This window comes from Aquidulcibacter sp. (assembly GCF_049239865.1).
Classification (GTDB): Bacteria; Pseudomonadota; Alphaproteobacteria; order Caulobacterales; family Aquidulcibacteraceae; genus Aquidulcibacter.
The window spans coordinates 1-56,350 of record NZ_JBMLTR010000080.1 but is presented as its reverse complement, the minus strand read 5'-3'; the positions used below and the strand labels follow the sequence as shown (position 1 = coordinate 56,350).

At 56.7% G+C, this 56,350-nt stretch carries 52 protein-coding genes (1 of these 52 cut by a window edge); 22 read left to right on the top strand and 30 right to left on the bottom strand.

Going from position 1 to position 56,350, the window contains the following annotated elements; translation table 11 throughout:
• The 4 genes in view from ACOVRA_RS05905 to ACOVRA_RS05890 are tightly spaced (at most 49 nt apart) and all read right to left on the bottom strand, a layout consistent with a single transcriptional unit that may run on beyond the window.
• Positions 1–534 carry the 5' portion of an SDR family oxidoreductase gene (locus tag ACOVRA_RS05905; RefSeq protein ID WP_290804069.1) on the bottom strand. Its footprint begins 243 nt before the window's first position, so the window shows 534 of its 777 coding nt (coding positions 1–534); its start codon is at positions 532–534; the stop codon falls past the left edge of the window.
• A gap of 15 nt (positions 535–549) precedes the next feature.
• Positions 550–1,092 (bottom strand): TetR family transcriptional regulator, encoded by a 543-nt coding sequence (locus ACOVRA_RS05900; RefSeq protein ID WP_290804071.1) that lies wholly within the window; start codon positions 1,090–1,092, stop codon positions 550–552.
• Between the two features lie 49 nt (positions 1,093–1,141).
• Entirely contained in the window at positions 1,142–1,789 is a 648-nt protein-coding gene (locus ACOVRA_RS05895) for a LysE family translocator (RefSeq protein WP_290804073.1), read from the bottom strand.
• Positions 1,789–3,201 carry a Mur ligase domain-containing protein gene (locus tag ACOVRA_RS05890; RefSeq protein ID WP_421719483.1) on the bottom strand — a complete coding sequence of 471 codons (1,413 nt, stop codon included), beginning with the start codon at positions 3,199–3,201 and terminating at the stop codon, positions 1,789–1,791. The genes ACOVRA_RS05895 and ACOVRA_RS05890 overlap by 1 nt, the downstream gene beginning before the upstream one ends.
• A 110-nt stretch (positions 3,202–3,311) precedes the next feature.
• On the opposite strand from ACOVRA_RS05890, the gene trmD reads away from it, so the two are divergent.
• Both trmD and rplS read left to right on the top strand, forming a co-directional pair.
• A complete protein-coding gene (trmD, locus tag ACOVRA_RS05885; RefSeq protein ID WP_421719482.1) occupies positions 3,312–4,007 on the top strand; it encodes a tRNA (guanosine(37)-N1)-methyltransferase TrmD in 696 nt (231 codons plus the stop codon).
• A 127-nt stretch (positions 4,008–4,134) separates the two neighbouring features.
• Positions 4,135–4,512, top strand: a complete 378-nt coding sequence (gene rplS, locus ACOVRA_RS05880) for a 50S ribosomal protein L19 (protein WP_085340947.1) — start codon at positions 4,135–4,137, stop codon at positions 4,510–4,512.
• Between the two features lie 64 nt (positions 4,513–4,576).
• Here the strand turns inward: rplS and ACOVRA_RS05875 are convergent, their stop codons facing one another.
• From ACOVRA_RS05875 to ACOVRA_RS05865, 3 genes are all read right to left on the bottom strand, one after another.
• Entirely contained in the window at positions 4,577–6,448 is a 1,872-nt protein-coding gene (locus tag ACOVRA_RS05875) for an ABC-F family ATP-binding cassette domain-containing protein (protein ID WP_421719481.1), read from the bottom strand.
• Positions 6,449–6,553: 105 nt separating this feature from the next.
• Complete coding sequence (locus ACOVRA_RS05870; protein WP_421719480.1) at positions 6,554–7,021, bottom strand: MarR family winged helix-turn-helix transcriptional regulator; 468 nt, start codon at positions 7,019–7,021, stop codon at positions 6,554–6,556.
• The gene (locus ACOVRA_RS05865; RefSeq protein ID WP_421719479.1) at positions 7,018–8,160 is read right to left on the bottom strand and encodes an Acg family FMN-binding oxidoreductase; all 1,143 of its coding nucleotides are present in this window, start codon (positions 8,158–8,160) and stop codon (positions 7,018–7,020) included. Before ACOVRA_RS05865 ends, ACOVRA_RS05870 begins: the two co-directional genes overlap by 4 nt.
• Before the next feature lie 258 nt (positions 8,161–8,418).
• Between ACOVRA_RS05865 and rpsD the strand changes: the two genes are divergently transcribed.
• The gene (gene rpsD / locus ACOVRA_RS05860; RefSeq protein ID WP_290804108.1) at positions 8,419–9,039 is read left to right on the top strand and encodes a 30S ribosomal protein S4; all 621 of its coding nucleotides are present in this window, start codon (positions 8,419–8,421) and stop codon (positions 9,037–9,039) included.
• Positions 9,040–9,119: 80 nt separating this feature from the next.
• Here rpsD and grxD read toward each other — a convergent pair whose 3' ends face one another.
• Positions 9,120–9,449 carry a Grx4 family monothiol glutaredoxin gene (gene grxD / locus ACOVRA_RS05855; RefSeq protein WP_421719478.1) on the bottom strand — a complete coding sequence of 110 codons (330 nt, stop codon included), beginning with the start codon at positions 9,447–9,449 and terminating at the stop codon, positions 9,120–9,122.
• 313 nt (positions 9,450–9,762) lie between these two features.
• Between grxD and ACOVRA_RS05850 the strand changes: the two genes are divergently transcribed.
• Positions 9,763–11,628: a PPC domain-containing protein gene (locus tag ACOVRA_RS05850; RefSeq protein WP_421719477.1), complete on the top strand. Its 1,866-nt coding sequence runs from the start codon at positions 9,763–9,765 to the stop codon at positions 11,626–11,628.
• A 5-nt stretch (positions 11,629–11,633) separates the two neighbouring features.
• Here the strand turns inward: ACOVRA_RS05850 and ACOVRA_RS05845 are convergent, their stop codons facing one another.
• On the bottom strand, positions 11,634–11,867 hold the full coding sequence (locus tag ACOVRA_RS05845; RefSeq protein WP_290804168.1) for a BolA family protein: 234 nt from the start codon (positions 11,865–11,867) through the stop codon (positions 11,634–11,636).
• 29 nt (positions 11,868–11,896) lie between these two features.
• Entirely contained in the window at positions 11,897–14,110 is a 2,214-nt protein-coding gene (purL, locus tag ACOVRA_RS05840) for a phosphoribosylformylglycinamidine synthase subunit PurL (RefSeq protein ID WP_421719476.1), read from the bottom strand.
• A 135-nt stretch (positions 14,111–14,245) separates the two neighbouring features.
• Between purL and ACOVRA_RS05835 the strand changes: the two genes are divergently transcribed.
• Complete coding sequence (locus ACOVRA_RS05835) at positions 14,246–15,745, top strand: hypothetical protein (protein ID WP_421719475.1); 1,500 nt, start codon at positions 14,246–14,248, stop codon at positions 15,743–15,745.
• A 9-nt stretch (positions 15,746–15,754) separates the two neighbouring features.
• Here the strand turns inward: ACOVRA_RS05835 and ACOVRA_RS05830 are convergent, their stop codons facing one another.
• Complete coding sequence (locus tag ACOVRA_RS05830; protein WP_421719474.1) at positions 15,755–16,543, bottom strand: 3-hydroxybutyrate dehydrogenase; 789 nt, start codon at positions 16,541–16,543, stop codon at positions 15,755–15,757.
• Positions 16,544–16,673: 130 nt separating this feature from the next.
• Between ACOVRA_RS05830 and ACOVRA_RS05825 the strand changes: the two genes are divergently transcribed.
• Positions 16,674–17,087, top strand: a complete 414-nt coding sequence (locus tag ACOVRA_RS05825; protein ID WP_290804123.1) for a DUF350 domain-containing protein — start codon at positions 16,674–16,676, stop codon at positions 17,085–17,087.
• 6 nt (positions 17,088–17,093) lie between these two features.
• Entirely contained in the window at positions 17,094–17,972 is an 879-nt protein-coding gene (locus ACOVRA_RS05820) for a S1 family peptidase (RefSeq protein ID WP_421719473.1), read from the top strand.
• Between the two features lie 4 nt (positions 17,973–17,976).
• Here the strand turns inward: ACOVRA_RS05820 and trxA are convergent, their stop codons facing one another.
• Genes trxA through ACOVRA_RS05795 form a run of 5 tightly spaced genes read right to left on the bottom strand, consistent with a single transcriptional unit; the run spans position 17,977 to position 26,420 of the window.
• Entirely contained in the window at positions 17,977–18,297 is a 321-nt protein-coding gene (gene trxA / locus ACOVRA_RS05815) for a thioredoxin TrxA (RefSeq protein WP_290804127.1), read from the bottom strand.
• A gap of 27 nt (positions 18,298–18,324) precedes the next feature.
• Positions 18,325–21,852, bottom strand: coding sequence for a double-strand break repair helicase AddA (gene addA, locus ACOVRA_RS05810; RefSeq protein ID WP_421719472.1), 3,528 nt, complete (start codon positions 21,850–21,852; stop codon positions 18,325–18,327).
• Positions 21,849–24,902: a double-strand break repair protein AddB gene (gene addB, locus ACOVRA_RS05805; protein ID WP_421719471.1), complete on the bottom strand. Its 3,054-nt coding sequence runs from the start codon at positions 24,900–24,902 to the stop codon at positions 21,849–21,851. Before addB ends, addA begins: the two co-directional genes overlap by 4 nt.
• 43 nt (positions 24,903–24,945) lie before the next feature.
• Positions 24,946–25,848 (bottom strand): orotidine-5'-phosphate decarboxylase, encoded by a 903-nt coding sequence (gene pyrF, locus ACOVRA_RS05800; RefSeq protein ID WP_421719470.1) that lies wholly within the window; start codon positions 25,846–25,848, stop codon positions 24,946–24,948.
• A gap of 50 nt (positions 25,849–25,898) precedes the next feature.
• The gene (locus ACOVRA_RS05795; protein WP_421719469.1) at positions 25,899–26,420 is read right to left on the bottom strand and encodes a methylated-DNA--[protein]-cysteine S-methyltransferase; all 522 of its coding nucleotides are present in this window, start codon (positions 26,418–26,420) and stop codon (positions 25,899–25,901) included.
• 160 nt (positions 26,421–26,580) lie between these two features.
• On the opposite strand from ACOVRA_RS05795, the gene ACOVRA_RS05790 reads away from it, so the two are divergent.
• Positions 26,581–28,041, top strand: a complete 1,461-nt coding sequence (locus ACOVRA_RS05790; RefSeq protein WP_421719468.1) for a DNA-3-methyladenine glycosylase 2 family protein — start codon at positions 26,581–26,583, stop codon at positions 28,039–28,041.
• A 9-nt stretch (positions 28,042–28,050) separates the two neighbouring features.
• On the opposite strand, the gene cpdR is transcribed toward ACOVRA_RS05790, so the two are convergent.
• Positions 28,051–28,410 carry a cell cycle two-component system response regulator CpdR gene (cpdR, locus tag ACOVRA_RS05785; RefSeq protein WP_085341024.1) on the bottom strand — a complete coding sequence of 120 codons (360 nt, stop codon included), beginning with the start codon at positions 28,408–28,410 and terminating at the stop codon, positions 28,051–28,053.
• Positions 28,411–28,586: 176 nt separating this feature from the next.
• On the opposite strand from cpdR, the gene ACOVRA_RS05780 reads away from it, so the two are divergent.
• The 3 genes from ACOVRA_RS05780 to ACOVRA_RS05770 all read left to right on the top strand — a co-directional run bounded on the left by ACOVRA_RS05780 (position 28,587) and on the right by ACOVRA_RS05770 (position 31,246).
• Entirely contained in the window at positions 28,587–29,489 is a 903-nt protein-coding gene (locus ACOVRA_RS05780; RefSeq protein WP_421719467.1) for an N-formylglutamate amidohydrolase, read from the top strand.
• A 373-nt stretch (positions 29,490–29,862) separates the two neighbouring features.
• Entirely contained in the window at positions 29,863–30,582 is a 720-nt protein-coding gene (gene gpmA / locus ACOVRA_RS05775) for a 2,3-diphosphoglycerate-dependent phosphoglycerate mutase (RefSeq protein ID WP_290804147.1), read from the top strand.
• A gap of 4 nt (positions 30,583–30,586) precedes the next feature.
• Positions 30,587–31,246 (top strand): bifunctional diaminohydroxyphosphoribosylaminopyrimidine deaminase/5-amino-6-(5-phosphoribosylamino)uracil reductase RibD, encoded by a 660-nt coding sequence (locus ACOVRA_RS05770; RefSeq protein ID WP_421719466.1) that lies wholly within the window; start codon positions 30,587–30,589, stop codon positions 31,244–31,246.
• Here the strand turns inward: ACOVRA_RS05770 and ACOVRA_RS05765 are convergent.
• The 6 genes from ACOVRA_RS05765 to ACOVRA_RS05740 form a co-directional block, all read right to left on the bottom strand.
• Positions 31,243–32,172: a ParB/RepB/Spo0J family partition protein gene (locus ACOVRA_RS05765; RefSeq protein WP_421719465.1), complete on the bottom strand. Its 930-nt coding sequence runs from the start codon at positions 32,170–32,172 to the stop codon at positions 31,243–31,245. The two genes, ACOVRA_RS05770 and ACOVRA_RS05765, sit on opposite strands and share 4 nt — an antisense overlap.
• Positions 32,169–32,978 (bottom strand): ParA family protein, encoded by an 810-nt coding sequence (locus ACOVRA_RS05760; RefSeq protein WP_421719464.1) that lies wholly within the window; start codon positions 32,976–32,978, stop codon positions 32,169–32,171. The genes ACOVRA_RS05765 and ACOVRA_RS05760 overlap by 4 nt, the downstream gene beginning before the upstream one ends.
• Positions 32,975–33,649 (bottom strand): 16S rRNA (guanine(527)-N(7))-methyltransferase RsmG, encoded by a 675-nt coding sequence (gene rsmG, locus ACOVRA_RS05755; RefSeq protein ID WP_421719463.1) that lies wholly within the window; start codon positions 33,647–33,649, stop codon positions 32,975–32,977. The genes ACOVRA_RS05760 and rsmG overlap by 4 nt, the downstream gene beginning before the upstream one ends.
• Positions 33,636–35,507: a tRNA uridine-5-carboxymethylaminomethyl(34) synthesis enzyme MnmG gene (gene mnmG / locus ACOVRA_RS05750; protein ID WP_421719462.1), complete on the bottom strand. Its 1,872-nt coding sequence runs from the start codon at positions 35,505–35,507 to the stop codon at positions 33,636–33,638. Before mnmG ends, rsmG begins: the two co-directional genes overlap by 14 nt.
• 103 nt (positions 35,508–35,610) lie before the next feature.
• On the bottom strand, positions 35,611–36,924 hold the full coding sequence (mnmE, locus tag ACOVRA_RS05745; protein WP_421719461.1) for a tRNA uridine-5-carboxymethylaminomethyl(34) synthesis GTPase MnmE: 1,314 nt from the start codon (positions 36,922–36,924) through the stop codon (positions 35,611–35,613).
• Positions 36,921–37,214, bottom strand: a complete 294-nt coding sequence (locus ACOVRA_RS05740; protein ID WP_290800786.1) for a DUF6489 family protein — start codon at positions 37,212–37,214, stop codon at positions 36,921–36,923. Before ACOVRA_RS05740 ends, mnmE begins: the two co-directional genes overlap by 4 nt.
• 201 nt (positions 37,215–37,415) lie before the next feature.
• On the opposite strand from ACOVRA_RS05740, the gene ACOVRA_RS05735 reads away from it, so the two are divergent.
• Entirely contained in the window at positions 37,416–38,102 is a 687-nt protein-coding gene (locus ACOVRA_RS05735) for a dienelactone hydrolase family protein (protein WP_421719460.1), read from the top strand.
• Positions 38,099–39,079 (top strand): quinone oxidoreductase family protein, encoded by a 981-nt coding sequence (locus ACOVRA_RS05730; RefSeq protein ID WP_421719459.1) that lies wholly within the window; start codon positions 38,099–38,101, stop codon positions 39,077–39,079. The genes ACOVRA_RS05735 and ACOVRA_RS05730 overlap by 4 nt, the downstream gene beginning before the upstream one ends.
• A gap of 20 nt (positions 39,080–39,099) precedes the next feature.
• On the opposite strand, the gene ACOVRA_RS05725 is transcribed toward ACOVRA_RS05730, so the two are convergent.
• From ACOVRA_RS05725 to ACOVRA_RS05715, 3 genes are all read right to left on the bottom strand, one after another.
• Positions 39,100–39,645 carry an SH3 domain-containing protein gene (locus ACOVRA_RS05725; protein ID WP_421719458.1) on the bottom strand — a complete coding sequence of 182 codons (546 nt, stop codon included), beginning with the start codon at positions 39,643–39,645 and terminating at the stop codon, positions 39,100–39,102.
• A gap of 109 nt (positions 39,646–39,754) precedes the next feature.
• Positions 39,755–40,177, bottom strand: a complete 423-nt coding sequence (locus ACOVRA_RS05720; RefSeq protein WP_290800794.1) for a helix-turn-helix domain-containing protein — start codon at positions 40,175–40,177, stop codon at positions 39,755–39,757.
• 24 nt (positions 40,178–40,201) lie between these two features.
• Complete coding sequence (locus tag ACOVRA_RS05715) at positions 40,202–41,251, bottom strand: LysR family transcriptional regulator (RefSeq protein ID WP_421719457.1); 1,050 nt, start codon at positions 41,249–41,251, stop codon at positions 40,202–40,204.
• A 188-nt stretch (positions 41,252–41,439) separates the two neighbouring features.
• Here ACOVRA_RS05715 and ACOVRA_RS05710 point away from each other — a divergent pair, with 188 nt between their 5' ends.
• Genes ACOVRA_RS05710 through ACOVRA_RS05695 form a run of 4 tightly spaced genes read left to right on the top strand, consistent with a single transcriptional unit; the run spans position 41,440 to position 43,580 of the window.
• On the top strand, positions 41,440–42,096 hold the full coding sequence (locus ACOVRA_RS05710; protein ID WP_421719456.1) for a hypothetical protein: 657 nt from the start codon (positions 41,440–41,442) through the stop codon (positions 42,094–42,096).
• Positions 42,093–42,716, top strand: coding sequence for a GNAT family N-acetyltransferase (locus ACOVRA_RS05705; RefSeq protein ID WP_421719455.1), 624 nt, complete (start codon positions 42,093–42,095; stop codon positions 42,714–42,716). Before ACOVRA_RS05710 ends, ACOVRA_RS05705 begins: the two co-directional genes overlap by 4 nt.
• Positions 42,716–43,285: an isochorismatase family protein gene (locus tag ACOVRA_RS05700; RefSeq protein WP_421719454.1), complete on the top strand. Its 570-nt coding sequence runs from the start codon at positions 42,716–42,718 to the stop codon at positions 43,283–43,285. The genes ACOVRA_RS05705 and ACOVRA_RS05700 overlap by 1 nt, the downstream gene beginning before the upstream one ends.
• Position 43,286: 1 nt before the next feature.
• Positions 43,287–43,580, top strand: a complete 294-nt coding sequence (locus ACOVRA_RS05695) for a hypothetical protein (protein ID WP_421719453.1) — start codon at positions 43,287–43,289, stop codon at positions 43,578–43,580.
• A gap of 10 nt (positions 43,581–43,590) precedes the next feature.
• On the opposite strand, the gene ggt is transcribed toward ACOVRA_RS05695, so the two are convergent.
• On the bottom strand, positions 43,591–45,291 hold the full coding sequence (gene ggt / locus ACOVRA_RS05690) for a gamma-glutamyltransferase (RefSeq protein WP_421719452.1): 1,701 nt from the start codon (positions 45,289–45,291) through the stop codon (positions 43,591–43,593).
• Positions 45,292–45,431: 140 nt separating this feature from the next.
• Here ggt and phbB point away from each other — a divergent pair, with 140 nt between their 5' ends.
• The gene (gene phbB, locus ACOVRA_RS05685) at positions 45,432–46,154 is read left to right on the top strand and encodes an acetoacetyl-CoA reductase (RefSeq protein ID WP_421719451.1); all 723 of its coding nucleotides are present in this window, start codon (positions 45,432–45,434) and stop codon (positions 46,152–46,154) included.
• A 72-nt stretch (positions 46,155–46,226) separates the two neighbouring features.
• Here phbB and metK read toward each other — a convergent pair whose 3' ends face one another.
• Positions 46,227–47,423 (bottom strand): methionine adenosyltransferase, encoded by a 1,197-nt coding sequence (gene metK, locus ACOVRA_RS05680; RefSeq protein WP_421719450.1) that lies wholly within the window; start codon positions 47,421–47,423, stop codon positions 46,227–46,229.
• A gap of 112 nt (positions 47,424–47,535) precedes the next feature.
• Here metK and argE point away from each other — a divergent pair, with 112 nt between their 5' ends.
• Positions 47,536–48,705 carry an acetylornithine deacetylase gene (gene argE / locus ACOVRA_RS05675; RefSeq protein ID WP_421719449.1) on the top strand — a complete coding sequence of 390 codons (1,170 nt, stop codon included), beginning with the start codon at positions 47,536–47,538 and terminating at the stop codon, positions 48,703–48,705.
• Positions 48,706–48,713: 8 nt separating this feature from the next.
• On the opposite strand, the gene ACOVRA_RS05670 is transcribed toward argE, so the two are convergent.
• Positions 48,714–50,198, bottom strand: a complete 1,485-nt coding sequence (locus ACOVRA_RS05670; protein WP_421719448.1) for an efflux transporter outer membrane subunit — start codon at positions 50,196–50,198, stop codon at positions 48,714–48,716.
• A gap of 96 nt (positions 50,199–50,294) precedes the next feature.
• Between ACOVRA_RS05670 and ACOVRA_RS05665 the strand changes: the two genes are divergently transcribed.
• From ACOVRA_RS05665 to ACOVRA_RS05655, 3 genes are read left to right on the top strand one after another with little or no spacing between them, the layout of a single operon-like run.
• Complete coding sequence (locus ACOVRA_RS05665; RefSeq protein ID WP_290807436.1) at positions 50,295–50,966, top strand: TetR/AcrR family transcriptional regulator; 672 nt, start codon at positions 50,295–50,297, stop codon at positions 50,964–50,966.
• Positions 50,956–52,332, top strand: coding sequence for an efflux RND transporter periplasmic adaptor subunit (locus ACOVRA_RS05660; RefSeq protein ID WP_421719447.1), 1,377 nt, complete (start codon positions 50,956–50,958; stop codon positions 52,330–52,332). Before ACOVRA_RS05665 ends, ACOVRA_RS05660 begins: the two co-directional genes overlap by 11 nt.
• A gap of 11 nt (positions 52,333–52,343) precedes the next feature.
• Positions 52,344–55,595, top strand: coding sequence for an efflux RND transporter permease subunit (locus ACOVRA_RS05655; RefSeq protein ID WP_290807432.1), 3,252 nt, complete (start codon positions 52,344–52,346; stop codon positions 55,593–55,595).
• A gap of 67 nt (positions 55,596–55,662) precedes the next feature.
• Here the strand turns inward: ACOVRA_RS05655 and ACOVRA_RS05650 are convergent.
• Positions 55,663–56,350 (bottom strand): AMP nucleosidase (locus ACOVRA_RS05650; RefSeq protein ID WP_421719446.1); only part of this gene is annotated, 688 nt, incomplete at its 5' end.

Below are 56,350 nucleotides of genomic sequence, written 5' to 3'. Positions count from 1 at the left end.
TTTGCGGGCACAATGCAGCGCGACAGACTTGGTCAACAACCAAACGGCGGCTTTAGCGGCATTATAGGCGGCATAATTGGCCGAAGCGATCAGACCCGCGATAGACGAAATATTGACGATCGCGCCCGGCCCATATGGCTTCATGACGCCCAGCGCATACTTACAGCCGAGGAAGACGGAGTCGACATCGACCGCCATAACCTTTTTCCAGTTCTCAAAGGTTTCGCTTTCGACAGAACCAAGGCTGCCAATGCCGGCATTATTGACCAAGACATTGAGGCCACCCATGGCATCATGGGCGGCATTGACGATTTCGATCCAACGCGCTTCTGAGCAAACATCTTGTTGGAAGGCGGTGGCGTGGCCGGGATAAAGCGCGTTAATGGCCGCGGCAGTTGCATCCGCGCCTGCCCCGTTGATATCTGTGACAACAACCTTTGCGCCTTCTTTGGCGTACATGGTGGCGATTGCTGCGCCCAAACCCTGGGCAGCCCCTGTGATCAAGGCCATTTTGCCGGCCATACGTCCTGTCATGTTCGTCTCCCTGAATTATATGCGACGTAGACCATCCCAAGCCGCTTGTTCGAGTTGCTGGAGACTTTCCACCGAACAGGTATGGTTGCGCAAGAGGGCAGACAGTGGTCCCCAGACGATTGCCGCTAATTCTTCCCCGCTGAAGGCTTTGAGTTCGGCTGTGGCAGCCCCGTCGCGGGCAAAGATCGCACTGGCTTTGATAAAGGCGCTGTCGGCAGCCATCGGTTTGCGGGCGAGATAGGCCGCGAGGTCCGGTTCTGAGAGGGCAAATTCGGCCAGTCGAGACCACATCAAGCGAAACCGTTCTTCCAGTCCAAGGCGTGCCGGGAATGGTGCGAAGACATGGCGATCAAAATGAGCCTGCGCGCGCCCGTCTAAAAGCGCTGCAAGTGCGCTCTTGGATGGCGCGATACGATACAGCGTACCAACGGCGATTTCGGCAGCGGCGGCCAGTTCTGGCATGGAGATACTGTCGAGGCTATCGCCCAGCGCAACCGACGCGCGCAGCAGTCGGTCCTCGATGGCTGAAATGGGTTCTGGGGAGCGTCTTTTGGCCATGCCCACACCTCAATGAAAAAATATTCAATAAAGTGGTTCGCCGCTCGGTTCAATGCAGCGTTCTGAGCAACATCATGGTGGCCGTACTGAGTAGCAGCAAACCAACGACGGCTGAGAAGAGGCGCGCGAAACGGGCTTGCGCAAATTGGCGTGCCATCAAGCCCCCTGCCAGCGCAAACATCGACATCGTGATCGTATCAAACAGGACGGTCCCGGCAGCAAACATGGCCAATTGCGGGACGGTGTCGCGCTGCGGATCGATGAAGGGTGGCAAGACGGCGGTAAAAAACAAGAGTGCCTTTGGATTGCTGATCTGCACCAGAAAGCCGTCTTTAAACGGGTTACTACCAGCAGCCTGACCCGCAAGTTGGAAGCCTTGTGTTTCCTTGGACAGCGCAGCACGGAGCGCTTTAAGTCCAAGCCAAGCCAGATAAAGCCCACCCAGAATCGCCAGCATCGAAAACACAGTGGGATAGAGGCGCATCAGGACACCCAATCCCAAGGCGGCGAAGACAAACCACACCAATGAAGCAACATTCATTCCGAATACGCCCCATAGTCCCGCGCGTGGGCCTTGGGCCAAGCCGGTTGCCAAAGCGAACAGATTGGCCGGTCCTGGGGTTGCGGCCATGCCTGCCATGATCAGCAAGAAGGAGGCGTAGGCATGGGGATCAACGGGCAAATGGTCGAAGTTCATCAGCTATCAGTCCGGTCCCCGAATAATGTATCGAGGCGTTTGGGTAGCGAGTCTGCCAAGCCGTCGAGCGGGCCTGAAGAGAGTAGAAGCACCACTTCATCGCCCTGCAATGTGTCCGGCATGTCGTGGAGAAACGTCTGTATATCCTCAATGCCTTGAGCCGAAACGCCTGCAGCATGTACGCGCGAAAGAATTTCTGACAGCGTCAATTGGGCTTGGCTTGCGGCCCCAATTTTTGGCGGCGGCAGAATGTGAACCTGATCGCAGCCCTCAAAGACGTGATCATACCAGCTCAACGCATCTTGGTTGCGCCACGAAAAGGTATGGGGCTCAAACACCACGACCAAGGGGCGGCTCGGGAAGTGCAGGCGGATCGCATCGATGGCTGAGCGGGCCTTTTCAAAGGAGGAGCCAAAACCCTCATAGGCCGGAACGGAAGAGGTGCGCGTCTTCTTGTCGAGCCGACGGGCGACACCGCGAAAAGCCCGAACCGCAGCTTGGACTTGGGTTGGGCTCATCAAGCCGCGTTCCAGCACAAAGGCACTGCCACCAATGATGTTCTCAATATTGTGGAGGCCCAACAACTCCGTCTCTAGCGCGATCCGTTCGCCATTTGGGCAGACGAGGTCAAACTGGGTGACTTCGCCAATCACGATCTTATCGGCATAATAGCCGGGGTTTGGCTTTAGGCCGTACCAAATTGCAGGCCGGTCTCCAATCAATCGACGGACTGGCTCATAGGTGTGACAGGCAATGAGCAGGCCTTCTGAGGGCAAAGCCGAGAATAGCTTGGCGAACGGGGCCTCATAGCTCTTCATCGTCGGGAACATATTGATATGGTCATGCACGATGGAAGAAATCAGAATGTGGCTGGGGCTATATAGTTCAAACTTGCTGCGGCGATCTTGCAGGCTGACGATATATTCGTCGCCTTCCATGATGAAGAGTGGGTCTGTCCCAGCATGGCCGGTTTTTGGCAAATCAAGCGGGATCGCACCGATGAACCAGCCGGGATCTTGCCCAGCGTGGCGCAAGAGGAAAGCGACCAGTGCCGTGAGGGAGCTTTTCCCAAAGCTGCCGGCTACAATCAGATTCTCGCGCTCTTGCGTGAATTGGCCGAGGTATGTCGCGAAATTATAGCAAGGCACGCCGCGCTTTTGTAGTTCAGCAAGTTCCGAGTTGGTGGCTGCGTCCATTTTGGCGGTGGTGCCCACAACGGCCACATCGATTTTCTCTGGCAGATTGGCCACATCAAAGCGCTTGGCATAGGTGATGCCGGCTTGGTCGAGATAAGTCGATACGGGCGGGAATACCCCTTCGTCGGAGCCGGTGACCTGATGGCCCTGCGATTGCAAGACGCTGGCTAAGGCGCTGACCCCAGCCCCACCGATTCCCAGAAAATAAATGTTCATTTCGACCCTTTAGCGCGGCTTTTCGAGGTCGTCACGTCTGGGTTCGCAGGGGATGTAAGGCAATGTGCGGAGCGACTTCGCAGTGGCGCTGTGCTGGGCTAAAAGAAGGCATGCCCTTTTCCGTCTCCGTCATCACCCTAACCCCAGAGGCTTGGCCCGGCGCCCTTGGTGCGTCCTTGATCGGCAGCGGGCTCGAAAAATCTGTGTGGTCGCTGGAATTGATTGACTTGCGTGGCTTTGGCGATGGAAAGCATCGCCAAGTAGATGACACCCCGGCCGGAGGCGGCGCGGGCATGGTGATGAAAGCGGATGTGGCGGCGCGCGCAATCGATAGCTTGCCACGTGATGGCCGCCCCCTGATTTATCTGACCCCACGTGGCAAGCCTTTGACCCAAGCCCGGGTTCGCGAATTGGCGGATGGTCCTGGCGTTGTGCTGTTTTGCGGCCGCTTTGAAGGGTTGGATGAGCGCGCCATTTTGACCCGCGAGATGGAAGAAATTGCGGTGGGCGATATTGTGCTGACAGGCGGCGACCTGCCCGCACAAATGCTGGTGGAAGCCAGTGTCCGCCTGTTGCCGGGCCTGTTGGGTAATGCTGATAGCCTTGGCGAGGAGAGCTTTGAATCTGGTCTGTTGGAGCATCCCCTCTACACACGGCCGCGCAGCTTTGAGGGCCATGAGATCCCGCCGGTTCTAATGTCTGGGGACCATGCAAAGATTGCCGCATGGAAAAAGCAGCAATCTGAATCGGTTACCGAAGCCCGTCGCCCCGACCTTTGGGCAGTTTATAAGGGTGACAAAGCCTGATCATTCGTATAAACGCGCGTCTTCTTTCAACCTCAAAGTTCTCTTTGACAACAACAATGCCGCGGCCTTCTTGAGCTTTTGATCTGGTTTCAAAGTCTTAAGTAGGAATCGTGCAAGGTGAGCTGACATGAATATCATCGAAACACTCGATGCCGAGGAAGTCGCACGCGTCTCCGAAGGCAAGTCCATCCCAGAATTTTCGCCAGGTGACACCCTGCGCGTGAACGTGAAGATCAAAGAAGGCGAGCGCGAGCGCGTTCAGGCCTATGAAGGCGTTTGTATTGCCCGCTCTGGCGGTGGCATCAATGCCAACTTCACGGTTCGCAAGATCTCCTTCGGCGAAGGCGTAGAGCGGGTTTTCCCACTGCATTCGCCAAATGTTGAGTCGATCACCGTTGTGCGCAAAGGTAAAGTGCGCCGCGCTAAGTTGTACTACCTGCGTGACCGTCGCGGTAAGTCGGCCCGGATCGCCGAGCGCACCGACGGCCGTGGTTTCGGCGAATAAGCCAAGCTACAGGTTTAAAGATAAGAAGGCGGTCCCTCGGGGCCGCCTTTTTCGTTTTGCGGTGTCAGGATGCCGCTTCAATCGCTTCGCTCAGCTCAATCCATGCGGCTTCGGCCTTGGCGAGGGCTTGCGCATGCCACGCGCGCTTCTTGGTGAGGTCTTCGAGGGCTTTGGCCCCCTCGGTATAGAGGCTGGGAGAGGCTAGACGCGCATCGATGGTGTCGAGGGCGTGCTGTTCTTTCGTGACGGCCTTCTCGGCGTCAGCGAGGCGGAAGCGCAGGGTTGATAGCGAAGGCCCCTTTTTGCCGCCATTGACGTCATTTTTTGTTGCAGCCTTTGGGGCGTTTTTGCCGGCCCCACCGCCGTCAGGACGATCGGCGCTGAGCACCAAGCCACGATAGTCGGTCAGGTCACCGTCATAGGCGCGCGCATAGCCGTTGTGGACGAGCCATAGGCGGTCCGCACAGGCTTCTGCCAAATAGACATCGTGGGTGATGAGCAATACAGCCCCTGAATAGTCATTGAGCGCGTGAATCAAGGCCTCGCGGCTATCGATGTCCAAGTGGCTCGTCGGCTCGTCCAAGATCAAGACGTGCGGCTTGGCATAGGCCATCAGGCCCAGAAGCAAACGCACCTTCTCGCCGCCTGAAAGCTTTTCGACATGAGTGTCGATTTTTTCCTGACCAAATCCCATGCGTGCCGCCAAGGAGCGGTGGCGAGAGGGCGGCCATTCGGGCTCTAGATCCCGGACGTGCTGCAGTACGGTTTCGCCCGCGCGCAATTCATCCAATTGGTCTTGGCTGAAATAGCCAATCTTGACTGCCTTGGACGCCCGCCGCTTGCCATTTAACAACTCAAGCCGGGCACCAATGGACTTTACCAACGTTGTCTTGCCTTGGCCGTTTGGGCCGATGATGACGATCCGGTCGTCATGATCGAGCCGGAAGTCCACCTTTCGAAGCACGGGCTTGCCGTCAATATAGCCAAGGTCGGCTTCATCCAGCTGGATCAAGGGGGAAGCTAGTTCGCTGGGCTCATCAAAGTGGAAGGGCATGGCTCGGTCCGCGATGGGGACGGAGATTTCCTGCATCTTTTCCAGCATCTTGATCCGGCTTTGCGCCTGACGGGCTTTTGAGGCCTTGGCGCGGAATCGATCAACGAATGCCTGCAAATGGGCCTTAGCCGCATCTTGCTTAGCTTTTTGCCCCGCCAACAGGGCTGCGCGCTCGGCGCGGCGGCGCAAATAGGTGTCGTAGCCGCCAGTGTGGACCTCTAACTTAGAATCTTCCAGCGCCATGATGTGGGTGACAGAGCGATTGAGCATTTCGCGGTCGTGGCTGACCACGAGAACCGTGTTGGGATATTTGCGCAGGAAGGCCTCCAGCCAAGCTGCACCCTCAAGGTCGAGATAATTGGTTGGCTCGTCCAAGACCAAGAGGTCAGGCATGGAGAAGAGAACGCCCGCCAATGCGGCGCGCATGCGCCAGCCACCGGAGAAGGAACCCGCTGGGTTCATCAGCTCTTCTTGTTTAAATCCAAGACCGACCAAAATTTCACTGGCGCGTGCCTCGGCAGAATAAGCATCAATATCGGCCAAGCGCGTATGGATTTCACCAATCCGGTTTGGGTCGGTTGCAGTTTCGGCCTCTGCCATCAGGCTGGCGCGTTCGGTGTCGGCGGCCAGCACGACGTCCAACATGGGATCGGGCGTAGCGGCAATCTCTTGGGCAACAAAGCCCATGCGGGCACCGCGCTTGAGGCGCACACTGCCGTCGCCCTTCATCGCCTCGTCTTGAATGATGCGCAAAAGCGTCGATTTGCCAGAGCCATTCTTGCCAACGAGGCCTACTTTCCAACCATCGGATATGACGGCATTGGCCCCATCAAACAGCACGCGCCGCGCAAGGCGATAAGTTAGGTCTGTGATTTGCAACATGGGGATCGGCTTCTGACGACAGGTCTTAGGAGGGGGCTAGCTTTTTCGGTTCTCTGGCAGGCGTCGTCTGATAGCGCCATTGGCAGCCGAAGTCACGACTGCGGGTCAGGGCTCGCGGTTGGCGTCGAGAATGGCACGTATTTTCATCAGGGTGGGAATAAGGGCCTGCAACTCTTTGGGGTCTATCAGGCCAGACAATTGCTGCAGAGAGGGTGCTAGCCGGGCGATGGCATCGTGGCGCGCCGCGGTCCCTGCTTCTGTTATCGAGACGAGTTTGCCCCGCCCGTCACTGGGGTCGGCAACAATCGTCACCAAGCCTAAGGCCTCGAGGCGATGAATCGTGTTGGTCATCGCCCCTTTAGTCACTTGGAAGGCCTTGGCCAAATGGCTGGGCGTGTCTTGGGTTTTATTCAAGCGGACAAAGTGGTTGAGCAAGCTAAAGCCTGCAATCGAAAGCCCATCTGGCAAGACACGCTCAAAGCGGTTGCGCCCCAATTGGTCAATGATCCCGATTTCGTTGAAGAAGGAAAAAGCGATCGCTGTGAAGTCTGAATTGGGACTGTCTGAGGTCATGTCCGAAGATGCTCTGCAAGGCCCCGTCTTGGTGACGGTGAAACCTTGCCACCATAGCCTATTCTGGCGAGCATCTGTAGACACTTATCAGGTGCCAGGCCGACGACCTTTTCCGTTTCGGCCTTGATTGTACCCATTTCAGCATATTCTTGTAAGGCTTGGCTCATCGGGTGCATGGCGATCCCAAGTGAGGTGGCGCGAAGATTGAGGCGGGCATAGGCGCGACCCGCCGCCAACTCGGCGAAGCGATCCTTGGAATTGCTGATGAGCCAAACATATCCCGAGGCGGATTTCGCCAAAGGGTCATATTGCTCGAGACCTTGCTGATAGGCCGTGGTGCCAGGCGTCATCATTTTTTCGCGGGTGATTAGGCCCATGGCTTGCATGGCTCCTATGCCAGGAAAGTCTAGATCAATCCCGTCTCGATATTTCGCAATCTCGGCTTTACCGATCCGCATCAAATCGATGCTCTCTTTTAGGGCCACGGGGGTTTCGATTTCGCGCCGATAGGCTTGAATGGTGAGTTGCCTGAGGCTTTCACATTGGGCGTCGCCCGACAATGTGCCTGCGAGCGTTAGCTTGTCGCTCGGCTCCATCGTCAAAAGTTCCTGCAAAGCCTCAGCACGAACGGGCTTCTTGGGGTCATAGGCCTCTTTGTTGGAGCGCCTTTGCGTGATTAAGGCGTAAAGCGGGTCCTTCGTGCCGCCCTTCACGAAGCGGATATGGGCCATAGGCTTATCATCCAAATAAGGTTGCGGCTCACCCATCGGGAAAAGGTTTATTTGGGTCTCATAGCCGATTTCAGCTGCGGCAATTGACAGGATTTCAAGGAAGGCACCACAGCCAATCGCGAGCTGACGGTCATAGGGGTCGGTAGCGGGCAGTCGGCGGCTCGTATCGAAATAGAATTTGATGGTGTCTTCACCCTCCAGACTGACCAGCCAAGGCTGACGATTGTGTGGATTGGGGGCGAGAATGGCATGGGCGAGACAATAGAGGCGCGGGTCCTTTTCGCCCGCACCGGGATTGCGCCAAGCTGCGGCAGGGTCAGAGTTTGGTTTCAGTGTGGCACCGACCGCAGGCACGGCGGCCAATGAACTTATGGCGAGAAGTTGGAGGATGGTTCGACGATCTGTCATGGCGACCTCTTTTGTTTAACGTTCAACCAATATAGTTTAACGATGAACGATGTGTCAAGCCTGGGTTGAATGCAGACGGGTTCAGGTCAAAACTGCCCTCAATCCTTGACTCTGAGGTGGCAATCCCGTTTAAGCGCGCCTTCTCGCTGGGTTGGCACTGCCTTCACTGGGGGAAAACATGGGTGATGGATTTCCGGCCATTGCAATCGCGACACATGGTGTGCCGCCCGGACCGTCAAAAACGTAAATGGACTAAACATGTCAAAGCGCATTGCTGCGAAATATAAAATCGACCGTCGCCTCAGTGAAAACCTGTGGGGCCGTCCAAAAAGCCCAGTCAACAAGCGGACCTATAAGCCAGGTCAGCACGGCCCAACCGCCCGTCCAGCCAAGGTTTCGGCCTTCGGCGCTCAGCTTCGCGCGAAGCAGAAGCTGAAGGGTTATTATGGCAACATCACTGAAAAGCAGTTTGCTGGCCTCTATGAAGAAGCCGCACGCCGCAAGGGCAACACCGCTGAAAACCTGATCGGCCTGTTGGAGTGCCGTCTAGATGCATTGGTCTATCGCGCGAAGTTCGTGCCGACCGTGTTTGCGTCGCGCCAATTCGTCAACCACGGCCACGTGATGGTGAACGGCAAGAAGGTCAATATTCCTTCGTACCGTTTGCGCGTCGGTGACGTTGTTCAAGTCCGCGAAAAGTCCCGCACCATGGCTTTGGTCTTGGAAGCTTTGGACTCAGCAGAGCGCGACTTCCCAGACTATATCGAAATGGACGTCGGCGCGATGAAGGCCACCTTCTTGCGCGTGCCAGAATTGGCTGACGTTCCTTATCCAGTTAAGATGGAACCAAACATGGTTGTGGAATATTACGCTTCGTAATTCTCTGCCAAAATCAGACACAGAAAAGCCCGCTCAGCCTTGGCCGAGCGGGCTTTTTTGTATCTCAGACGATCGCCTGATTAGGCTTGCAACGCGACGCCAGCTTCGCTCAAAACTTGCTTGAGCTCGCCGGTTTCAAACATTTCCCGAATGATGTCGCAGCCGCCAATAAACTCACCCTTCACATAGAGTTGGGGGATCGTGGGCCAGTTGGAATAGTCCTTGATGCCTTGGCGGACATCTTCGTTGGCGAGCACGTTCACATCCTGAAAATCAACACCTACATGGTCCAGGATTTTGACGACGGTGCCGGAAAACCCGCACATTGGCATGCGGGACGTGCCCTTCATGAACAATACCACATCATTGGTTTTGACCAGATTATCGATAAAAGCTTGTGCGTCGCTCATGTGTCGTGCTCCTTGCTGGGGTCCAGAACGTGTTGACGAAGGTTTCCGCCTTCGATGGAACACAAGAACCGCTGCGTCAATCATTGTTTGACCAGATAGGTCTGGGAAAAGACTTTGTCTTCCCTTCAGCTAGGGATGGGGAGCTGTCGGGTCAAGTCCGAAGGGAAATTGCGCGTCGTTGGTGATAGCCATTGCGAGCGTGATGGAATGGCCCTTATAGCTGTAAAGTCTGGTCAATCTTTTGCTCATGACGTGGTGCGCTATGGCCAGAGGTCGCATCCGTCCTAGGGGCCATTTCGGTGGCTGCGTCATCATGCGTCGACTTTGGTTAGGTTCGGTTTCGGTTTTCGTGCTCTCGGTAGCGGGTCCCGCTATTGCTCAACCTAGCCCTCGGCCCTTAGTGCTTGGACAACCGCTTCAGAGCTCGATGGGCCCTGAAGACCCTGTGTTGCAGGGCGATGATAGCAGCTATGAACTCTTTCAAGTTCAGGCACCTAAGGGCCAAATGGTCACCGTGACGCTGACCTCGGGGGCTTTTCAGCCTGTCGTGGCTGTAGCCGATGAAATCAACGAGGAGTGTGAGGATTGCGTGGCATCTGTTGGCGAGACAGACAAGCCGGCAGTCGTTCGCAAGATTGTTCCTGCTTCTGGCGTACTGCAGGTGCGGGCTAATACCATGAACAAGGGCGACCGTGGGCCCTATACTCTGCTTGCGACCGCTGTGGAACCGCCACGGATCTCTGCAAGACCACTCCCCTTTGGCCAAAGTGTCTCGGATGCATTGGATACAAATGATGCTTTCACGAATGAAGGGGCGACAGTTGATGCTTATGCCGTGCGGTTGACCGCCGATCAGGAAATTCAACTTGATCTATCTTCCGAGGACTTTGACCCCAAGCTGGAGCTCTTGACGCCTGCGGGAGCAAAGGTGGCTGAAGATGATGATGGCGGGCCAGGAACCAGTGCGCGCATCCGCTACACGGTCCCACGTGCCGGGCTCTACCAGGTCCGCGTGACGGCGGTCGGGTCTGGAGAACTTGGCACCTACACATTGACGACAGGGCTACGTCAGGAACTAGCCCCTATGCCTGCCCCCGTCTCCATCAATCTTGGCCAAGCGATCAGCGGCGCGATGTCAAGCGCGACACCACGTTACGAGACCGATGGCGAAGAAGTCTATGCCATTCGTTACGGCATTCGTATGGAAGGCGGTAAGGTATACAAAATCTCAGTGGATGTGGGCAGCGGTAGCGAACTTGATCCCAAAATTGCAATTGGCAAGATCGCATCCGATGGCAGCCTAGATAAGTTGGCAGACAATGATGATGGCGGTGGCGGCAGTAATGCCTTGTTGCGCTATCGGCCTGAGACGTCTGGAACCTATGTTTTAGAGGTCCAAAAGGTAGGTCGGGCCAATGGTTCGTATCGCTTGAAGGTTGACCAAGCTGCGGCAGACCGAGCACCAGCGCCATCCCAAGCTTTGCGTCTCGGGCAGAGCGTGCCCGGTGAGTTGAGCGATGGGGGCGCGCGACTAGCTACCACCGACGCCCTTTTCAATACGTATTCGGTCACTTTGCGGGCTGGCCAGCGGGTCAATGTCAAGATGGAGAAGGAGGGCGATTCCAATCTAGACCCGCTGTTGGAAATTGGCCTTTTGACGTCGGCCGCCTTCCAAGCCATCGCGAAAGATGACGATGGCGCAGAAGGCCTGAATGCGCGAATTAAGTTTACGGCACCAAGCGATGGCACCTATATTATTCGCGCGACGGCGGGCGAGCCAACGCAAGTAGGTCAATACACGATCGGTGTAAGTGAAATCCCCGCTTCCATCGCGCCGCCCTTCCCTGCCCGGGCAAAGTTAGGCGAAACCATTCGTGGCAATCTTGGTGCAACTGACCCTTTGCGCAACGACAGCCAATATTTTGACCGTTATGTCTTCAATGGCCAAGTCGGCGAAACTTATGAGATTACCGCAAGTGCGGAGAGTTTCGATGTTCTGGTTGGCGCGCGCCAGATTGACCGCGTCGATGATGATTATGTCACAGACGATGATAGCGGTGGCGGCACAAACGCCAAATTGATCTATACGGTCACAACCGCCGGGCCACAGATCATTCGCGTCACCACCATCGAGGAATCTGCAGGCGGCGATTACAGCCTGTTGATTATCAAGAGATAGCGGACCTAGGACTTGGGGCCAGTTTCAAGGGCGAGCGCATGTAGCTCGCCCCCCATTTTACCTTTAAGCGAAGCATAGACTGCCTGATGCTGCTTGACCCGGTTCATGCCGGCGAATCCGTCGCTTTTCACGATGGCCTTATAGTGGTCGCCATCGCCTGCAAGGTCGATAATCTCGATCTCCGCATCGGGGAAAGCATCCAAAATCATCGACTTAATGTCAGAAGCGGCCATTGGCATGTCTGTCTCCGGGGTAAAGGGTTCGGCCATTAGGCCATAAAGGCGGGCATCCAGGCTTCGTGAGCCTGTTTCAGATCGGTGATGTCAATCGCCAAAACGTCTTGAATCGCCAATTCGCATCCCCCAGCAGAGCCGATGGCTGCGCAGGGAATTGCTTTGCTTTCAAGAGCATCAAACACGCTGTCGGCATGGGTGGGGTCGACGATCAAAAGATATCGGGCTTGATCTTCGCTCAACAAGGCTGCTTCAAGGCTGAGGCCTTGTGGCAGTGTGATGGCAAGGCCTGTGCCCGAAGCCATGGCGATGTCAGCTGCCGCGATCAAGAGCCCGCCATCGGATAAATCATGACACGAGCGGATGTGGCCAGCTTGGATCAAGCCGCGCACGACGTCACCGGTCAGGCGCTCTTGGGCCAGATCGACGTGTGGAGGCGCGCCATCTTCACGGTCCCATAATTCGCGCAGCGCCAAAGTCGCGCCCAAATTGTCCGTTGTTTGACCGACCAAAATGACCATATCGCCCATGTCTACCGCACCAAAGCCAACGCGCGTGGTATAATCGGTCAGAAGCCCAACACCGCCAATCGCAGGGGTTGGCGGGATCGCTTGGCCGGAGGTCTCATTGTACAGGCTCACATTGCCCGAGACGACTGGGAAGTCGAGGACGGCACAGGCTTCAGCCATTCCATCGGTAGCGCGCACAAATTGGCCCATGATTTCAGGGCGTTGTGGGTTTCCGAAATTCAGATTGTCGGTGATGGCAATCGGACTTGCGCCCGTCGCCGTCAGGTTTCGCCAAGCTTCAGCAACGACTTGCTTGCCGCCTTCGAATGGGTCCGCCAAGACATAGCGCGGGGTACAGTCGCAGCTGATTGCCAGCGCCTTTTTGGTATTGTGGATGCGCACGACGGCCGCATCAGAAGGCGTGGCGCTTTCTTCCAAGCTATCGGCCATCACGTGGCGATCATATTGTTCCCACAGCCAGCGCTTTGATGCGCCATCTGGGCAGGACAAGAGCTTTAACGTGGCGTCGCGCCAGTCGGTGATTGGTTTTACCATCGCGCTGGTCACGGCAGGGTGCAGCGTTGGCTGAACCCAAGGCCGATCATAATTGGGCGCATCTTCACTTAAGGGGGCTACGGGGATGTCGCAGACAATGGTGCCATTCCAGTGCAGGACCATGCGTCCCGTGTCGGTCGTTTTGCCAATGACGGCAAAATCAATGTCCCATTTCTTCATGATGGCCTCAGCCTCGGCCTCGCGGCCTGGCTTCAAAATGGCCAGCATGCGTTCTTGGCTTTCGGACAGCATCATTTCATAGGGCGTCATGGCGGTTTCACGCACGGGGACTGAATTCATATCCAGCTCAATGCCCAAATATTCCTTGCCGGCCATTTCCACCGAAGACGAGGTCAGGCCCGCGGCCCCCATGTCTTGAATCGCTTCAATGCTGTCAGTGGCCATGAGTTCAAGGCAGGCCTCAATCAACAGCTTTTCGACAAACGGATCGCCGACCTGCACGGTGGGGCGCTTTTCTTCACTTGCCTCGTCAAATTCCGCACTGGCCATAGTGGCACCATGGATACCGTCGCGCCCAGTTTTGGAGCCGAAATAGACGATGGGGCTGCCAATCTTGGCCCCGCGCGCATAGAAAATCTTGTCGGCATCGGCGAGGCCTACGCACATGGCATTGACCAGAATATTGCCATTATAGCCGGGGTGGAAATTTGTTTCGCCACAGACGGTGGGCACACCGACGCAGTTTCCATAGCCGCCGATCCCTGCCACCACGCCTGAAACCAAGCGGCGCGTTAAAGGATGGTCTGGGCTGCCAAAGCGCAGCGCATTGGCCAAAGCAATGGGGCGGGCACCCATGGTGAACACATCGCGCATGATGCCGCCGACGCCCGTCGCCGCGCCTTGATATGGCTCGATAAAGCTTGGGTGGTTGTGGCTTTCCATCTTAAAGACAGCGGCGTGGCCATCATCAATATCAATGACACCAGCATTTTCACCGGGGCCTTGGATGACGCGCGGGCCTTTGGTTGGGAATTTAGCTAGATGCCGCCGCGAGCTTTTGTAGCTACAATGCTCTGACCACATGACCGAAAAAATGCCGAGCTCCGTCAGATTGGGTTCACGCCCCAAACGGTCCAGAATAATGGCATATTCTGATTCCGAGAGGCCGTGTTCGGCAACCAGGGCGGGGGTCATGGGCGGTTCGGCAGGCGATACAGTGGTCATGCAAACTGTTTAGCGTGCGTTGGCTGTGGTTTGAAGGGCATACGGTCTTTTCCCCTGCAGTGGAAGCAAGATGGTTGCCCGATCTGACTTGGCGAAGGCGGCAAACACGCTTTACATTCACCTATGGTGCATCCGATGGAACGTGATCCGGTATCAATTGTTTCTAAGCCGATCTATGGCCCACGTTTTGGTGTGGGCATGCTGGCCTTGGTGGCGCTGTTCTCTTTTGGGGTGGGCGTTGCTTCTGGTGGCATCATTCTGCCGTTTCTGCGGTCAGCCGCCCCGGTTGGTATTGGTTCGGCCGTGACGGCACCTACCCAAGGGCAGTCCAATCAAGCACTCTTGTCGGTCCTGCCTCAAACCATCTTGGCTGAGTTGGATTCGGTTCAAGGCCCGCTGGCGACAAATTTGTCGATTGAGCAGTATTTGAACGACACAGAAGTGCGCGCATCTCAAGCGGGCTATATCGCGTCAAGGTCGTTTCAAAGCCTGCAAAGCGGAGCTGAAATTGGCTATGTTTTCAAGCCGGGACCATCGATAAAGGCTGGGTCTGGAGCCATGCCAGAGACTTTGGTGTTCAAGTTCCAAACCGGCCCGCAAGTTGGCACGTTGGTGTTGACGGAAATGCGCCGAGATGGCGTCGCGCTGTCGGCTGGCAGGCGCTTTGCCGATTTGGTGCGTGCCGGTGCCACTTTGCCTAATTTGTCTGAAACGCAGCTTCTGACGTCACGCGGCCTAATTGAGATTAAGGTGGCTGAAGGTGGCGCGGCGGCTTACCTTGATAATGTGCTGATCTACCCCCGAGGGGCACAGGCAAGAGATGAGAGTGAGCCCTTATTGGCAGAGAAGTCGGGTGGTGATGTCAAGGGAGAGATGGGTGCCGAGAAGGCTCCGCACAGCTTATCGATCCAAGCGAGGTGGCCAGCCGGTGGCCAATTGCCGGAAGTGGCTGTTCTCGTGGCAGGCGAGGCTGCGCCCAAACCCTGTTCTGCGCGCGTGATCGTCTTGGATTTGCGTCGAGCGACGCGGATTACTTTGGCTGAGCGGCTTCAGACCAGCAGTCTTCGCCCAGAGGTTCGGGCGCGCGGACTGGCGCTTGCTGGCTTTTGCCCGCCTGCTTCACGCAAGGTGGTTGTGGCTTCTCCCGAAGAGATGCCCGTTCCATCCGTTGCCTTCTACGACGTGAGGGCCGGTCAAGTGCGGTGGGAGACAGCCCCTGCCCCAAGCTCACCCCCTCAGGTGGAGATTGCGGCTTGGCGAGAGCCGAGTATTGGCCGGATTGCGTCACCTCTGGGTCAGAAGGGTGCATTGGCTTCTGTCGCCTGTCGCGCAGGGGGCGGTTACACCATCGCGGTTTCAGGTCTACCCGGACCAACAAAGGGCACTACCGGATCGGTTCGGGTCAGTAGTGCCGGTAAAAGTGCGAGTCTCACGATGAGCTGGAAGCCCAGTGCCAATGGCTATGAGGTGGACGGCGCAGCCGCTACGGTCTTATCCGATCCGGTCTTGGCGCGCTTCGGTGCGGGCAAGCCCCTAGAATTCTCGAGTAATGGGGCCACGATCACCGTGTCAGCGCCCCAGCCATCGCAGGTCGACGCGTTGATTGCGCAATGCAAACGGCCAAAGGCAGACTAGTCGCCACCTTTACTGCGCTGTCCAGCCGCCATCCATCGTCAGGATCGCGCCATTGATTTGAGCGGCTGAATCACTGGCTAGATAAAGCGCGAATGAGGCTACTTGCTCGACTGTTACAAACTGCTTGGTCGGCTGCGCGGCGAGCAAGACGTTCTGGATGACTTCCTCTTCTGTGATGCCGCGCGATTTTGCTTGATCCGGGATTTGCGCCTTCACCAAGCCGGTCAGAACATAGCCAGGGCAGATGGCGTTGCAGGTGACGCCTTCTTTCGCGTGTTCCAGCGCAACCGTCTTGGTGAGACCCACCACCCCATGCTTAGCGGCGACATAGGCAGACTTGAACGGGCTGGCGACCAAGCCATGCGCCGAGGCGATATTGATGATCCGGCCCCATTTTTGCGCCGCCATGCCTGGAATTGCGTGGCGAATGGTGTGGAAAGCTGAGGTGAGATTGATGCCGATGATTTGGTCCCATTTATCGGCAGGGAAATCCTCAATTGGGGCAACAAATTGAATACCTGCATTATTGACCAGCACATCCAGCCGCCCAAAGTGGGCGCGGGTTTTGGCGACCACGTCTTCAATTTCTGCCGGAGCCAACATATTGGCAGGATGATAGAGCACGTCGACCTTGTGGTCTTGGGCCAGTTTGGCTCGAGTCGCCTCGATTTGATCCGCTTCGCCCAGACCATTGATCACGACACCATAGCCGGCCGCCGCAAAGGCTTCGGCAATGGCTAGCCCAATTCCGCTGGTGGAGCCCGTAACGAGGGCGACTTTGTTGGTGGCAGCGGTCATAATAGCTCCAATTCAGACGATGCAGGCGGGTGTAGGCCACAGGCCCACTTCCATTTGATGCTTGACGCATTAAAGCCAAAACGTCAGCACTGGAAGTTATGTTCCACTGAGCGAGAGAGGAAAGTGAAGTATGGATCCTTCGTTGCAAGCCTTTGTCACAGGCCTGCCCGCTTTTCTGTTTCAAGGCGGCGTGGCTATTTTAATTTGGGCCTTTGGCGTTTGGCTTTATATGGCCATTACGCCGCACCGTGAGATAGAGCTTGTCCGCGCAGGCAATAGTGCGGCTGGCCTTTCCTTAGGCGGTGCGGCGATTGGCATTGCGATTCCGATTGCAGCTACTTTGGCAACATCTCATGCTTTGCTGGATGTCATCATCTGGGGTTTGACGGCCTTGGTTCTGCAATTGGTGATGTTTCGCTTAGTCGATTTGGTTGTCCGAGGGCTGTCGAAGCGCATTGAAAATGGCGAAATGGCGTCTGCCGCCGTGCTGGTAGGCGTGAAGATTGGCGCTGCTTTGTTGACGGCTTCGGCCTTGAATGGCTGATACGCGATGCTGAGACGGTTCGGCGATGGCATTTTGATCCTTTTGGTCTTGATCGTGGCGGCGGCTTGGATGTTTGGTCGCGTCCAAGATCGAGCGGAGTTGCGGCCGCCATCTAGGCCCGCTGATACCTTTGTTGTGCCAGAAGCTGAAACCACGAAAGAGGAGGCCCAGAAGGGGCCGCTTTTGCCGGCACCTAGCCCCTATGACGACCAGTCCATGGTGGAGGCGCACCGTGCAGGGCCGTGGTCGAGTGGAACCGGCTTTGCGATTGGTGACAATGGAACGTGGTTGACCGCCCGCCATGTGGCGCTGGGGTGTGAGCGTTTGGGTGTGGTCAATGGCCAAGATCAAGAACTGGTGGCGGCCTCGCTCGCTTATGTCTCCAAGCGCGCCGATGTTGCCATATTGCGCACCCAAGGCGGTCCTGAGCCTTTGGCGTTAGACCTGAACGAAGACGACCTTCAAATCGGCGCCATGGGTTTTCATATTGGGTTTCCACAAGGCCAGCCGGGCGAAGTGGTTAGCCGGCTAATCGGGCGCGAATTAATGATCACGGAAGGGGCCTGGCGCGGGCGCGAAAACACCTTGGCTTGGGCCGAGGTTTCAAGGTCCAAAGGATTGCGCGGGACTTTGGGTGGGCTTTCGGGCGGCCCTGCGTTTGATTCCAATGGCAATGTGATCGGCATTACAATTGCGGAGAGTCTGCGCCGTGGGCGTGTGATCACCACAAGCTCAGACTCGATCATACATGCGCTCAAAGACGCGCGCTTAAGCCCCAAGGGTGATGCGATTGCCCCGCTTCGGGCGGACGACATCACACGCGTCGCCAATCGCGTACGCCGCGATCTCAAAGTTATTCAAATTGTCTGCTTGCCGCCAGAATGAGGCGTTAGAGGCTTTCGCCAATCCAGGCCGAGATGCGGCTTTTCGCCATCGCACCAACTTTGGTGGACACGACTTGACCGTCCTTAAACAGCATCATGGTTGGGATGCCGCGCACGCCATAGCGCGAGCCGGTGCCTGGGTTATCGTCAATATTCAGCTTGGCGACCACTAGCTGGCCAGCCATTTCCTCTGAAATCTCTTCGAGAGCTGGGCCGATCTGCTTGCATGGACCACACCATTCCGCCCAAAAGTCCACAAGAACGGGACCCGAAGCTTTCAGAACGTCCGTTTCAAAGCTGTCGTCGGTGATGGCGAGGGTTGGCATGGTGTGAACTCCAATTGGCTTGTTCCTTTAACTAGGCAGCCCAGCAATCACGCGCAAGGCGTCATCCAAAATTTGATCAGGTAATTCCATCAGGCGCGGTCCATCGGTCCACAATAGCGCACACCGAACTTTCTTGGTCGGCCAATTTCCCTGAAGCAGTGCGCGATAGGCGGCCATCTGGTTGAGATAGACTTGCGCCACGCCCTCAAGGGTCTGGGGTGGCGGCCGATTGGTCTTATAGTCCAGCACTAAGACTTCGGTCGGGGTCACAACCAAGCGGTCAACACTGCCATTCACGACCATATCGTCCGGCAGACCGGGCCCGCGCCCCACAATCGTCGCCTCCGCGCGACTTCCTGGCCCAAACAATGGCGCGAACGTCGGGTCGCGCAGCACGGCAAGTGTCTCGTCGACCATTTGATGACGCGTCTCTTCGCTTAAGTCCGCTTCGCGCGCCAAACGCCGTCGTGCACGTTCTTCCCAGGTGTCTTGCGGCACATCGGGCAGTCTCTGCAGCAATTCGTGGATCAAGCGCCCACGCAGAAAGCGGAGCCGCGCATCGGGTTGCAGCGGGGAGAGGGTGGCAGGTTCTGAGCCATCGGGTGCCAAAGCTGACGGCGCAATTCGTCGGGCGCGTTGCTTTTCGGCTGGCGGTGGCTGATCGATCCAAGCTGGAAGTGGGGAAGGCGCGGGCTGCAGCAGCGCGTCTGCTGGCAGGTCTCCGACATATTCTCCCCAAAGTTGGTAGGAAAAGGCATCGTCTGGCCCGGCTTGACCCTCAAGTTTTTGGCCCGGCCCCATCAGATTGAGCGCCTGTTCAAACAAGTCATACCAAGTATCTTTGGCCTTCTCGTCGGCATCATCTTTGCCAGTATCGCCCTTGTCTTTCTTTTGCTGACCGAAGTGGAAGCCACACAGGATCAGGAGATCGCGTGCCCGGGTCATTGCGACATAAAGGAGCCGCGCATCCTCCTGTTTTTCGGATGCTGTTTGATTGGCGCGGAGTTCAGCAAACGCCTCTGGGTCTTCTTTGGCGGTGGGTGACCACAAAAAGGCTTGGACATCCTGATCATAGTGAAAGCTTGTTTTGGTTGCGCCTCTTGGAGAAGTGGTTTCTGGCAAAATGACCACAGGGGCCTCTAGCCCCTTGGCGCCGTGGATAGTCATAACGCGGACGCCGTCACTGCCTTGCTCCATCTCGCGCTTTACGTCGGCTGCATCGGTTTCGATTGCGGCCAAGAACCCATGCAGATTGGGCGTTTCTGTTCGGCCATGACTGAGGGCGCGCCCCAAAAAAGCTTCTACCGGCTCGCGGGCTTCGTGGCCCAAGCGCTCAATCAACAGGGTCCAGCCGGTTTTGCCCTCAAGGCAGGGTCGCTCAAGGATCGAGGCGAAGAATTCATAAGGCGGCATATGGCCTGCGCGGCCCAGCACAGATTTCAGGAATGCCGCGACCAGAGCATGGGCTGGATCGGCGGAATGCTGAAGCCGTTGCCACAGGGAATGGCTGCCCCGATCCCAAGCCAGCGGGAACAGATGCGCGTCATCATCGACAAGACCACAAAACGCACCCTTCAGCACACAAGCGGTGTTGAAATCATCCTGCGGCAACAAGGCAAAACGGCCCAAAGCAATCAAATCCTGAATGGCCGGGTCTTCCACCAGTTTGATGCGGTCTGCCCCTGCCACGGGGACTTTGTGATATTTCAAGCGTTTGATGAGCTGATGGAAGAAGGGTCCACGCTTCTTCACCAAGATCATGACATCACCCGGGGTCATGGGCCTTAGGCCTTCTTTGGCTGGAATGGCAAAACCGCGGTCGAGGCGGGCTTTCAATTCCAGCGCGATCCGTTCGGCGAGACGATTCCGACTGCTGTCTTCACGCTCGATGTTGAGCGGGTGATCCCATGCGTCCGATTCAGGCGCTTTCTCGCCAGCGACTGTCTTCGGCCACAACTCTACCGCGCCTGAATGCTTGGTTCGAAAGGCGATGTGCTGGGTTGGAAAGGCGTATTTGCGTTCAAACGGTGGGTCCGCTGCGTCGGCCGCCGCAAGTGGCGGCGGGCCGCCGAGGGTCGTACACGCCCAAACTGCATCTACGGCATTGAGTATGGTTTGGCTGGAGCGGAAAGAGAGATCAAATTCGAGGCTACGTCTTTGGTCGGCCAATTCAGTCGCGCCCGCTTCAAAGCGGGCTTTTTCCTCTAAGAAGCGCTCGGGCTTTGCCCCTTGGAACGAATAGATGGATTGCTTTTCGTCGCCCACGATGAAGCGGGTTCTGGGTTGCGTTCTCGCTTCCTGCTCCAGCACGTTGAAAAGCGGCTCTAATAAGTCCCATTGCTGTGGGTTGGTGTCTTGGGCTTCGTCGATCAGAATATGGGCTAGGCCTGCGTCGAGCTTGAACAGCACCCAAGCCGCTGCCCCCTCCCCCGCCCGTAACAGGGCTGCGGTGCGGACCAAAAGGTCATCAAAGTCGAGGCCGCCGATAGCTTGTTTGGCTTTGGTCCACGCGGCCTTAAAGGCATAAACAGCCTGAGTGAGGGCAAGGGAGCGATGATAGGTTTCAACGGCACGCGCCTTTTCCTGGGCAGAGATAAAATTTGAAACGAGCGCCCCGTCGCTTACAAAAAGGCTGGTAACTGCAAATTCAGTCTCGAATTTCTTAGTAAGAAACCTTTCCCTTTGTTCGCCATCTGATTTCAAGACGATGGTGCGCCATGCCTGCCATGCCACTTCATGGTCACTGTCCTGCGCCAGACGGATCAACTTATTTGCCAGCTCTTTGTCTTTCGTGCCGCCAGTTTCCAGCCGCGCAGCTGCTGCAATCAAAGCGGCGCGGTCTAGATCATCCAAAGCTTCTTGTTGATAGGATTGCTTCGTACGGCTTGGATCGATTTGGAGTTCCGCTGCCAGCTGATCTGCGATCCCGGTCAGGTCTGGATTTATAGGTAAGTTTTGCCCCCCAGCGGACATGGCATCCAGGATCAGTCTTTGGTGGTCATCTTGGCTTGTTAGGCGGGCCACTTCCAAGAAAGCTGCAGGCGCTTTGGCATAGGCCTCATGAAACACTTGTGCTTGTAACGCTTTCGCTGCCGCATCCTCCAAAACCGTAAAGCCCGGCGGCACGCCGGCCTCCAAGGGAAAGCGCTGTAGGATCGTTTGGCAGAAGCCATGGATGGTCTGAATTTTCAGGCCGCCGGGTGTCTCCAGCGCTTTGGCAAACAAGGCGCGCGCGTTGGCTAGGAAGCTCGGCTCAATTTCACCCAGATCGGGGTCGAGTTTTTGCAGCGCGCTGGTGAGTTCTTTGTCGGGCGAAATGGTCCAAGACCCCAAGAGCCCATACAGTCTGGTCTGCATTTCGGCTGCAGCCGCCTTGGTATAGGTGACGGCCAAAATCTTCGCGGGGTCAGAGCCGCGGAGAAGCAGGCGTGCGATCCGGTCGATGAGGACTTTGGTTTTGCCCGCCCCTGCATTTGCGCTCGCCCAGACAGACAATTCAGGCGTTGCGGCAATCGCTTGGTTTCTGCCGGTGAGTTCAACGATGGCGCGGGTCATTCGCTGTCCTCCGCATTGGCCCACTCGGCCCGTCGGGACAGTCGGTCGACGGGATCGTCATAGGTCACCTTTTTGAGCAAGCTGACACGTGGTTTGGGCAAATAGGCGCGGTCAGGGTTATGATAGAGCGCGGAAAGCTTTCGCAGCGTGTTTTCTGCCCGTTCGACAAGCTCTGGTACACTGGTTTTACTGTGGACCGCAGGTTCAACCTTTGGGCTGCGACCACCCACATGGATATGGCGCAAGTCACTGGGCATGCTGGCGGCGAGACCTTCAAAGCCGCCATTGGCAGCAATCAGCGCGATGACGGGTAACTGGATGCCAAACATGGCGTACACTTCAGTGCTCGAGGGCGGTTTGCCACTTTTGAAGTCAAGGATTTCGGTGCCGTCTGGCCCGATATCTACCCGGTCTGCCCGTGCCATTATGGTGAGGTCGCCTTCGGGCGTATCGAGTGTCAGGCTTCCTTTTTTCTCGACAATCGGCCGCCAGCCAGCCAAGAGGCGCGGCATTTCCACTTCGACCGCAAAAGCAATGGTGGGCTCTAAGCGTGCCAGTTCAACGGCAAGACTGGTTTCGTCGTATCCGGCTTCACGCAAAGCGGTATCGAATGCCTGATGAAGGGCATTGGCGGCGTCGTGTGGTGGATGATCATACCAATCTGCAATGACTTCAAAGCCTTTGTGGATCGCGCTACCGCGCACACCCGCGCTGATCGGACCCCCTAAGGGATCAAGGGCGCGCAAATTGAGGACTTTTTCGACATAGGTGCGATAGGGATCGCGGATCCAAGTTTCAATCTGTGTCGCATGGAAGCTGCGTGGTCGGGCATGCACGGGTGGTTTTGGAGCGGGAATGGCCTTGGTGGGCTCAAAAACGCGGTTAGGCGCGTGCGCCCGCAATCGCGACTGCCAGTCTGACCCATCCGCCAGAACGTTAGCGGCATCTTTTTCGCCCAAAGCCCCTGCAGCAAGCGTCTTCAGTCGCCAAAGCCAACGCGATGGCACCGCTGGCGCGTCCTTTCGGCGGGCAGAGCGTGTCAGCAAGACACGAGGTGCGGAGGCAAATTGGGCGAAGTCATGCGCGGAAAGCCCAATGCGGGTGTCGGGCGAGGGCAGCCCCAAATGCTGGCGCATGGGTCGCGACAAGAAGGGGTCGGGTGCAGCAGGCTGTGGCCAGACACCCTCATCAAGCCCGGCCAAAACCACTTTATTGAACTGCAAGAGCCGGGCTTCCAACGGGCCTAGAATGGAGATGCGCGGGTGGGTTCCACGCGGGCGGACGACTAGGTCTTCCATCAAATGATCCAACGTCCGACCAATCGCTTGGGGCTGGATCGGAGGAAAAAGCAGGCCATGCTCCATGAGGGAGGCAAAGAAGCGCGCCGCAGACTCACCCGCCTCTCCCCGCCAGACAATCTCGGCACCTTTTTGCGCTTCGGTTGCAGCCAGCGCCTCGGCCAAAGTGGCGATGGTCTGTGCGCAGTCGGGCAGGGAGCCGCTGAGTTGCCCGGTTTGGGTTAGGAGCTGGTCGAGCTTTTGAAGCAAGACGATACCGTTCTGCTTTTCAACCGGTTGGCCATTGACCTGCATCGCATGCCAATAGGCGGGTTTTAGGGCCTCAAGTTGCTCAATTAATTGGGGCAGAGTTCTGGCTTTGCGGGGTCCACGGAGAATGCCCGTCTCAATAGCGGCTGCACAAGCGGCGACGTGCTCTCGGGCAAGGCCAATTGACGTCAAAGGATGGCCAAGGAGTGCGCACAGCAAAACTGGGTCGCTGGGGTCCTGGCTCCATTGCATGACATGTCGCAAGAAGCTGCCGATGCTGGTATCGCTGATTGGCCGACCGGATGACACGTCAACTTGAATATCCCAACGCTGCATCTTGGCCGCAACGCGGCGCGCGATCTCGGCGCTTGGGGTGACGAGGGCAACGGTTTGATCGGCGGTTTCCAGCGTTTCGCGTAATTCGTGTGCAATCAAGCTGGCCTCTTCCTCTTCGCTCGCCGCTTCGATCAGCGTGAGGCCTTCAAGGCCAGCGATAATATTAGCCGGCCCAAGGTCCTCGATCCGCGAGGGCCAGTCCGCGGTTGAGGCTTGCGGCGTCAGGGCTTCATTGATGACGAGGCGGCGTTGGGCGAGTGCAATGGGTTCCACGACACCCGGCAGCACTCGAACATCGTGGCGTTCGATCCCGATAGCCTCAATGGCTTCAGATAGCGCCCGCTGAGGATGTTGGTCGTCATGGCGCGCTGCTATCCAAGCCTCGCCGGAAATATGGGTGTCGAGACCGGGCAAAACGACCATGCCTTGCGGCAGGCGGGCGATCAGCTGCATCAGTTTGCGCGTGACCGGCATAGAGCCGGTTGAACCTGCCAGCACAATGGTTTGCTGTGGCGGTGCTGCGCGCCATTTGTCCACCATGGCTTCGATGTTGCGCCGCTGTTGCACACCGGGATCGACCTTGTTCACGCTGGTGAGATAGGCCGGCCAAGCTTCGGTGACGATCGTCAGAAACGTGGTGGATTGTTCCCAATGCTTGGCCAACTCATGTTCACTGACCAAAGTCGATAGTTTGGACCAGTCAAAGCTTTCTGTCCCACTGGCCATCATGGCGGCGGAATCCAATAGGTCGGCCAAGGCATCGGCGGCGAGGAGGGCAGAGACGGGGTCAGATGACCAATCCGACTGGACACCACGGGCTTGGATCAGACGGGCTAAGATGAGGCGACGCGCCAGCGGGTCGATGGCGGGTGCTTGGTCCAAATCGTCGCCAAACTCACCAAGACCTGCATCTTCAGGATTAAGGTCTCCCAAGGTGCGGATACGCGGCAGCAGCGTCGCCGTCTGAGGGCTGCAGTTTAAGAATGCCTGCGCAAGTCCGCGCGCCGCCCGTCTCGTGGGCAGGACAATGATCGCATCGGAGAGCGCAAATGGCGTCTCATCCCGGGAAAGGGCTTCCACCAATGTGCGCGCAAGCACGTCCAGAAAAGAGACGGCCGGGGGGATGGTGAAAACCCGTGGTGTCGGCGTCTCAAATAAGTCGCGCATAAAGGTCCGTCCATCCTGAAATTGGTTCTCTGATAACTCTAGTCTAACTCGCCCCTACGACATCTTTGGACGCAGCCTGAAGTTCTAGGATCGAGGCCTTTAATGTTTCCTGAAATGCTTTTCGCCAAACGGGCAGGGATTGGGCTTCTGCCGCCGCTTTGTTGTAAAGGATGGCGCGAGACGAGGAGACGACGCCGCCTTCATGACCGTTAGGGCCGGGCACCAGCCCCGCGAGCGCGTCCTTGGCTGCCCCGCCTTGCGCGCCATAACCTGGCACGAGGAAGAGAGTGCCCGGAAGAATTGTCCGCAATCTTACGGCTTCAGAAGGCCAAGTTGCGCCGCATACCACCATCAGAGATGAGAAGCCCGATTGGCCCATCAGCTCATCTTGAAGGCTAATCAATTGTTCGCCGACTCGGACCCAGAGGGGTGCGCCTGAGCAGTCAATATCCTGAAAGTCCTTCGCGCCTGGATTGGAGGTGCGCACGAGGACGGCGATGCCTTTGTTGTTCGCTTTAGCGGCGTCGGCAAAAGGTTGGAGGGAGTCGAGGCCGAGATAAGGATTAACCGTCAAGCAGTCACATGGCGTTGGCGCTTGGGCCCCTAGGAAGGCCCGAGCATAGCCTTCCGCCGTTGACCCAATATCGCCACGCTTGGCATCCATCAGCACCAGAAGGCCTTGATCGTGGGCGAAGCGGGCGAGCTTGGCTGTGAGCGCGACACCGTCAGCGCCCCAAGGTTCAAACAAGCCAATCTGGGGCTTCACAATCGGGACTTGGCCAGAGACTTCCTCGATTACAGCGCTGAAGAAACGCTCGAGCGTTTCGAGCTCACCCTTTGGGCCAAAAATGGCTGGGATTAGGTCCGGGAATGGATCAAAGCCAACGCACAAAGGCGTCGCGCGCAAGCGGGTTTGTTCGGTTAGGCGGTCGCCGAAAGTGGTCATGATTTTTGTTTAGGCGATCTAAACTGCTTTGCCCAGCGGGCAGGGAAGCCTTATAAAAGTTTTTGCGGCAGAGACCCTTCATGCCGCAACAGCCAGTGTTTTCGCTCCATGCCGCCGCCATAACCGGTGAGTGTGCCATTTGCACCAATCACGCGATGACACGGCACAATCAAGGCGATGGGGTTGGCTCCATTGGCAAGGCCAACCGCGCGCATGCCTTTGGGATTGCCGATTTGAGCTGCGAGCTGGCCATAGCTTAATGTCTTGCCGGCCGGAATAGTCTGCAGGGCATGCCAGACGGTCTGCTGGAAGGAGGTGCCACCCATGGCGACGGGCAAAACTTCTAGCGCACCAATGTCGCCATTGAAGTATGCAGCAATGGCCCCATGATAGGCTGCTGGTGGCGCTTCCTCTGAAATAGAGAAAGTCGTTTTGGGGTAATGGCGCACAAGCAGTTTGTCCATTCGAGCCTGATGGTCGACCCACTCAAACAGACGGACCCGTTTCGCATCGTCCAACAGCAACATCATCGGGCCGGTGGGCGTTTCAAGATGGCTAAGCGTTAGCTTCATGCACGTGGTCCTACGATAAGTGGTTTTCTAAGAACAGGGTCTGAGGCAATCGGATCGATTTGGCTAGCGGTTTTCGGACCTGTTCCTATGTGTCGAACATGGACTTTAGTGATGTCCGAATTCCGCTAGACCTAAGGCGTGCCGACTGGCATGAGGCGTTATGAACCTTGATCAAGATGCCTGCTATGCCATCATTTCCGCTCGCGATAGCCGCTATGATGGACGGTTCTTTACCGCTGTGAAGACGACGGGGATATATTGTCGCCCCGTTTGTCCTGCTCGCCTGCCTAAACGCGAGAATGTGGTGTTTTGTGCCTCGGCCGCCGTGGCCCAAGAAGCAGGTTTTCGGCCCTGCCTGCGTTGCCGTCCAGAGACTGCGCCCGATACGCCGGCTTGGCGTGGCACGTCCAGTTCGGTTGGGCGGGCTTTGCGTCTGATTGAGGAAGGGGCGCTGGATCGTGGCAATGTCGAGCAGATGGCGTCCCGTCTCGGCTTAGGCGATCGACAGCTACGGCGGCTATTTCTGAAACATGTTGGTGCAAGCCCTGTCAGCGTGGCGCTGACGCGCAGACTGCTTTTGGCAAAGCAATTGTTGCACGAAACCGATTTGAACATCACCCAAGTCGCGCTGGCTTCGGGCTTTGGCTCAATCCGCCGGTTCAATGAGGCGTTTCAGGAGGTCTTTAAAGTCCCGCCGTCGTTCTTGCGGCGTGAGATCGGCGTCGAAGCCCCCGCCGTTCCAACAGCCGATATTCACCTAAAACTACGCTATCGCCCACCTTATGATTGGGCCGCCATGGCCGACTTTATGAAAGCACGGCTCTATCCGGGCGTGGAGACGTTTGACGGTGGCGTCTATCGTCGGAGCCTAGTGATTGAGGGTCAGATTGGTTTGGTAGCCGTGTCGCAAGGCAAGGGAAACTGGTTGGATGTGCGGGTGAAGCTGCAAAACTTGACTCTATTGCCCAAAGTTATTGCGCGGGTTCGTGAAGCTTTTGATTTGGCGGCAGATCCCGAGGTGATTGGTGCGCATTTGGCTGAAGATGAGGCTTTGCAGGATTTGGTGCGGCTTAGACCCGGATTGCGGGTTCCCGGCGCGTTTGAGCCTTTTGAAATCGGAGTTCGGGCAATCCTTGGTCAACAGATTACCGTGACCGCTGCGATTAAACTTGGGGCGACTTTGGTGTCGTATCTTGGTGAGGCCTTGCCCAGTGACTGGTCGCAACAGGGCGGTGTGTCCCGCTTATTCCCGTCGGCGGAGGCGATTTTGGCGTCGTCTTTGGATTTTTTGGGCATGCCACAAGCGCGCGTGCGTTGTCTCAAAGCCTATTGTGCGGCTTTCTTGGCAGAGCCTGATTTTTTTGGCGTGGACACGCCCGAGGTTGTTTCCCGCCTGCGGGCTATTGCCGGGATTGGCCCTTGGACGGCTAGCTATGTTGCGCTTCGGGCGCTGCGGGACCCTGATGCTTTTCCGGCAGAGGATGTGGCTTTGGCGCGCGGGATGATACAGGCAGATGGCGCGCGGCCTACCCGAGAATCGTTAGAGCAACGGTCACAGGTTTGGCGGCCGTGGCGCGCTTATGCCGCCCAGCATATTTGGACCGAATTGGCTTCAGGATAAATTTTTGGCTTAGGCGGCCATAACCTTTTCCACTTCTGCGACGAGTTCACGCAGATGGAAGGGCTTGGATAGGACTTTTGCTTTGGACGGCGCTTGGTTGGCAGGATTAAGCGCTACTGCTGCGAAGCCTGTGATGAAGACAATCTTCATGGCTGGATCGACTTCGGCAGCACGCCGCGCCAGCTCGACGCCATCTACGCCTGGCATTACAATATCAGTCAGAAGCAAGTCGAAACCCATGGCATTTAAGGCTTCAAGCGCCTGATCGCCGTCTGGGAAGTCTGCAACAATATGGCCTGCTTTGTTAAGCGCAGCAGCAAGGAACGTCCGCAGGGAATCGTCGTCTTCTGCCAAGAGAATTCTCGCCATTGTGGCTGTGCTCCGTTAGTTGTGGGCCTATATCTGCCCCAATATGGTGAAGGCGAGGTTGACAAGTCTGGTTCGGCAGCAATTTTTGCACAGGTTACTGTATGAAATTGTAGTGGGGGCAGGCGGCGCTTCGGTGCTTGCTTTCGTTTCCCGTGTGGCGGCGCTAAAGGATTGATATGCGGGAATGGGGCACTGCGACTGGCTATCAACGCGATGAGGCGGGGGATGTCCCCGCATCACGGCCGCCTGCTTACCGTCTGTTTCGACCTTTAAGTGATAAGGCTGGCGTGATTGTCTGTTGTCCGCACTCTGGTCGTTTTTATCCCGAGGACCTGTTGAGCGCATCAAAGTTGGATCGGCTGGCTCTGCGTCGTTCTGAAGATGCCTTTGTGGATGAGTTGTTCGCCGCTAGCCCAGGGCTTGGCGCATCTTTGCTGATGACCGACTTTGCTCGTGCTTATGTCGATCTTAACCGTGGTCCAGAAGAGCTTGATCCCGAATTGATTGAAGGCTTGCCACAGTCAGATCGACGGGTTCCTTCCCCTCGTGTTTTGGCTGGATTGGGCGTCATCCCGCGGACCGTTGGGGACGGCATTGAGATTTATGCGGGTCGATTGTCTTTCGAGGCCGCGCAGGCGCGCCTGAGCGAGGTTTATGCGCCGTGGCACGGGGCAATCGAGGGTTTGATTGACGGGGCAAAGCAGGCGCTTGGCCACGCTGTTGTTCTAGATTGCCATTCGATGCCCGCGTCCGCGTCTGGCTCGCCGGATAATGATATTGTATTGGGCGATCGCTTTGGTGCCTCTTGCGCGCCTGTTTATATGGCGGAGGCCTTCTCTTATCTTCGGTCTAAGGGTCTCCGTGTGGCTCGCAACAATCCCTATGCGGGTGGCTATGCGACGGAACGCTATGGGAAACCGGCTCTAAATCAGCATAGCTTGCAGATTGAGATCAATCGCTCTCTCTACATGGTTGAAGGGGCGATGAGTAAGCGGGCCGCCTTTTCTCAGGTGTCGGAGGTGCTCGCCGGGTTGGTTATGCGTCTTGTTGCGGTGGCAGAGGCAAAAGCCGCGCGTTAAAGCGGTTGAGACAGTAAGTAAGCCAAAAAAAAGGGCCGGGCACGAGGCCCGGCCTTATAGGTGTTTGGGAGGAAACGCCCAAAAAGGGCAGGGACGCCACAGCATCCATGAGCCTATTTATCTCGCACCTGCGAAATTTTCAAGGTTTTTTGCACTGATAAATTTGTGATTGGCTTAATTTTCGGAGAAAAAGAGCTGTAAATAATTGATAAATCGGGATTTTATATATATTGCACTGCAGCATTGCAAAATTGAGTAGCTTTGCAAATAGACCCTTTTGGGGCCTCTTTGGCTTGATTAAGCGTTCCGATATCCCTTATGTGGCCCAATATGAGGCCAAGTTGCCAGTTTTTTGCCTTTTGAAGGGTCATCAATGTCGTATTTAGCGCTGGTTCGTCACGGACAATCACAATGGAATCTGGAAAATCGGTTCACTGGGTGGATGGACGTGAATTTAACCGCGGAAGGTGAGGCGCAGGCCCGCAAGGCGGGTCAGCTTTTGAAGTCATCCGGTGTCGGCTTCTCACGCGCTTTTACATCGCTTCAGACCCGCGCAATCCGGACCCTTTGGTTGGCGCTGGAAGAAATGGATTGTTGCTGGCTGCCCGAGGAAAAGAGCTGGTGTTTGAATGAGCGTCACTATGGCGCTTTGACAGGTCTCGATAAGGCGGAGACTGTTGCGAAACATGGCGAAGAGCAAGTGCGCATTTGGCGTCGCTCTTATGATGTGCCGCCGCCACCGCAATCAAAGTCTGACCCGTTCCACCCATCGCATGATCTTCGTTACAGCCATGTGCCGGCGGGAGCTTTGCCAGATGGGGAGAGCCTCGCCATGACTTTGGCGCGTGTGCTGCCTTACTGGTCAGCCAGTGTCGCGCCGCACCTGGCGCAGGAAAACCTTGTTATTTCGGCGCATGGGAATTCTCTCCGCGCCATCATCAAGCATTTGTTCGGCCTTGATGAAGCGCAGATCATGGAAGTCGAAGTTCCGACTGCCAATCCTTTGTTGATTGAGCTGGATGGAGCCTTAAAGCCTATCTCTGCCAAGTATCTGGATGCTAGCCGGGCGCAGCCCTTGCCCGTAATCCGCTAAGACGATGCAAGAGCCGCTGGTAGAGTGGTCGCAGGCTGACATAGCTTTCATGTCTCGGGCGCTTGAACTTGCGCGCTCTGGGCTGGGTGAAACTCAGCCCAATCCCAGCGTCGGCTGCGTCTTGGTGCGCGATGATCTTATTATTGGTGAAGGGCGAACCCAAAGAGGCGGTCGGCCACATGGTGAAGCGATGGCCTTAGCCATGGCTGGCCCATATGCTGTTGGCTGTCATGCCTATGTGACGTTGGAACCCTGCGCGCATGAAAGCGCGCGCGGTCCGGCCTGCAGCGCGAGCTTGATCGATGCGGCAGTCGCGACCGTGACCATCAGCGTGCTTGATCCAGACCCTCGGACACGCGGCATCGGCGTGGCGCGGCTTCAAGCTGCTGGTGTTGACGTGCGCCTTGGTCTGTTGGAGGCCGAAGGACGAGTTCAAATTGCTGGCTTTGACAAGCGGCTTCGCACGGGGCTTCCCTGGGTGCATGTCGGCATAGATGATGGTGCGTTTGATGCCGTCCTCTCGACGGTTCCGTCAGGCGGCCTTGCACTTTATTTTACAGAGGCCGGACAGCAGGGCGTGATGCGGCTGTGTTTGCCGACTGGGTCCCCTGCGGCATTGCAGGCGACGGCCCTTAATTTAGTCGATTCTTTTGACCGGACTTAGCGCGCAATTGCCGTAAGCTTCCGGCACAAGTCGTCTAACTGTTCCAGACTGCGATAGTGGATCGTCAAAGCGCCACCTTTATTGCCCTTGTGCGCAAGGCTGACATCTAAGCCCAAAGCGGCGGACAGGTCGTGTGCTAGGGCTTTGGAATCGGCGTCGCCTTGATCGTCGCGGATGCTGGTCGCGCTGCCTCGTGTATTTTCGCTCTTGGTTCCGAGCCTTTCGGCATCTCGGACACTTAAGCCGCGATCAATGATCGCGCGCGCGGCAGCTAAGGGGTCTGGCGCGCTGATGATGGCCCGCGCATGACCAGCGCTGAGCTCGCCTGAGCGAACAAGGTCCTTTACAGATTCGGGCAAGGACAGGAGCCGGACAGTATTGGCGATGTGCGCCCGGCTTTTACCGACCGTGTCTGCGATGGCCTGTTGGGTGCGGCCAAAACGCTCTGCCAATTGTTGAAACGCGAGCGCTTCTTCGATGGGGTTCAGATCGGCGCGCTGAACGTTCTCGACGATGGATACTTCCAGTGTCGCTAGATCATCAAATGTGCGTACCAAGGCTGGGACGACATGTAAGCCCGCCAATTGCGCGGCGCGCCAGCGCCGTTCACCGGCGACGATCTCATAACGGCCTGATCCGTCATCGAGTAGCCGCAGCAATAAAGGCTGAAGAATGCCGTGTTGGCGAATGGAATCCGCCAAGGTTTGCAGATCGTGCTCGTCAAACTGCCGCCGCGGCTGTTGTGGATTGCGAACAATCAGATCGAGGCCAATCTCACGCGTGCCGCCGTCTGCGCCGCGTTCTTCGGTTGGGCGCTGGGTTTCGGTGTCGCCCAAAAGGGCAGACAAGCCGCGGCCAAGGCCACGCGCAGGGCGATTGTCAGCTTTGCTTGGGGCTTTCGGGGCTAAATCGGCTTCGTCGCTCATGCTGCTAACCTTGTGCGTTCGCGTTGCAGGACCTCGCTCGCCAAGCGCATATAGGCTTGGCTGCCAGAGCATTTATGGTCGTAGAGAAGTGCAGGCTTGCCAAAAGATGGCGCTTCAGAGATTCGCACATTGCGGGGGATGACGGTCGCATAAACCTTATCACCCAAATGGGTGCGGACATCCATTGCTACCTGGTCGGACAAATTATTGCGTTGATCATACATGGTCAGCACAATGCCTTGGATTTCGAGGGCGGGATTAAGCGAGCCTTTGACCAAATCCACGGTGCGCATCAATTGCGTGAGGCCTTCAAGCGCAAAGAACTCGCACTGTAGAGGCACTAACACGGCATCGGCGGCTGTCATCGCATTGATGGTGACGACATTGAGCGACGGTGGGCAGTCAATCAGGATGAAATTATAATGCACACCATCGCCACGGCTGATGTCGACCCGGTGGCGGGCGAGGGCATCCCTTAGGCGGAAGGCCCGGTTCGGTGCTTGCGACAATTCCATCTCGACGCCCGCGAGATCAACGCTAGCCGGTATGACCGCAAGATTAGGAATGCGAGTTGGAATAGCAGCTTCAGCAAACGAGGCCTCGCCCATGATGACATCATAGGAAGTAAGCTTGCGTGCGGCTGCGGACACACCCAAGCCGGTGGACGCATTGCCTTGCGCATCAATGTCGAGGATCAGAACAGTCTCGCCCACTGCGGCGAGCGCGGTAGCGAGGTTGATCGCTGTGGTGGTTTTGCCAACACCGCCCTTTTGGTTTGCCACAGCAATGACGCGTGTCTTTTTCATAGTTGCGTGGACCCTGTTCTGGCTTGGCACTCGGTGACTTCGACAATGCAGCCTCGTGCATCGCTGACCGATGGATGGATTGTCGACTTAAACAGCCAGTTTGTCGAGGCCTGCGCAAGCTCTCCAGACACTTCTTCCCCTTTTGGAAACAGTGCTTGCGTCTGGGGGCCTTGCCACGGATCCGCATAGGCGAGCAGACGGTCAAGCGCGGTAAAGGCCCGTGCGGTGATGATGTCGACTGGATGCGGGGTGACATGCTCCAGCTTGTCGTTGATGATCTCTACTTTTACCTGCATGGCTCGTGCCGCTTCCCTCAGGAAGCCGCAGCGCTTGGCGCTGGCCTCGATCAGCGTAACGTGTGCGCCGTCGTGTGACTGAACTAGGGCTGCAATAACAAGTCCAGGGAAACCAGCTCCTGAACCAAAGTCGACCCAGGTTCTTGCGTCAGGGCGAGCGAGCGGCAGTAATTGAGCGGAATCCAGTATGTGACGATCCCAGAATGCCGCGAGGGTAGATGCTCCGACAAGATTGATCCGGGGTGCCCATTTGGTGAGTATGGCTTGATAGGCCTCAAAACGTTCGATGGTTTCACGTGAAACACCATAGTCAGACACGAGTAGTTCTTGGACGTCCAAGGCGGCCCGACTGGTTTCTAAGTTAAGCGGACGCACGGGAGCTGACCCCTCGACGAACATGGGCCAGAAGGGCGGTGAGCGCCCCGGCCGTCATGCCTTCAATCCGCGACGCTTGCCCAAGCGTGGTCGGGCGAACGGCCAACAGTTTCTCGCGCGCCTCATTGGAAAGCCCGCCAATGGCGCGGTAGTCGAGATCTTGGGGAAGCTCCAAATCCTCATCACGTCGGAAGGCCACGATATCGGCTTGCTGGCGATCCAGATATCCCGAGTAAACCGCTTCGGTCTCCAGTTGGGTAAGGGCGCGGGCGCTCATTGCCGTAAGGTCTGGGAAAATGTCCAACAGGCGCGGTAAACCAATCTGAGGATGGGCGATTAACTCCAGCACACTGCGCTTGCGGCCATCCTGATTGACAGGCAAACCAAGCTTGGCGGCCTCGGTCGGTGTGATGGTCGTTTCAGTTGCATAGGCACGCGCAGTCGATATCTCGCTGAGTTTCTCGGTAAAGGCTTGGGTCCGATGTGCTCCGACCAAACCAAGCGAGATGCCAACCGGCGTCAGGCGCTGGTCCGCATTGTCTGCACGCAGAGTCAGGCGATATTCCGCCCGAGACGTAAACATCCGATAAGGCTCCGAAACACCGCGCGTAATCAAATCATCGATCAAAACACCGATATAGGCTTCATCGCGACGGAAACTCACTGGTGAAAGCCCGCCCACCCGCCGCGCCGCATTAAGACCGGCCATCAAGCCCTGCGCAGCCGCTTCTTCATAACCGGTTGTGCCGTTGATCTGCCCAGCCAAATAAAGGCCGGGGACCGACTGAACGGACAGGTCAGAACCCAAGGCACGGGGGTCGACATAGTCATATTCAATCGCATAGGCATAACGCATGATCTCAACCCGCTCGAGACCGGGGATCGTCCGCATGAAGGCTGCTTGAACTTCCTCTGGGAAAGAGGTCGAAATGCCATTGGGATAAATGGTCGGATCATCCAAGCCCTCAGGCTCTAGGAAGATTTGGTGGCGATCCTTGTCAGAAAAGCGGACAATCTTGTCCTCAATGGACGGGCAATAGCGCGGCCCCCGACCTTCAATCGCCCCGCCATAGACAGCCGACAAATGCAGATTGTCGCGAATGATTTGGTGGGTCGCCTCATTCGTCCACGTGATCCAGCAGGGAACTTGTGGTGTGGTGATGCTTTCGTTCAAGAAGGAAAAGGCGGTCGGTGGCTCATCCCCCGGCTGTTTCTCGCAGACACTGTAGTCAATGGTGCGGCCATCTAGCCGCGCCGGCGTCCCTGTCTTAAGTCGACCCATCGGCAAGCCAAGCCGATAAAGCGTTTGTGCCAGTCCAATTGCCGGGGCCTCATCGATACGGCCCGCCGGCCATGTCTTTTGCCCCAGATGGATCATGCCGTTTAAGAATGTGCCGGTCGTCAGCACAACCGCGCCTGCTTCGATCCGGTCGCCATTGCCTAGGATAATCCCGCGACATGTCCCATCAATCAGGATCAAATCTTCAACCGCTGCACTCAAGATCGACAGATTGTCTTGAGCAGTCAGGATTGATTGGATGGCTTCACGATACAGTTTGCGGTCGGCCTGCGCGCGCGGACCCCGAACCGCAGGGCCTTTTGAACGATTGAGCATCCGAAATTGGATACCCGCGGCGTCTGCGGCTTGGCCCATGATCCCGTCGAGTGCGTCAATCTCACGAACGAGATGGCCTTTGCCGAGGCCTCCAATTGCCGGATTACATGACATTTCGCCAATGGTCGTGGCGTTATGGGTTACGAGAAGCGTCCTTGCGCCGACGCGCGCGCTTGCGGCGGCAGCTTCACAGCCCGCGTGTCCGCCGCCAATGATAATGATGTCGTAAGCGCTATGTGCCAAAATCTTGCCTCTGAGTGGGGCGGCCTACATAGCGAAACTTCACGCACAGGTCGACTCATCCGCTCAGAGCTGTTTCACGTGAAACGAGCCGCTGGGCCTCGCCCTACTTCCCAATGCAGAATTGAGAGAATAGCCGGTCGAGCACATCTTCCATGTCCACCCGTCCTGTGACACGCCCCAAAGCTCGCGCCGCCAAGCGCAAGTCTTCTGCGACAAGCTCGGGGGCATGTACGGAAGCAGTCAAGGCCCGATCCAATGCCCCAATCCCTTCTCGAACAGCCTCTTGATGGCGAAGTCGGGTTAGAGGTGCTGATTCAGATTTGCCAAGGTCGGCTTGGGCGCGCTCGGTGATGATAGATTCGAGGTCGTCGAGCCCTTGACGCGTGACGCTGGACACGGCCAATCCGACTCCGGCTTGCTCAGTCCAATCTAGCCGATCTGCTTGCCCGAGAAGCCAGAGGTCGCCCGCCTTCATCAGGTCAGTAAACTCCATCATGTCCGCATGATCGGTAATCAGGGCCAGCCGCAAGTCCGCCTCGGCCGCACGCCCGCGAGCACGACGTACCCCTTCGGCCTCTACAAGGTCGTCAGACTCACGTAACCCCGCCGTATCGGAAATCAGAATCACCATTCCGCCAAGGACTAAGCGCACTTCGACAATATCGCGGGTGGTGCCAGGGATGGGTGAGACAATCGCGGCTTCGCGACGCGCTAATTGATTGATAAGGCTCGATTTCCCAGCGTTTGGCTTGCCAACAATGGCGACCTGATAACCTGTGCGCACCCGCTCTGCACGCTGAGACTCTGCCAGATAGGATTCAAGGCGAGCCTTCAGGCTCTCAATACGCTGGCGTGCGCGTTCGCTTAGGCCGGGCGGTAAATCCTCATCGGGGAAATCGATATCGCCTTCAGCGTCGGCGAGGCAATCAATTACCGCTTCGCGCCAGCGATCCACTTCATTGGCCAGCTCACCTTCCATTTGTCGAAGTGCTTGGCGCCGCTGGGCCGCCGTTTCGGCATCAACGAGATCGGCCAAGCCTTCCGCTGCCGTAAGATCCATCTTCCCATTTAGGAAGGCCCGCCGACTAAACTCTCCTGGCTCCGCGAGGCGGACGCCTGCAATTCCCAAACAAGCTTCCATTGTGTCGCGCACTACCGCACGACCCCCGTGGACATGCAGCTCTAAAACGTCTTCCCCAGTGAAGCTTCTTGGTTTTGGAAAATAAATGACGAGCGCATTATCAATCGGATCATTGTCGAGATCGACCACCTTGGCCAGTTTTGCACGACGCGCTTCAGGTATGGTGCCGATCAATCGCTGGGCGACCGTTTCACAGGCTGGTCCGGATAAACGAAGGATGCTGACCCCGGCTGGTCCAGGCCCTGATGCAAGGGCCACGATGGTGGACGCTGTCACGAGGTCTTGTCGCTCGCGCTTTTGTCCGCAGTGCTTGTGGGCTTCGTGCCGACATCGCTGGTCGCCACCTTCAAGGCTGCGCCAACAAGGGCCCCAAATGCTTCGGTGGCCGCGCCGCCGAGGCCAGTCCAAGTCCGCAACATAGGTTCTACATCAACCATATTGCCGGTTTTCTCGATCTTATCCTTTGCAATCCCAACAAAGGCCTCTTGAATGGAGGTTAGGTTCGGCATGCCCAAAAGCTCGCGCGCTTCGCTTGGCGTCAAATCCACTTCAATACTGACTTTCATGCTACCTATCTCCAAATTGGCGGCCACACTTGGTTGACCGCAATGATCACCCGTCGTGGCTTTCCCAAAAGATAACAAAACCGATTGTCATCCCGTGGTCTTGCGACTAGGTCATAGCCGTAACAACCCCTCACTTGGGGCTCGACTTTGGCTAGGTCAAGCGAGGCGGCAATCAATTCTGATCTTTCGGAGGATACACATATGGGCGAGCATGTCACGATCAACGGACCAGATGGCGCATTCGCGGCCTATGTTGCCAAGCCAGCGCAAGCCAATGGCCGCGCTTTGGTGGTGATCCAAGAAATTTTCGGCGTCAATAAGGTGATGCGCGACTTGGCTGACACCTATGCCGCTCAAGGCTACCTGGCAGTCGTTCCAGACCTGTTCTGGCGGATTCAACCGGGTATCGATATTACTGACCAATCGCCAGAAGAGTGGCAACAAGCATTTGATTATTTTGGTAAGTTTAACGTCGACAAGGGTGTCGTCGACATTCAGGCAACGATTGATCATATTCGCCAAACCCACGCCACCATTGGCGCCGTTGGCTATTGTTTGGGCGGCCTGCTTGCCTATCTGACCGCGACCCGGACAAGCATCAATGCCAGCGTCAGCTATTATGGTGTGGGCATTCAGGATCGCTTGGCCGAGGCCACCGCAGACACCAAGCCGCTTTTGATGCATGTCGCCTCGGAAGATTCCTTTGTGAACAAGGAAGCCCAAGCCGCTATGAAGGCCGGGCTATCTGGCCACAAGCAAATCGAAATGCATGTTTATGAGGGGCTCGACCACGCTTTTGCGCGCGTCGGTGGGCAACATTTTGACGCCGCAGGTGCCGCGCTGGCGAATGAGCGGACCATGGCATTCTTCGCAGAGAACTTGTCATGATGCGTCAAATCGGCCTTTCTCGGCTGGGTGGACCAGAAGTGCTCGAATTGCGCGAGGTCCCGATCCCAAACCCTAAGCCCGATGAGATTCTGATTGAGATGGCCGCGTGCGGCCTCAATTTCATTGATACCTATCAACGTACCGGCCTTTACCCGATCCCTTTACCCTCCGGCCTTGGGCTTGAAGGGGCTGGTGTTGTTACCGCAATTGGCGAATCCGTGACTCGATTCGCGATTGGCGACCGCGTTGCCTTTTCTTCGGGCCCTTTGGGTGCCTATGCCGACTATGCGGCTGTGCCAGAGGGCCGCGCCGTCAAAGTTCCAGATAGCATTGGACTGGATGTCGCCGCCGGGATCCTCCTGAAAGGCTTGACCGCTGAATTTCTAATCCAGCGCTTAAGACCATTGAAGGCAGGGGACACGGTCTTATTTCACGCCGCAGCAGGTGGGGTTGGTCTCATTGCCTGCTCTTGGCTGGCCCATTTAGGTGTGAGCGTGATTGGTACTGTGGGGAGTGAGGCAAAAGCTGAATTGGCCCGCGAACACGGGTGCTCTGAAATCATCCTTTATCGTTCGGAGCCGATTGCTGAACGGGTCAGGGCGCTTACAAACGGCAAGGGCTGTGAAATCGTCTATGATTCTGTTGGTGCCGACACCTTGGTGGCCTCGCTCGACAGTACCGCGCGGCGCGGGTTGGTCGTAAGCTTTGGCAATGCGTCAGGGCCACCAGCGCCTGTCTCGCCGCTCGATCTATCGCGTCGTGGCTCGCTGTTCCTGACAAGGCCGACCTTGTTTGACTATGTGGCAACCACTCCAGAATTGGATCAAGCGGCCAAGGACCTTTTTGGCCTTGTCGAAAAAGGCGTGATCCGGCCGGTGATTGGCGCGCGATATCCACTTGAGCAGGCAGCCGATGCCCATCGCGCCTTGGAAGGGCGTCAAACCACCGGCGCTACAATCCTATTGCCTCGCGGCTAGTCCCAAGACTGAAGGCCGCCTCACTCGAAGGCGGCCTCTAGCTCCTCACGCAACACATAGCCGACACCCTTCTCATTATAGCGTGTGATCTCGGCCCATTTTCCAGTAGGTGTCTCGGTATAGCCCCAGACCTGAACCAAGGTCTTGGCCGGAAGTTCATCGACACGCGATGCCGCTGGATTGGGCTCCTCGCGCAACGTGATCGATTCCTGAACTGCTTTGGCTTTATAAGCGCCTGTCAGAACTGGACGGCGATCGGTATCAACTTCGGCCAAACGAATGAAACCTGTGTCCGATGGTGACACCATAACCATGGCCCAGCCATTCAACTCTTTGGTCAAAAGAACGTTGACCTCTGCGCCGCGCTCAAGTTTTACCAAGACGTTGCCGCCGGGCTTGATCTGATTCATGACAAAGGATGAAGCCCGCGCATAACGGACGTCTGGCTTTGGCTTAACGAACCAGTAAATCAGACCTCCTGTCGCCAGGAGTGCTAAGAGGATGGGAATTGAACGACCAAACAAATGCGGACGTTTTTGCTGGGCTAAATCAGACTCATCAGACATCAATACACACCTCACTTTAATGAGGCTCAATATGAAGTCCCGCAGAGGTTGTGTCTAGCCCTGCCCGTGGCGTTAGGACAGGTGCATCCTAAACGCCACGGCGACACGATTAGTCAGCTAGTAACTTTACCAAGTCGATCGCCTTCTGGCGTTGCTTTGAGGACTTAATTGCGGCAAAGGCGATTACCAGATCCGTCGCATCTGGGTTTTGCGCAATCAGGCTGAGGATAGAGGACTGTGGACCTTCCGCGCGCTCAGACTTAGGGACCAAGCCATATTGTGAGCCATCGACGCCTTCATAGAAATACTCTGGCCCAACACCCAGAACACAGGAAATCTGGAACAAACGAGACGCCGAAATCCGATTGACGCCGCGCTCATATTTCTGAAGCTGCTGGAAGGAAATGCCCAATGCTTGGGCAAGTTGATCTTGCGTCATATCGACAGCATCACGCTGTCGGCGAACCCGCTGAGCGACAAAGTGATCGAGGTCATCGGCCTTGCGGGGGTTTACGTTCTCTTTTGCGGACACTTCACATACTCCATTACTACGAACTTAGGTACCAGATGTGGCGATACGACGTTTTGGTGCCTGCGTTTCAGCAGGTGCCCTCTCGGTAACTTTGCCTGCCCCGAGCGGCAGGTTAGGCGCTTGAGCCCCAGTGAAGGCTGCAAACTCGTGAGGCGGTACGAATTCTCTGCGATACCAAGGCTTGGTCTTTTGGTCGAACACCGCCTCCAACCATTTCAGAACAACTTTGATCCGTGGAATTCGTTCAATGTCGCGGTGATAAACGAGGCTCAACTCCAGCGGTTCCACAGCATCGCCGACCATCACGAGCTCTGGATATAGGGAAGCCAGAACTGTTGGCATGCCCGCTATCCCAATGCCGGCCAAAACGCCCTCAACCACGGCGGCACTAGAATTTGTTTCCACCCGTCGGCGCGCAAGGTCCTGAAAGGCTGGCACTTTTCGAGGCATATTGGCAGTAAGTTTTTGCGCTGTATGGTGCAGAAACGGATGGCGAAGCGCTTCTTCTAGGGATTGCGGCATCCCATACAGCTCAAAGAAGGATTGGGTTCCGAATAATCCATAGTGGAAATAGGCTACAGGCCTGGAAACATAGCCTGGGACCGGCTCAGCATTGAAAACCAATGCGACCTCCGCGTCGGCTTCCAACGGATTATTCGGCCAGAGGCCACAGTCTAGCCGAAGGTCCAGTTTCGGATTTTCCCGCAACAAATGGGTCAAAGCGGGGGTCAAAAGATAGGCACCGACACCGTCAGAACAGGACAAAGTCACAGCCCCGATTGGCGAAGTCGCCTCAGAATCAAGGACTTCGCGCTCCATCTCCTCGATTTGGCTCTCGATCGTACGGACGCGAGCCAACGCCATTTCCCCAGCCTTGGTTAGCACCACCCCTTGCGCGGTTCGCCGCACAAGACGGGTATTCAGCCGGGCTTCCAATTGATCTAGGGCTCGAGAGACAGTTGAAGGGTCCACACGCAGGCTGCGCGCGGCCGCGTTCAGTCCGCCGCAGACTGCGACCGCATAAAAAACGTGAAGATCAGATAAGTCTGATCGGTGGCGGACGACTTCCTTCAAGTAGGGTCCCCTCAAGTAAGCAGCCACTCTATTGCAATTTTTCTGGCTCCCCAAGCTTTTTTTGCTGAGTAAATCTTGAGTCTACGACCAACAACGTCTCGCACACCTTGATCCATCGATCAATTGGCATGGTGTCTGACAAATGTGCAACCCCGGCGACCGAATGGTAAGCCCATAGTTAGGACCAGATGCAGCACAGTTTCGCCCGCACGAATTTGGAAGCTCGCAGCCCAATGTTGGGCCGAACAGCTGTCGAACGTATCGCGAGCGCGGCTGCAGACTTCCAAGTTTACGCGCTGTCTGGTTCGCGACTAATCGAAGGGCGATCCTTGGCGGTGGGTCTTGTTGGAGAGCCGATCGCCAGCCTCGAAACCATGAGCTGGGTTTATGAGCGCACGAAACTTGGTCTGATGGGGGTGACCCATGCGGGGCTCAACGGTGAACCAGACCCGACTGATTCAAGTCCCCTTTGTGGCCTCTTAGGAATCGTTCCCCTGACTTCCGCTGGTAATCAGGCCGTTCTGGCGGATGCGTTTAACGCTGTCAGCCCCGATCCAGCCCATATCTGTACCCTCGACGATGAACCCGCTGCTATTTTCGGCTGGGGCATTGCTGTATCTCGACACGAGGCGGCCCGCCTTTTGGTGAACCTTGGCTTGTTTATTTCTGAGCACATCGTTCCGGCAGCGGACTGGTATGCGCGTGCCGTCACCGATGATGGTGCTAGGCTTCTCATGGGCCGCTTGAATCTAAGTCTGTTGGAGGGAACTAAGATTGGCACGCTCCGCATGCCGTCGCATCACAAAATAGAAGCGTTTCTGTCGCAAACCAAAGGTGCAGCATGATCTCGACTTCTGGTTTGGCCGAACGATTGGTGCCTAGCAACGGACCCAAGTGGGAGATTCACGTTGCTCATCGCCTCGATGAGATCATGCAAGTAATCTCTCTCCGCGCCATCGCTTATATGCACGAGCAATCCTGCCCTTATGATGAGGAAATCGATGGCAATGACTTCGCGGGCGCAACCCATCTCATTGCCCGTCTGAATAATGAACCCGTTGGCTGTGTCCGGCTACGCTGGTTTGCGCATTTCTTCAAAGTTGAGCGGGTTGCTGTTCTTCCGCGCTATCGCAAGTCGGGCCTCGGCGCCGCCTTGTTGGATGCATCTTTCGAGCTTGGAGCCAAAAAGGGCTATGGCCATGCATTAGGCCATGTGGAGCCTTCAATCGTCGGCCTTTGGCAACGCGCTTGCGGCGTGAGCCCAAGACCCGGCCGCTCCAACCTCGCCTTCTCAGACCATGCATATGTTGAAGTCGAGAAATTCATCCCGGCACGTGACGACGCCATCCACGTGAATACCGACCCCATGATTTTGTTGCGGCCAGAAGGCGAATGGGACCACCCCGGCGTGCTGGACCGCTCCAACGAACGACTGATTCCAGTGCGAACAGCAAGGCAAGCCTAATGATGAATTCCCATAGTTATGCGTATCCGGGCCAAAAAAACCAACCACCTCCGCTGCTGATCTGCAACGATCTTGTCGTTGACGGACATTTGTCCGAAGAACCAGCTTCCTGGCGGACCTGCATTCACAACAGTGCCTTGATCCTGGCGACTGCCCGCAAGCAGGGATGGCAGATCGTCCATGTTTATCGCCAAGATCGGGCACCAAACCCGATTGCAAGTCTTCGACCCCAGCCAGAGGAGCCGGTCTTTCAATGCCGGGGGCCCTCTGCCTTGTCCTCTCCCGCTTTGCGTGACTTCTTGGTCATGAGCGGGACGGAGGAAATTATTCTGATTGGTCGCTCCATGGTGCCCTGCTGTCTGTCTACGGCGGTCGCCGCAGCAGATTTAGGCGTAGCGGTTAAATTGGTGGCAGATGCCGTGTCGCACGCCACCGCAGACGCCCATGATCCATCGCTCTCGATTGCTCATGCAGCCATGCGCCTGATCCCTCAATTTGCAACCATGACCAGCACAGCGAAGCTCTTGCAGCTTCAATCTAGCCTCAGTCTATTTGTTTCTGGAACTTGATATGACCATCTTTTCGATTGCTACGACTCTCAATGATAACCATCGCTCTAATTCCGGTTGCCGCCAAACCGCCAATGATGGCAGTTTACCGCAACTTCCAAGTGAACCAGTCTTGCGCGTGATGCGAACCGCGCTGCAATGCTTGGGTCCTCTGGGCCCCAGCGATGCAATGGTATTGTCGCGAATGTTAAAGCGTCTCTTTGAGATTGAGAGCGACGATGGAATCGTTGTCGCAATGGATCATGCTAAAGAACTCGTGGAAGTTCTTCAGCTACAACGGCGCGTCGCCCGCTAGATCAATGGGTTTAGCTTCTCGTGATGCGGGCTGCGCCACGGGCGCGCGGATCTGGGGCGATTCTGGGTTGACCATTGGCTACCTGAATGGCCGCGATATCGCCATTGTAGTTTTGCGCTTCGATCCGGTAACCGCGGCGCTCAAGCTCCTGCTTAAGATCCGCGCTTGCCGGTGCGTAGGGCTCTGTGAAGATGGTGTTCTCGGGCACAAGCTGATGGTGATAACGCGGTGCATCCACGGCAGCCTTTAAAGGCATCTTGTAGTCGAGCGCATTTAGCAGAACTTGGAATACGGTCGTAATGATGCGAGATCCGCCGGGCGAACCTAGCACCATGGCGGGTAGGCCGTCTTTCATCAAAATGGTTGGCGTCATGGATGACAGCGGGCGTTTGAACGGTTGGATCGAATTGGCGTCGCCACCAACCACGCCATATTGATTGGCAACACCGGGTTTTGCCGAGAAATCATCCATCTCATTATTGAGAAGGAAGCCCGCCCCTTCCACCACGACGCCCGACCCATACCAGCCATTGAGCGTGTAGGTGTTGGACACGGCGTTTCCGTCTGAATCAACGACCGAGTAATGCGTCGTCTGCGGCTTTTCGAGGCCTGGTTGAATTTGATCGATTGGCGAAGGGAACTCTGCTTGCACACCCTTCGCCCGCGCCTTGATGTAGTCAGCAGCCAGCAGTTTCGCCACCGGTACTTGGACGAAATCTGGATCGCCCAAATAGACAGCGCGATCGGCAAAGACGCGCTTCTCCAACTCCGCCAGCAAATGAATATAGTCAGCCGAATTATGCGCCACGCCGGCAAACAAATCGGCCCGCGCTTCCTTCATGCCTAACAATTGTAGCAAGGCAATCCCGCCAGAGCTGGGCGGTGGGGCGCTCACGACGTCATAGCCCCGCCATTTTGACGTGAGTGCGGTGCGCCAGACTGGGCGATAGGCTTCCAGGTCGGATAGGCTGATTAGGCCCTTCTCGACGCCTCGGTTCATTTGCGCCACGATTTGGGTCGCAACGCGCCCTTGATAAAAGGCAGCAGGCCCCCGCTGCGCGATCGCCTCCAGCGTGTTGGCAAGGTCTGGCTGGGTAAAGGCCTTACCTTCCGCCATTGATCCAAAGTAACTGCCAAAGTTGGTATCCCGCCCCAACTCCACAAAGGCTTCTTGATAAATGCGGATCATTTGTGCCGGCGGGGCAAAGCCGTCGCGCGCCAGTCGGACGGCAGGTGCAACCACTCTGGCCCAAGGTAATTTGCCAAACCGGCGATGGGCCGCAAACAGGCCTGCAACGGTGCCGGGCGTTCCCGCAGCCAAATTGCCAATAACGGTACTGCCTGAGCGCACATCGCCCTGCGCGTTCAAATACATATCGGCCTTGGCTTTGCCCGGCGCAGTCTCGCGATAGTCGAGGAAATAGGGCTTGCCCTGCATGACAAGGGTCATGAAGCCGCCACCGCCAATATTGCCCGCTTCTGGATAGCTTACGGCGAGCGCAAATCCGATGGCGACCGCCGCATCGACCGCATTGCCGCCGGCTTCGAGGATTTGCGCGCCAATCTCTGCGGACGGGGTATCGGCGGTTGCCACAGCACCGGCCTTCAGCGCACGGCGCCCTTTGGCGAGCCCCGCGTCCGGCAACATCATCGCCCCGGTCAGTCCGAGGCTTAGGCCCCCTAAGGTTTCACGACGGGAAATCTTCGACATGGGCTCTACTTTCTCACAAAAATCCGAAAGGTGGTGGCCAATCACATTAGACTGCAGTGCGACATAAAAACAACTTCCAAGCAGACTGAGTTTGGTTAGGGTGCCGATAAAACAAACACATCAGGGTGGTGAGGAAAAACATGACTAAAGTTGCAGTTGTTACAGGTGGGTCACGCGGTATTGGCGCGGCTATTTCGATCGCTTTGCGCGATGCTGGCTTTAAAGTTGCTGCCAATTATGGCGGCAATGATGAAGCTGCCGCAGCATTTTCCGCGGAAACAGGTATCGCAACCTATAAATTCGATGTCGGGGATTATGAAGCCTGCGCTGCGGCCATGGCCAAAATTGAAGCTGACCTTGGTCCGATAGACGTGCTCGTCAACAATGCCGGAATCACCAAAGACGGCTTCTTCCACAAAATGTCGCCAGAGCAATGGCGTGGTGTGATCAATGTCGACCTCGACAGCTTGTTCAACTGCACCCGTCCTGTGATCAATGGCATGCGTGAGCGTGGTTACGGGCGCATCATCAATATCTCGTCGATCAATGGCCAAAAGGGCCAGGTTGGCCAAGTCAATTATTCCGCGGCCAAGGCCGGGGTGATCGGCTTTACCAAAGCGCTGGCGCAAGAAGGTGCCGCCAAAGGCGTCACCGTCAATTGCGTCGCGCCGGGCTATATTGCCACTGAGATGGTCTCGGCTATGCATCCAGACGCATTGGCGAAGGTAAAGGCCGGCATTCCTTGCGGACGTTTGGGCGAAAGCGAAGAAATTGCACGCGCGGTTGTGTTCTTGGTGGAAGATCCTGGCTTCATCAATGGCTCAACGCTCACCATCAATGGCGCCCAATATATCGCGGGCTAAAGCGCGAGAGCGACCATAAAAAAAGGCTGTCGGGTTGGACCCGACAGCCTTTTTCTGTTTCTGTCTGGTGGCTTAACCCAGCAAGTCTTTCAAGCCATCGATCAAATCGGTCTTCTCCCACGAGAAGCCGCCATCGGCATCAGGTGCGCGACCAAAATGGCCATAAGCTGCCGTGCGGGCATAGATGGGCTTGTTCAGGTCCAAGTGGCCGCGAATGCCGCGTGGGGTCAACTTCATCAGCTGTGGCAAACGGGCTTCCAGCTTGTCGAGATCGCAACGCTCAGTCCCATCGCAGTTTGCATAGATGGACAAAGGTTCTGCAACGCCGATGGCGTAGGAGAGCTGCAGGGTGCAGCGATCTGCCAGACCGGCCGCGACGATGTTTTTCGCCAAATAGCGCGCGGCATAAGCGGCAGAGCGGTCCACTTTCGTGGGATCTTTGCCAGAGAATGCACCACCACCATGGGGGGCTGCGCCGCCATAGGTGTCGACGATGATCTTGCGACCGGTGAGACCGCAATCTCCATCAGGACCGCCAACAACAAACTTGCCGGTTGGGTTGATGTGCCACACGCAATCCCGGTCGATTGGCAGGATGTCGCCCAAAGCATTACGGATGTAGGGCTCGACAATCGCGCGAATGTCTTCGCTGGTCAGGCTCTCGTCGAGGTGCTGGGTCGACAAAACGATTGAAGTTGCTGCAACGGGTTTGCCATTTTCATAGCGCGCCGTGACTTGGCTCTTTGCATCTGGGCCCAACATGGCCAGCACACCGCTTTTGCGGGCATCAGCCAGATCTTTCAGGATTTTGTGGCTGAATTGAATTGGGGCTGGCATCAGTTCTGGGGTTTCATTCGTGGCATAGCCGAACATGATACCCTGATCGCCCGCGCCTTCTTCCTTATTGCCGCTGGCGTCCACGCCCATGGCAATATGTTCAGACTGGCCATGCAACAGCACTTCAATATCAGCATATTGCCAATGGAAGCCATCTTGAGCGTAGCCAATGTCTTTGATGGCCATGCGCGCGGTGTGCGCGATCAAGTCTTCGGTGACGGTGTCGGTGCCACGGAATTCACCGGCGATGACAACGCGGTTGGTCGTGGCCAAGGTTTCAGCTGCGCAGCGCAGGGCCCAAGGGTCCAACCCTTCAGCGATGGTGTGGCGGAAATACAGGTCAACAACTTCGTCTGAAATCCGGTCACAGACTTTGTCTGGATGTCCTTCAGAAACGCTTTCAGATGTGAAAAGATATGACGCTCGGGCCAATGGTCTACTCCGGGATGAAATTTCAGGATATAAATACATGTTTATATCTTGAAATCAACTTAACCAACGAAAGAATTGGCCTAAACGCTGCGGCCATGGCAGAGTGTTTCACATGACCCGTACCCAGAACCTGACTGACACCATCGAGATTTTGACAAGACTGGTGGGATTTGACACCACGTCGCGCAACTCAAATTTAGAGTTAATTGAGTGGGTTGAGGCCTATGTCGCGCCGTTGAAGCCCCATTTGCGACGCATCCCCAACGCCGATGGTACCAAGACCAATTTGATCATCAGTTTTGGGCCGATCAATGCACCCGGTGGGGTTGTTTTGTCAGGCCATACCGATGTCGTCCCCGTTGATGGGCAGGAATGGGCGACCGATCCGTGGACTTTGACGGAATTGGATGGCCGACTCTATGGTCGTGGAACCTGCGACATGAAGGGATTTGCAGCCTGTGCGCTGGCTTTGGCTCCAGCGATGGCACAGGCAAACCTGACTGCACCAATTCATATTGCGCTATCCTATGACGAGGAGATTGGCTGTCTGGGCGCGCCGTCGCTCGTCGAGGTGCTCAATCAGCATTATGCTAAGCCAGAGGCTGTTATCATTGGCGAGCCAAGTGATATGGGCGTGGTTTCCGGGCAAAAAGGCCTGTCGACTTTCCAGATCGAGATTACGGGGCGGGCAGCGCATTCCAGCCAAGTGCAACAAGGCGTCTCCGCCATTATGGAGGCGGTGCCGCTCTTGGCGAATCTCCGCGCTTTGTCCGAAGAAGTCCGCGCAAATGCGCCAGCCAACAGTCCGTTTGAGCCGCCGGGCACGTCGCTTACCATCGGCTTGATCGAGGGTGGTACAGCTTCCAACATTCTCGCCCAATCGTGCAGCATCACGTGGGACATGCGGTTTGAGGTCGGTGACGATCCCCATGTGCATGAAGCCAAAGTGGCTGCTTGGGTGGCAGAGGTCGATGCAAGGATTAAGGCGCGGGCCCCAGAAGGCGGGGCCAGCATGATGCGCCGCTCGCTCTCACCGGCGATGGCACCCGAGACCGACGGTGCCGCAGAGGCTTTGGCGCGGGCATTGACTGGCGATAACACGACCCGCGCCGTGGCCTATGCGACCGAAGGCGGCATTTTCCAAGGCGGTGGGCTATCGACTGTCATTTGCGGGCCGGGCTCCATCCTGCAAGCGCATCAACCCGATGAATTCATCGAGATCGCCCAACTGGCAGCTGGGTGTGCGTTCATGGAGCGATTGGTGAAGCGCCTGTCCGCCTGATAGACAAACTAAATCCCGGGGGAACCCGCAAACGTCCGATAAAGGCCAATCGCCGCATCACTCAGCTGTGCCTGATTGGCCAAACGGGCCTGACGGGCACTGGCCAATGCGCTTTCAGCTTCGAGACGGTCCTTGAACGAGGCAAGTCCTACGTTGAAGCTAGCCTGCGTCGCGTCAAATCGCACTTGCGCCGCGCGCTCCCCATCCACGCCAGCTTTGGCCCGAGCTTGGGCTTGCCCATAGGCGGACAGCGCATTCTGGCCTTCCGCAATCGCGTTCAGCGTGGTCGAGCGATAGGCTAACAGCGATTGCTGGAAACGTGCGTCGGCCGTTTTGACGCTGGCGCGTCTCTGCCCGAAGTCAAACAGCGGGATTGAAATAGCTGGGGTTGCGTTGCCGCGCTGGATGGTTTGGGCAAGTGGGTTGCCTGCCAAGGACGAGAGGCTGGTGATGGTCCCAACGATCGAGAGGCTTGGGTAAAGATCTGCGCGCGCAATGCCCACGCCTGCCGCTTGCAGCACCGCATCTTGTTCAGCGCGCGCCACATCCAAACGACGACGGACGAAATTCGCAGGAACGGCATCAACCATCGGCGCTTCTGAGCGGAACGTAAAATCTTTCACCGGGGCCAAAGTCTGATCAAGTGAACCTGGCACGACACCGCGCAGGATCGCGATCCGGTCCAAGGCGCCGCGAACCCGCAATTCAGCATCGGGCACGCGTTGACGAATTTGCGCTGCTTGGCCTTGGGATAGACCTTTGTCTGCCAATGAAATCAGGCCAGCGGATTCACGGGAATCTGCAATCGCAGCCAAGGAGTCGGCCCGTGCCAAATCTTCCTGCAGATAAGCCAAGCTTTGTTGGGCATTACGCAGATCAATATAGGCGGCGGCTAGATCAGCAATAATCGCGATTTTGGCAGCTTCCAGCGACGCCCGCGCCCCAGCCTCATTCGCCCTTGCGCCAGAAACGGCAGAGCCAAAACGGCCGAACAAGGGCACTTCCCACGTGGCGCGCAAGACACCTGTTCCGGTGGTTTGCTGCTCGACGGCTGTACCGGTAGCCGAAGTCAGCTTGGTATCGCCCATCGCATAATCTGTGTCGGCAGAGCCAATTGCCGTGAGGCGAGGGGCAAAGCCTGCAATCGTGGCGCGGCCATTATTGCGCGCTTCGATTAAGCGTTGATTGGCCAGTTGGACGGAGATGCCCTCGCTCAGCGCCTCGCGCACCAGCTTGTCCAATACGGGGTCTGCAAACTGCGACCACCAAGCGGCACTTTCGCCCGCTGGCGCAGGGGGCATGTCGCGGAAAGCATCCGGCAGCGTGCTAACCGGGTTTTTGACCTTGGGCGCGCCCATGCCTGGAAACCCGACTGATCCGCCAGTGGCGCAACCACCCAATAAAATCAGGACCGCCAGACTACCGCTTAGGCCAAGCCTGCGGAAATTCTTCTTGTTGGCTGACATCCGAAACTCAAGTGCCGACGTAGACATGCTGTCTCCACATAATGATGTTTTTTCGCTCGACCGCTTGACCTCGGGAGCAAGGCCGCATAATGCGAACGAACGTTCGCTATCGGAATAGGACTTATGTCGCGCACCGTCAACCCGTTGAAAGCTGAGATTAGACGTCGGGAGATCTTGGATGCAGCTCAAGCATGCTTTGAGCGGCGCGGATTTCATGCGACTTCGATGGATCAGATTTGCACCGAGGCCAGTATCAGCCCAGGCGGTCTCTATCGCTATTTCCCCTCTAAGGAGGCGATCATCGCGGCTATGGCCGACGATGAACGTCGCACGGCTACCTTGGCCTTTGACGAAGTGCGGGCTTCCGATAACTTCCTCGTTGCCTTGTCTGAGCTGTGTGAAAAGTTCACCGAAGCTTATGCTGAACCCAATCGTGCGGCCTTCGCGGCGGAGCTGATGGCTGAAGCCGTGCGCAATCCCAAGTTCGCCGCTGTTGCGCGCGAAGCCGAGAGCAAGATTCGCACAGAAATCACCGCTTTGTTGCGCGCCGGACAAGAGCTGGGCCATGTCGAACCGACCCTAGATCCTGCAGAGGCCTCCGCCGTTTTGATGGCCGCGGCCGACGGCCTTGGCTTGCGCATGACCTTTATGAACGACTTTACCGCCGAAGAAGCCGCCCAAGCCCTGAAGAACTTAGTGTTGCGCTATCTCAATCCGGCTTCGACCCCCATTCAAATTCCCTCCCCTACCAAAAACTCGGCGAAAAAGCCGATTGGAGCTTCTAATGACGCGTAAAATCCAAGCTGTATCCTTGGCGCTTATCCTTGCCACCACGCTGGGTCTTTCCGCGTGTGGTAACTCCGGTGACGCAAAAAAAGGCGAAGACGCGAAAAAAGCAGGTGCTGACGCCAAGGCGAAAGAGGGCGGCCGGATGCCGCAAGCTGTTTCGGTGGTTCCTGTAGAAGTGAAAAACTTCACCGGACGCTTGGTCGTCGCGGGTCAAGTTCAGGCTATCCAAGAGGCCCGTGTCTTCCCAACCTCGTCCGGGGCGCGCGTGATTCAAATCATGGCCGACGCCGGTGACCGCGTTGTCGCAGGTCAGGCTTTGGCGCGGTTAGACGGTCGCCAAGTCAATGCGGATAGCGAATTATTGGCCGCACAAGTCCGCCGCGCGCGCACGTCCTTGGCGGAAGCAGAAGTCGGCTTAACGGCCGCCCGGCAAAACTTAACCCGCGCTGAGACAGGTCCACGCGAAAGCGCGCTCGACACCGCCTCGGCGCAGATCGCCTATGAGCAAGCAGAGGCAGAATATCAGCGCGCCCTATCAATTAAGGGCGAGGGTGCTTTGTCGGTCGAGCAATTGGAGGGACGCCGTGCCGCGGCCCGTGCTGCTGAAGCCCGATTGCGCACGCAAAAAGGCGACATCAATGCCTTGCTAGACGGTCGTCGTCAGGCTGTTGCCCAAGCCGCCGCCCGCGTCGGTGCCGCGCGTGCTGACCTTGACGTGGCAATTGCCCAGCAAGCCCAATCCAACTCGCGCCAGAATAACGGCTTGATCACCGCTCCGGTTGGCGGTCAGATCATTTCCCGCTCGGTCAATGTGGGTGAAATCGCTGGGTCCACTGGCCAGCCTATGTTTGTCATTGTTGCCAATGACGCCTTGGAAGTAGCCGCCGAAGTGCCTGAATCTGAGATCAGCCGCTTAAGCCTCGGCATGCCCGCTGAATTTACCGCACCTGACGGCTCGATGGTATCGGGTTCATTGCGGCGTCTTCCAGCCCAAATCGACCCGCAACGTCGTACCGGCATTGCCCGCTTTACCTTGGCCCTAAACCCAGCGGTGAAGTCTGGTGTGTTTTTGACGGGCAGCGCTTCTTCGAAAGCACGCGGTGTGGCAGCCGTGCCGGCTGCTGCTTTGGTCTATGGTCGCGAAGGGGCTTCGGTCTTTGTGCTCCGCAATGACAATTCAGTCACCAAGGTAAAAGTGACCATCGGCTCCCGCGAGGGCTCCTTGGTCGAATTGGTGTCTGGCCCACAACCTGGGGCGATGGTCGTAACCGCCGGCTCTGCCTTCTTGGCTGAAGGCGAAAAGATCAACCCAATTAAGGGTGCGCTGAAGGCCTCCGCCCCTGCTCAACCTGCAACCCCCCCCAAGAAGTGAGGTAAGTCGTTATGCGCAATATATCTTCTTGGGCCATCAAGAACCCAATCGCCCCGATCCTACTCTTCTTTCTTTTGACGATTATGGGGATTGGGGCCTTCTTCAAGCTCCCGATCAACTCAAACCCAGATATCGAATTCCCGGCCTTTACCGTGTCTGTGGGCCTGCAGGGTGCTGCACCGAGCGAGCTTGAGAACCAGGTTGCGACCAAAGTCGAAGGCGCTTTGGCCTCGATCGAGGGCGTCAAGAAAATGACGACCACCTTGGTTACGGGGAGTTCAAACACTTTCGTTGAACTTCAAATCGGCACCGATATCTCCAAAGCAGTTGACGACGCCCGTGCAGCGGTGTCGCAGATCCGCTCAGACCTTCCCGATGGCATTAACGAGCCGCAAGTCGCTCGGATCGACTTCAACGATCAAGAGCCTTTGGCGATTTACTCTGTGCGTGGCCCCGATATGCCCGCAGAGGACATTTCTTGGCTGATCGACCGCGAATTCAACCGCCAATTGCTGGCGGTAAAAGGCGTTGGTCGCGTCGAACGCTGGGGCGGTGCCAGCCGTCAAATCACCGTTGATTTGGACCCAGCCCGCTTGACTGCCTTCGGCGCGACAGCCTCACAGGTCAGCCGCGCGCTGCGCAGTGAGAATATCGACTTGCCAGCTGGCAAATCAGAATCTGGTGCGGGAGAACAAACTATCCGTGCTTTGGGCTCTGCTAAAACGGTGGAGGAACTTCGTAACACGCCCATCGTCCTAAACGGTGGTCGCGTCGTGCGCCTATCCGATATTGCTGATGTCCGCGATGGGTCGAGCGAAGTGCGCGGGATTGGCCGCTTTAACGACCAACCTGTCGTGATGTTCCAAGTCCTGCGTTCCAAGACCGCAAGTTCCTTGAAGGCCTATGAGGCCGTCAAGTTGAAAATCGAAGAGTTACGCAAAGCCTATCCGAACCTGATCATCGAACCTGTGTTCACCCCAACCGACTATGTCCAAGAAAGCTTCGACATGTCGATGGAGACGTTATTTGAAGGTGCGCTGTTAGCGACCTTGGTGGTTGCTGTCTTTTTGGGCGGATGGCGGCCTGTTATTGCCGCGGCAGCCATTATTGGTGTCACCTTGGTTGGCCTTGCTTGGGTGCTCGAAACGACGACCGGGGTTCACATTTCCAAGACCGTATTGTTGTCCATCGGGACCGTAATTCTCGGCATTGTGACCTTCGTCATCAAAGATGGGCGAGCGACCTTCTTAGCGGCAATTGCCATCCCGTTGTCGACCATTCCAACCTTCTGGGTCATGAGCCTTTTGGGCTTCACTCTGAATGATGTGACGCTTTTGGCGCTTGCGCTGGTGGCCGGTATCTTGGTCGACGACGCGATTGTGGAAATCGAAAACATCATCCGCCATATCCGGATGGGCAAATCGCCCTATTCGGCAGCCTTGGAAGCGGCCGACGAAATTGGTCTAGCCGTGGTTGCGACCACGGCGACGATTGTCGCGGTGTTTGCGCCTGTGTCCTTCATGACGGGCATCGTTGGACAATTCTTCAAGAGCTTTGGTTTGACGGTGGCGGTTGCGGTGCTGTTCTCGCTTTTGGTTGCCCGCTTGATCACGCCTTTGTTGGCGGCCTTTATCCTCACACGTTCACCGCCAGAGCATGAAGGTGAAGCTGGCAAGCGCTACATCGCTTTCCTTGAAATGGCCTTGCGGAACCGTTGGAAGACGGTTGCTGTTGGGGTTGCGGTGATGATCGTGTCGGTCTTGATGTTGGGCTTAGCGCCCAAGACATTCACGCCAACCATCGACCAAGGCTTTGTGCAAATGCGCATCGACTTGCCACCGGGCCTCTCGCCAGACGAAGCAGATGCGCGTGCCCGCGAAGTTGCCGGCATTGTGATGGATCGGCCTGAAACCAAGTCCGTCGTGCAAAGCGTGAACGGTGATTTGACGGGTGCAACTTACTTCATCTCGCTGGTGGAGCGGAAAGAACGCGACATCTCGCAGCAAGCCTATGAGGGCGAGCTCCGCAAATCCGTTGGCAAAGTGCCAGGCATTCGGGCACGGTTTGGCGGTGGCTGGGGTTCGGGTGGTCTGTCGATCAATTTGACCTCGGACGACCCAGACGCTTTGGCCGCTGCGACCCAACGTGTCATGAGTGAAATGCGGAAAAAGTCTTGGGCCGTGGACTTGCGTTCCTCGGCTGACTTAACCCGCCCCGAACTGCACATCCTGCCAAAGCGGGAAGAAGCTGCGCGCTTGGGAGTCTCGATCGCTGAAATCGCCACCGCCTCACGTTTGGCAACAACGGGTGATATCGAGCTCAACCTCGCCAAGTTTAATGCGGGCGAGCGTCAAATCCCGATCCTCGTACGCTTGGCGCGGGAAAACCGGGCCGACATTGAAGCCATTGGTGCGTTGCGTGTAAACACGGGAACGGGTGACACCGTGCCTTTGAGTGCCGTTGCTGACATTCAATTCGGTGGTGGTGAAGCCCGTATCACGCGGGAAGATCGTCAGCGCGTTGTGACAATCTCGTCGGGCTTAGCCGCCGGCAAGCAGCTTGGCCCCGCCTTGGAAGAATTGCAGAAGGAAGACTTCTACAAAAATCCAGGTCCTGGCGTGAAAGTGAAACCAGATGGTGATGCAGAAGAATTGGGCGACATGTTCGGCCAATTCGGCGGCGCCATCGGCCTCGGGGTCTTGCTGATATATTGTGTGCTGGTGCTGTTGTTCAAAGACTTCCTGCACCCAATCACCATTCTGTCGGTCATTCTCTTGGCCCCAGCTGGTGCGTTCATTGCACTGGGTCTTGTGAAGGAGCCGCTATCGCTGCCGGTGATGATTGGGCTGTTGATGTTGATTGGTATCGTGATCAAGAACTCGATCCTGCTGGTCGACTTTGTGATCGAAGCTCAACATCGCGGTGTGCCGCGTCATGAGGCCCTGATTGATGCGGCTCGCAAGCGGTCGCGCCCGATCATTATGACCACGATTGCGATGATCGCGGGCATGGTGCCTGCCGCTATGACAACAGCTGGCGCTGGTGCATTCCGGCATGGGATGGCGATTGCGGTGATCGGCGGCTTGACCTTGTCGACCGTGTTGAGCCTGATCTTCGTGCCTGCCGTCTACACGCTGATCGATGACCTCGATCAGAAGATCAAGCGCTTCTTCTCGAAGGTGCCAACCGTCACCAGTGAAGACAAAGCGATTGCCTTGAAAGAGGAAGTCGAACGCCGCGCCAGCCAAGCCGCCGCCGAATAGGCCGGGCAAAACCGATAAATCAAAAGGGGCCCCGATTGGGGCCCCTTTTTCGTCTTGGTTGCGCTAATCAGCGGAAGGGCGGCTCATCAAAGCTGCGCAATTTGCGTGAGTGCAGCACAACCCCGTCGAGGCGCATCTTTTCAATAGCTGCGATCCCAATCTTCAGATGCTCACCAATGGCGCGCTCATAGAAGATGTTGGCAGTGCCGGGAAGCTTGATTTCGCCATGCAGCGGCTTGTCCGATACGCACAAAAGGGTGCCATAAGGCACGCGGTGGCGGAACCCTTGGGCGGCGATCATGCAGCTTTCCATATCGACGCCGATGGAGCGTGAGATATTGATCAAGCGACGCTCCCGGCCCCAATAAAGCTCCCAGTTCCGGTCCGAGAAGCTCACCACCGTGCCGGTCCGCAGACGCCGCTTGAGGGCTTCCCCGCTTTCACCCGTGACTTCCATCGCGGCCTGCTGGATGGACATTTGCACTTCCGCGATCGGCGGAATGGGGACGTCCGCTGGCAAGATACGGTCGAGGACTTCGTCCTTGCGCAAATAAGCGTGCGCCAACACATAGTCGCCAATCCGCTGGCTCTGCCGCAAGCCGCCGCAATGGCCAACCATCAGCCAACAGTGTGGACGCAGAACGGCCAAATGGTCGGTGATATTCTTCGCGTTAGACGGCCCCACGCCAATATTGACGAGGGTAATGCCTTGCCCGTCCTTGGTGGTGAGGTGATAGGCTGGCATTTGATACTTG

Coding starts and splice junctions, on each gene's coding strand:
- argE (WP_421719449.1), top strand. CDS start 47,536: ATGACCCGTACCCAGAACCTGACTGACACCATCGAGATTTTGACAAGA.
- ACOVRA_RS05895 (WP_290804073.1), bottom strand. CDS start 1,789: ATGAACTTCGACCATTTGCCCGTTGATCCCCATGCCTACGCCTCCTTC.
- ACOVRA_RS05665 (WP_290807436.1), top strand. CDS start 50,295: ATGTCGCGCACCGTCAACCCGTTGAAAGCTGAGATTAGACGTCGGGAG.
- ACOVRA_RS05825 (WP_290804123.1), top strand. CDS start 16,674: ATGGATCCTTCGTTGCAAGCCTTTGTCACAGGCCTGCCCGCTTTTCTG.
- ACOVRA_RS05770 (WP_421719466.1), top strand. CDS start 30,587: ATGCAAGAGCCGCTGGTAGAGTGGTCGCAGGCTGACATAGCTTTCATG.
- ACOVRA_RS05695 (WP_421719453.1), top strand. CDS start 43,287: ATGACCATCTTTTCGATTGCTACGACTCTCAATGATAACCATCGCTCT.
- ACOVRA_RS05780 (WP_421719467.1), top strand. CDS start 28,587: ATGCGGGAATGGGGCACTGCGACTGGCTATCAACGCGATGAGGCGGGG.
- ACOVRA_RS05795 (WP_421719469.1), bottom strand. CDS start 26,420: ATGAAGCTAACGCTTAGCCATCTTGAAACGCCCACCGGCCCGATGATG.
- ACOVRA_RS05655 (WP_290807432.1), top strand. CDS start 52,344: ATGCGCAATATATCTTCTTGGGCCATCAAGAACCCAATCGCCCCGATC.
- ACOVRA_RS05765 (WP_421719465.1), bottom strand. CDS start 32,172: ATGAGCGACGAAGCCGATTTAGCCCCGAAAGCCCCAAGCAAAGCTGAC.
- ggt (WP_421719452.1), bottom strand. CDS start 45,291: ATGTCGAAGATTTCCCGTCGTGAAACCTTAGGGGGCCTAAGCCTCGGA.
- ACOVRA_RS05845 (WP_290804168.1), bottom strand. CDS start 11,867: ATGCCAATGGCCGCTTCTGACATTAAGTCGATGATTTTGGATGCTTTC.
- ACOVRA_RS05740 (WP_290800786.1), bottom strand. CDS start 37,214: ATGAAAGTCAGTATTGAAGTGGATTTGACGCCAAGCGAAGCGCGCGAG.
- ACOVRA_RS05865 (WP_421719479.1), bottom strand. CDS start 8,160: ATGACAGATCGTCGAACCATCCTCCAACTTCTCGCCATAAGTTCATTG.
- ACOVRA_RS05870 (WP_421719480.1), bottom strand. CDS start 7,021: ATGACCTCAGACAGTCCCAATTCAGACTTCACAGCGATCGCTTTTTCC.
- ACOVRA_RS05835 (WP_421719475.1), top strand. CDS start 14,246: ATGGAACGTGATCCGGTATCAATTGTTTCTAAGCCGATCTATGGCCCA.
- ACOVRA_RS05890 (WP_421719483.1), bottom strand. CDS start 3,201: ATGAACATTTATTTTCTGGGAATCGGTGGGGCTGGGGTCAGCGCCTTA.
- grxD (WP_421719478.1), bottom strand. CDS start 9,449: ATGAGCGACGCACAAGCTTTTATCGATAATCTGGTCAAAACCAATGAT.
- ACOVRA_RS05730 (WP_421719459.1), top strand. CDS start 38,099: ATGATGCGTCAAATCGGCCTTTCTCGGCTGGGTGGACCAGAAGTGCTC.
- ACOVRA_RS05735 (WP_421719460.1), top strand. CDS start 37,416: ATGGGCGAGCATGTCACGATCAACGGACCAGATGGCGCATTCGCGGCC.
- ACOVRA_RS05700 (WP_421719454.1), top strand. CDS start 42,716: ATGATGAATTCCCATAGTTATGCGTATCCGGGCCAAAAAAACCAACCA.
- ACOVRA_RS05670 (WP_421719448.1), bottom strand. CDS start 50,198: ATGTCTACGTCGGCACTTGAGTTTCGGATGTCAGCCAACAAGAAGAAT.
- ACOVRA_RS05900 (WP_290804071.1), bottom strand. CDS start 1,092: ATGGCCAAAAGACGCTCCCCAGAACCCATTTCAGCCATCGAGGACCGA.
- rpsD (WP_290804108.1), top strand. CDS start 8,419: ATGTCAAAGCGCATTGCTGCGAAATATAAAATCGACCGTCGCCTCAGT.
- trxA (WP_290804127.1), bottom strand. CDS start 18,297: ATGCCAACCCTCGCCATCACCGACGACAGCTTTGAAACGGACGTTCTG.
- ACOVRA_RS05760 (WP_421719464.1), bottom strand. CDS start 32,978: ATGAAAAAGACACGCGTCATTGCTGTGGCAAACCAAAAGGGCGGTGTT.
- ACOVRA_RS05875 (WP_421719481.1), bottom strand. CDS start 6,448: ATGTTGCAAATCACAGACCTAACTTATCGCCTTGCGCGGCGCGTGCTG.
- ACOVRA_RS05790 (WP_421719468.1), top strand. CDS start 26,581: ATGAACCTTGATCAAGATGCCTGCTATGCCATCATTTCCGCTCGCGAT.
- ACOVRA_RS05710 (WP_421719456.1), top strand. CDS start 41,440: ATGCAGCACAGTTTCGCCCGCACGAATTTGGAAGCTCGCAGCCCAATG.
- rplS (WP_085340947.1), top strand. CDS start 4,135: ATGAATATCATCGAAACACTCGATGCCGAGGAAGTCGCACGCGTCTCC.
- ACOVRA_RS05725 (WP_421719458.1), bottom strand. CDS start 39,645: ATGTCTGATGAGTCTGATTTAGCCCAGCAAAAACGTCCGCATTTGTTT.
- ACOVRA_RS05850 (WP_421719477.1), top strand. CDS start 9,763: ATGCGTCGACTTTGGTTAGGTTCGGTTTCGGTTTTCGTGCTCTCGGTA.
- addB (WP_421719471.1), bottom strand. CDS start 24,902: ATGCGCGACTTATTTGAGACGCCGACACCACGGGTTTTCACCATCCCC.
- gpmA (WP_290804147.1), top strand. CDS start 29,863: ATGTCGTATTTAGCGCTGGTTCGTCACGGACAATCACAATGGAATCTG.
- addA (WP_421719472.1), bottom strand. CDS start 21,852: ATGACCCGCGCCATCGTTGAACTCACCGGCAGAAACCAAGCGATTGCC.
- cpdR (WP_085341024.1), bottom strand. CDS start 28,410: ATGGCGAGAATTCTCTTGGCAGAAGACGACGATTCCCTGCGGACGTTC.
- ACOVRA_RS05820 (WP_421719473.1), top strand. CDS start 17,094: ATGCTGAGACGGTTCGGCGATGGCATTTTGATCCTTTTGGTCTTGATC.
- purL (WP_421719476.1), bottom strand. CDS start 14,110: ATGACCACTGTATCGCCTGCCGAACCGCCCATGACCCCCGCCCTGGTT.
- phbB (WP_421719451.1), top strand. CDS start 45,432: ATGACTAAAGTTGCAGTTGTTACAGGTGGGTCACGCGGTATTGGCGCG.
- ACOVRA_RS05705 (WP_421719455.1), top strand. CDS start 42,093: ATGATCTCGACTTCTGGTTTGGCCGAACGATTGGTGCCTAGCAACGGA.
- pyrF (WP_421719470.1), bottom strand. CDS start 25,848: ATGACCACTTTCGGCGACCGCCTAACCGAACAAACCCGCTTGCGCGCG.
- trmD (WP_421719482.1), top strand. CDS start 3,312: ATGCCCTTTTCCGTCTCCGTCATCACCCTAACCCCAGAGGCTTGGCCC.
- ACOVRA_RS05830 (WP_421719474.1), bottom strand. CDS start 16,543: ATGACCGCTGCCACCAACAAAGTCGCCCTCGTTACGGGCTCCACCAGC.
- ACOVRA_RS05660 (WP_421719447.1), top strand. CDS start 50,956: ATGACGCGTAAAATCCAAGCTGTATCCTTGGCGCTTATCCTTGCCACC.